The sequence below is a fragment of the Sphaerospermopsis sp. LEGE 00249 genome, assembly GCF_014299995.1.
Lineage (GTDB): Bacteria > Cyanobacteriota > Cyanobacteriia > Cyanobacteriales > Nostocaceae > Sphaerospermopsis > Sphaerospermopsis kisseleviana.
The window spans coordinates 1-57,671 of sequence record NZ_JACJUZ010000020.1 but is presented as its reverse complement, the minus strand read 5'-3'; the positions used below and the strand labels follow the sequence as shown (position 1 = coordinate 57,671).

At 38.6% G+C, this 57,671-nt stretch carries 51 protein-coding genes and 1 pseudogene; 18 read left to right on the top strand and 34 right to left on the bottom strand.

All coding sequences use genetic code 11. The annotated features are described in order from the left end of the window. The first annotated feature begins 18 nt into the window (after positions 1 to 18). From H5968_RS09410 to ftsZ, 3 genes are all read left to right on the top strand, one after another. A complete protein-coding gene (locus H5968_RS09410; RefSeq protein ID WP_187039739.1) occupies positions 19 to 384 on the top strand; it encodes a hypothetical protein in 366 nt (121 codons plus the stop codon). 70 nt (positions 385 to 454) lie between these two features. Beyond that, the gene (locus tag H5968_RS09405; protein ID WP_187039738.1) at positions 455 to 1,348 is read left to right on the top strand and encodes a cell division protein FtsQ/DivIB; all 894 of its coding nucleotides are present in this window, start codon (positions 455 to 457) and stop codon (positions 1,346 to 1,348) included. 942 nt (positions 1,349 to 2,290) lie between these two features. Then, a complete protein-coding gene (ftsZ, locus tag H5968_RS09400; RefSeq protein ID WP_187039750.1) occupies positions 2,291 to 3,586 on the top strand; it encodes a cell division protein FtsZ in 1,296 nt (431 codons plus the stop codon). 710 nt (positions 3,587 to 4,296) lie between these two features. On the opposite strand, the gene gshB is transcribed toward ftsZ, so the two are convergent. From gshB to sufB, 17 genes are all read right to left on the bottom strand, one after another. Next, positions 4,297 to 5,298 (bottom strand): glutathione synthase, encoded by a 1,002-nt coding sequence (gene gshB / locus H5968_RS09395; RefSeq protein WP_187039737.1) that lies wholly within the window; start codon positions 5,296 to 5,298, stop codon positions 4,297 to 4,299. Between the two features lie 643 nt (positions 5,299 to 5,941). Beyond that, positions 5,942 to 6,211: a glutaredoxin 3 gene (gene grxC, locus H5968_RS09390; protein WP_187039736.1), complete on the bottom strand. Its 270-nt coding sequence runs from the start codon at positions 6,209 to 6,211 to the stop codon at positions 5,942 to 5,944. Between the two features lie 123 nt (positions 6,212 to 6,334). After that, positions 6,335 to 8,071 (bottom strand): GTPase HflX, encoded by a 1,737-nt coding sequence (gene hflX, locus H5968_RS09385; RefSeq protein WP_187039749.1) that lies wholly within the window; start codon positions 8,069 to 8,071, stop codon positions 6,335 to 6,337. A gap of 234 nt (positions 8,072 to 8,305) precedes the next feature. Continuing rightward, positions 8,306 to 8,905 carry a hypothetical protein gene (locus H5968_RS09380; RefSeq protein WP_187039735.1) on the bottom strand — a complete coding sequence of 200 codons (600 nt, stop codon included), beginning with the start codon at positions 8,903 to 8,905 and terminating at the stop codon, positions 8,306 to 8,308. Further along, on the bottom strand, positions 8,902 to 10,227 hold the full coding sequence (locus H5968_RS09375; protein ID WP_187039734.1) for an AAA family ATPase: 1,326 nt from the start codon (positions 10,225 to 10,227) through the stop codon (positions 8,902 to 8,904). Before H5968_RS09375 ends, H5968_RS09380 begins: the two co-directional genes overlap by 4 nt. Before the next feature lie 240 nt (positions 10,228 to 10,467). Further along, on the bottom strand, positions 10,468 to 12,045 hold the full coding sequence (locus tag H5968_RS09370) for a tetratricopeptide repeat protein (RefSeq protein ID WP_187039733.1): 1,578 nt from the start codon (positions 12,043 to 12,045) through the stop codon (positions 10,468 to 10,470). Between the two features lie 716 nt (positions 12,046 to 12,761). Beyond that, entirely contained in the window at positions 12,762 to 15,194 is a 2,433-nt protein-coding gene (locus H5968_RS09365) for a cation-translocating P-type ATPase (RefSeq protein ID WP_187039732.1), read from the bottom strand. 468 nt (positions 15,195 to 15,662) lie between these two features. Then, complete coding sequence (locus H5968_RS09360) at positions 15,663 to 15,938, bottom strand: TM2 domain-containing protein (RefSeq protein WP_096572610.1); 276 nt, start codon at positions 15,936 to 15,938, stop codon at positions 15,663 to 15,665. Between the two features lie 533 nt (positions 15,939 to 16,471). Beyond that, positions 16,472 to 18,043 carry a type II CAAX endopeptidase family protein gene (locus tag H5968_RS09355; protein ID WP_187039731.1) on the bottom strand — a complete coding sequence of 524 codons (1,572 nt, stop codon included), beginning with the start codon at positions 18,041 to 18,043 and terminating at the stop codon, positions 16,472 to 16,474. Between the two features lie 163 nt (positions 18,044 to 18,206). Then, the gene (locus H5968_RS09350; RefSeq protein ID WP_187039730.1) at positions 18,207 to 18,458 is read right to left on the bottom strand and encodes a hypothetical protein; all 252 of its coding nucleotides are present in this window, start codon (positions 18,456 to 18,458) and stop codon (positions 18,207 to 18,209) included. Positions 18,459 to 18,653: 195 nt separating this feature from the next. Further along, on the bottom strand, positions 18,654 to 19,286 hold the full coding sequence (locus H5968_RS09345) for a Uma2 family endonuclease (RefSeq protein WP_187039729.1): 633 nt from the start codon (positions 19,284 to 19,286) through the stop codon (positions 18,654 to 18,656). 27 nt (positions 19,287 to 19,313) lie between these two features. Continuing rightward, on the bottom strand, positions 19,314 to 19,874 hold the full coding sequence (locus H5968_RS09340; protein WP_096566659.1) for a hypothetical protein: 561 nt from the start codon (positions 19,872 to 19,874) through the stop codon (positions 19,314 to 19,316). Positions 19,875 to 19,988: 114 nt separating this feature from the next. Next, a complete protein-coding gene (locus tag H5968_RS09335; protein WP_187039728.1) occupies positions 19,989 to 20,588 on the bottom strand; it encodes a hypothetical protein in 600 nt (199 codons plus the stop codon). A 100-nt stretch (positions 20,589 to 20,688) separates the two neighbouring features. Continuing rightward, positions 20,689 to 21,954, bottom strand: coding sequence for a cysteine desulfurase (locus tag H5968_RS09330; RefSeq protein WP_187039727.1), 1,266 nt, complete (start codon positions 21,952 to 21,954; stop codon positions 20,689 to 20,691). 149 nt (positions 21,955 to 22,103) lie between these two features. Further along, positions 22,104 to 23,480 (bottom strand): Fe-S cluster assembly protein SufD, encoded by a 1,377-nt coding sequence (gene sufD, locus H5968_RS09325; protein WP_187039726.1) that lies wholly within the window; start codon positions 23,478 to 23,480, stop codon positions 22,104 to 22,106. 2 nt (positions 23,481 to 23,482) lie between these two features. Continuing rightward, positions 23,483 to 24,268, bottom strand: coding sequence for a Fe-S cluster assembly ATPase SufC (gene sufC, locus H5968_RS09320; protein WP_187039725.1), 786 nt, complete (start codon positions 24,266 to 24,268; stop codon positions 23,483 to 23,485). Between the two features lie 83 nt (positions 24,269 to 24,351). Next, positions 24,352 to 25,791 carry a Fe-S cluster assembly protein SufB gene (sufB, locus tag H5968_RS09315; RefSeq protein ID WP_096566649.1) on the bottom strand — a complete coding sequence of 480 codons (1,440 nt, stop codon included), beginning with the start codon at positions 25,789 to 25,791 and terminating at the stop codon, positions 24,352 to 24,354. A gap of 229 nt (positions 25,792 to 26,020) precedes the next feature. Here sufB and sufR point away from each other — a divergent pair, with 229 nt between their 5' ends. Continuing rightward, complete coding sequence (gene sufR / locus H5968_RS09310) at positions 26,021 to 26,692, top strand: iron-sulfur cluster biosynthesis transcriptional regulator SufR (protein ID WP_187039724.1); 672 nt, start codon at positions 26,021 to 26,023, stop codon at positions 26,690 to 26,692. A 140-nt stretch (positions 26,693 to 26,832) separates the two neighbouring features. Here the strand turns inward: sufR and H5968_RS09305 are convergent, their stop codons facing one another. The 6 genes from H5968_RS09305 to H5968_RS09280 form a co-directional block, all read right to left on the bottom strand. Then, positions 26,833 to 27,744: a DUF6444 domain-containing protein gene (locus tag H5968_RS09305; RefSeq protein WP_187039723.1), complete on the bottom strand. Its 912-nt coding sequence runs from the start codon at positions 27,742 to 27,744 to the stop codon at positions 26,833 to 26,835. Positions 27,745 to 27,770: 26 nt separating this feature from the next. Beyond that, entirely contained in the window at positions 27,771 to 28,952 is a 1,182-nt protein-coding gene (gene gshA / locus H5968_RS09300; protein WP_187039722.1) for a glutamate--cysteine ligase, read from the bottom strand. 41 nt (positions 28,953 to 28,993) lie between these two features. After that, a complete protein-coding gene (locus H5968_RS09295) occupies positions 28,994 to 30,100 on the bottom strand; it encodes an aminotransferase class I/II-fold pyridoxal phosphate-dependent enzyme (protein ID WP_187039721.1) in 1,107 nt (368 codons plus the stop codon). After that, on the bottom strand, positions 30,100 to 31,224 hold the full coding sequence (locus H5968_RS09290) for an iron-containing redox enzyme family protein (protein WP_187039720.1): 1,125 nt from the start codon (positions 31,222 to 31,224) through the stop codon (positions 30,100 to 30,102). Before H5968_RS09290 ends, H5968_RS09295 begins: the two co-directional genes overlap by 1 nt. Beyond that, complete coding sequence (locus tag H5968_RS09285; protein ID WP_222620625.1) at positions 31,221 to 32,696, bottom strand: alanine racemase C-terminal domain-containing protein; 1,476 nt, start codon at positions 32,694 to 32,696, stop codon at positions 31,221 to 31,223. Before H5968_RS09285 ends, H5968_RS09290 begins: the two co-directional genes overlap by 4 nt. A 108-nt stretch (positions 32,697 to 32,804) precedes the next feature. Then, positions 32,805 to 33,800 (bottom strand): C-terminal binding protein, encoded by a 996-nt coding sequence (locus tag H5968_RS09280; protein WP_187039718.1) that lies wholly within the window; start codon positions 33,798 to 33,800, stop codon positions 32,805 to 32,807. A gap of 246 nt (positions 33,801 to 34,046) precedes the next feature. Between H5968_RS09280 and H5968_RS09275 the strand changes: the two genes are divergently transcribed. After that, entirely contained in the window at positions 34,047 to 34,466 is a 420-nt protein-coding gene (locus tag H5968_RS09275) for a hypothetical protein (protein ID WP_187039717.1), read from the top strand. An 85-nt stretch (positions 34,467 to 34,551) separates the two neighbouring features. Here H5968_RS09275 and H5968_RS09270 read toward each other — a convergent pair whose 3' ends face one another. Then, positions 34,552 to 35,070, bottom strand: coding sequence for a DUF29 family protein (locus H5968_RS09270; RefSeq protein WP_187039716.1), 519 nt, complete (start codon positions 35,068 to 35,070; stop codon positions 34,552 to 34,554). Positions 35,071 to 35,263: 193 nt separating this feature from the next. On the opposite strand from H5968_RS09270, the gene H5968_RS09265 reads away from it, so the two are divergent. Both H5968_RS09265 and H5968_RS09260 read left to right on the top strand, forming a co-directional pair. Further along, on the top strand, positions 35,264 to 35,524 hold the full coding sequence (locus H5968_RS09265; protein ID WP_187039715.1) for a hypothetical protein: 261 nt from the start codon (positions 35,264 to 35,266) through the stop codon (positions 35,522 to 35,524). A 128-nt stretch (positions 35,525 to 35,652) separates the two neighbouring features. Then, positions 35,653 to 36,111 carry a YbhB/YbcL family Raf kinase inhibitor-like protein gene (locus H5968_RS09260; protein WP_222620624.1) on the top strand — a complete coding sequence of 153 codons (459 nt, stop codon included), beginning with the start codon at positions 35,653 to 35,655 and terminating at the stop codon, positions 36,109 to 36,111. A gap of 132 nt (positions 36,112 to 36,243) precedes the next feature. Here the strand turns inward: H5968_RS09260 and H5968_RS09255 are convergent, their stop codons facing one another. Both H5968_RS09255 and H5968_RS09250 read right to left on the bottom strand, forming a co-directional pair. After that, entirely contained in the window at positions 36,244 to 36,879 is a 636-nt protein-coding gene (locus H5968_RS09255) for a hypothetical protein (protein ID WP_137667751.1), read from the bottom strand. A 222-nt stretch (positions 36,880 to 37,101) separates the two neighbouring features. After that, entirely contained in the window at positions 37,102 to 37,428 is a 327-nt protein-coding gene (locus H5968_RS09250) for a YbjQ family protein (RefSeq protein WP_187039714.1), read from the bottom strand. Positions 37,429 to 37,768: 340 nt separating this feature from the next. Between H5968_RS09250 and H5968_RS09245 the strand changes: the two genes are divergently transcribed. The 3 genes from H5968_RS09245 (at position 37,769) to H5968_RS09235 (ending at position 41,057) form a co-directional block, all read left to right on the top strand. Beyond that, on the top strand, positions 37,769 to 38,455 hold the full coding sequence (locus tag H5968_RS09245) for a tetratricopeptide repeat protein (protein ID WP_096566627.1): 687 nt from the start codon (positions 37,769 to 37,771) through the stop codon (positions 38,453 to 38,455). 102 nt (positions 38,456 to 38,557) lie between these two features. Next, positions 38,558 to 39,751 carry a DUF4336 domain-containing protein gene (locus tag H5968_RS09240; RefSeq protein WP_187039713.1) on the top strand — a complete coding sequence of 398 codons (1,194 nt, stop codon included), beginning with the start codon at positions 38,558 to 38,560 and terminating at the stop codon, positions 39,749 to 39,751. Between the two features lie 112 nt (positions 39,752 to 39,863). After that, positions 39,864 to 41,057 (top strand): DNA cytosine methyltransferase, encoded by a 1,194-nt coding sequence (locus H5968_RS09235; RefSeq protein ID WP_187039712.1) that lies wholly within the window; start codon positions 39,864 to 39,866, stop codon positions 41,055 to 41,057. On the opposite strand, the gene H5968_RS09230 is transcribed toward H5968_RS09235, so the two are convergent. The 6 genes from H5968_RS09230 to H5968_RS09205 all read right to left on the bottom strand — a co-directional run bounded on the left by H5968_RS09230 (position 41,014) and on the right by H5968_RS09205 (position 46,576). Next, the gene (locus H5968_RS09230; protein WP_096566621.1) at positions 41,014 to 41,754 is read right to left on the bottom strand and encodes a restriction endonuclease; all 741 of its coding nucleotides are present in this window, start codon (positions 41,752 to 41,754) and stop codon (positions 41,014 to 41,016) included. The genes H5968_RS09235 and H5968_RS09230 overlap by 44 nt on opposite strands. A 6-nt stretch (positions 41,755 to 41,760) precedes the next feature. After that, positions 41,761 to 42,006, bottom strand: coding sequence for a helix-turn-helix domain-containing protein (locus H5968_RS09225; protein WP_187039711.1), 246 nt, complete (start codon positions 42,004 to 42,006; stop codon positions 41,761 to 41,763). Positions 42,007 to 42,068: 62 nt separating this feature from the next. Further along, the gene (locus tag H5968_RS09220) at positions 42,069 to 43,739 is read right to left on the bottom strand and encodes an NAD+ synthase (RefSeq protein WP_187039710.1); all 1,671 of its coding nucleotides are present in this window, start codon (positions 43,737 to 43,739) and stop codon (positions 42,069 to 42,071) included. A 112-nt stretch (positions 43,740 to 43,851) separates the two neighbouring features. Then, positions 43,852 to 44,598, bottom strand: a complete 747-nt coding sequence (locus H5968_RS09215) for an NUDIX domain-containing protein (protein ID WP_187039709.1) — start codon at positions 44,596 to 44,598, stop codon at positions 43,852 to 43,854. Continuing rightward, entirely contained in the window at positions 44,599 to 45,165 is a 567-nt protein-coding gene (locus H5968_RS09210) for a nicotinate-nucleotide adenylyltransferase (protein ID WP_187039708.1), read from the bottom strand. A gap of 1 nt (position 45,166) precedes the next feature. Then, positions 45,167 to 46,576: a nicotinate phosphoribosyltransferase gene (locus H5968_RS09205; protein ID WP_187039707.1), complete on the bottom strand. Its 1,410-nt coding sequence runs from the start codon at positions 46,574 to 46,576 to the stop codon at positions 45,167 to 45,169. Positions 46,577 to 46,972: 396 nt separating this feature from the next. Here H5968_RS09205 and H5968_RS09200 point away from each other — a divergent pair, with 396 nt between their 5' ends. Next, entirely contained in the window at positions 46,973 to 47,125 is a 153-nt protein-coding gene (locus H5968_RS09200) for a nicotinate phosphoribosyltransferase (RefSeq protein WP_096566607.1), read from the top strand. Between the two features lie 79 nt (positions 47,126 to 47,204). Here H5968_RS09200 and H5968_RS09195 read toward each other — a convergent pair whose 3' ends face one another. Together H5968_RS09195 and H5968_RS09190 are read right to left on the bottom strand one after the other, a co-directional pair. Beyond that, positions 47,205 to 48,620, bottom strand: coding sequence for an LCP family protein (locus H5968_RS09195; RefSeq protein WP_187039747.1), 1,416 nt, complete (start codon positions 48,618 to 48,620; stop codon positions 47,205 to 47,207). Between the two features lie 312 nt (positions 48,621 to 48,932). Next, complete coding sequence (locus H5968_RS09190) at positions 48,933 to 49,316, bottom strand: hypothetical protein (protein ID WP_187039706.1); 384 nt, start codon at positions 49,314 to 49,316, stop codon at positions 48,933 to 48,935. A gap of 118 nt (positions 49,317 to 49,434) precedes the next feature. Here H5968_RS09190 and H5968_RS09185 point away from each other — a divergent pair, with 118 nt between their 5' ends. The 7 genes and pseudogenes from H5968_RS09185 (at position 49,435) to H5968_RS09155 (ending at position 57,665) form a co-directional block, all read left to right on the top strand. After that, a complete protein-coding gene (locus tag H5968_RS09185; protein WP_187039705.1) occupies positions 49,435 to 50,631 on the top strand; it encodes an AI-2E family transporter in 1,197 nt (398 codons plus the stop codon). A gap of 205 nt (positions 50,632 to 50,836) precedes the next feature. Beyond that, a pseudogene (locus H5968_RS09180) lies at positions 50,837 to 51,142 on the top strand (EAL domain-containing protein); the annotation flags it as partial. 140 nt (positions 51,143 to 51,282) lie between these two features. Then, positions 51,283 to 51,459 carry a hypothetical protein gene (locus H5968_RS09175; protein WP_187039704.1) on the top strand — a complete coding sequence of 59 codons (177 nt, stop codon included), beginning with the start codon at positions 51,283 to 51,285 and terminating at the stop codon, positions 51,457 to 51,459. Between the two features lie 335 nt (positions 51,460 to 51,794). After that, on the top strand, positions 51,795 to 53,657 hold the full coding sequence (locus H5968_RS09170; protein ID WP_096566599.1) for an NAD(P)H-quinone oxidoreductase subunit F: 1,863 nt from the start codon (positions 51,795 to 51,797) through the stop codon (positions 53,655 to 53,657). A 73-nt stretch (positions 53,658 to 53,730) separates the two neighbouring features. Further along, positions 53,731 to 54,441: a carbonic anhydrase gene (locus H5968_RS09165; protein ID WP_187039702.1), complete on the top strand. Its 711-nt coding sequence runs from the start codon at positions 53,731 to 53,733 to the stop codon at positions 54,439 to 54,441. An 86-nt stretch (positions 54,442 to 54,527) separates the two neighbouring features. Next, positions 54,528 to 56,030, top strand: a complete 1,503-nt coding sequence (locus tag H5968_RS09160; RefSeq protein ID WP_187039700.1) for an NADH-quinone oxidoreductase subunit M — start codon at positions 54,528 to 54,530, stop codon at positions 56,028 to 56,030. A 312-nt stretch (positions 56,031 to 56,342) separates the two neighbouring features. Continuing rightward, entirely contained in the window at positions 56,343 to 57,665 is a 1,323-nt protein-coding gene (locus tag H5968_RS09155) for a CO2 hydration protein (protein WP_187039699.1), read from the top strand. Positions 57,666 to 57,671: the final 6 nt, after the last annotated feature.

The following is a 57,671-nucleotide window of genomic DNA, read 5'->3' as shown; positions in this document are numbered from 1 at the left end:
ACAGCAGCAGAAAATTACATGAACAATGACCAAAATTTGCCATCGGGAAATTTATCTGCTAAGTTGCAAGCGATCGCATCTGCGGTGCAAGATGCAGCCCACGCTTGCCAAGGCAATGTTACAGCATTATTATCTTTGCTGAGACAATTAGAAAAGTTACATAAAGAAATTCGTGATGGAATTTTTCAAGATAGTTTGCCCGATAACCGCCAAAGACTCTACGCACTGCTCAGAGATATTGAGTCTGAGGGGGGTTGGCCTTATATTGAACGTATGCGATTACAAGAATTTCTAGTGAATTTACCAGTAGAAAGTAATGAAAAAACTCCTGTTATCCAAAACACTAACGACTCCTGTGATACTGATAACTGGTTAGAATGGTAAGCTTAAGAGTTTACCAATCACCAATTACCGTGGTTTTCAGGAATTAGACTCAAACCAGAAAGGGGTTTTCATGGCCGGTATAGTATCAGTTTCCCGCAAGAATTTAGCTCAACGCCGTAAAAAATTACGTAGGCAGCAGCAAATAAAAATCATCCACACTATTTGGCGAACACTCGCTGCCAGTAGTCTAGCAGGTGGATTGCTCTGGGTAACACTCCAACCAATGTGGGTGTTAAAAACACCTGCACAAATAGTCCTAAAATCAGGCAATCAATTATTATCCAAGGAAACCATTCAGTCGCTGTTGGCGCTGTCCTATCCCCAATCTTTATGGCGAATTGAACCTTCTGCAATTGCCGAAACTTTAGAAGCACAACCCGCTATTGCACAAGCCACTGTCAGCCGTCGTCTGTTTCCTCCTGGTTTAATTATTGAAATTCAAAAGAGATTACCAGTGGCAATGATTCACACCCTACCAAAACAAAGCACAACCAGTTGCAATACTCAGCCTCAATCTTCGGCAAACTCTGGCAAACAAGCAACATCTTCATGTTTGCAAAATACTCCTGCTGGAAGCAAACAGGATGATGTCAGTTTACTAGATGCTAGTGGCGCTTTGATTCCTCTAACAAAATACACTGCACTTAACCCCACAGGTAAATTGCCTACCCTCAAAGTTCTTGGTTCACCAGAAAAATATTGCCCCTATTGGACTGAACTTTATCAAGCTGTCAGTCAGAGTTCTGTTAAAGTGATGGAAATTGATTGCCAAGATCCCACAAATTTAATTTTGAAAACAGAATTAGGAAATGTCCATCTTGGTGTTCCTAATGCCCAATTACCGGAAAAAATCCAGTTACTTGTGCAAATGCGGCATTTACCAGCAAAATTCAAGCCCAAACAATTAGCCTATATTGATATCAAAAATCCTGAACGACCTTTAGTACAACTGAACCAAAAATAACAAATTAACTTCCCAGATACCTAACAAGCTTGAGCCTGTTTGAGTACAGAAACCAGTTTTTGAGGATAAAAATGATAAAAATATTAGTTAGTTTTACGGTTTGCACCATTGAAATAACAATTGGCATGAACTTTTGATTAAAATGGCAGGATAAATAATAGAAACTTCTTGGGAATAATCTTTATGCAGGTCGATAAAAAATCAAGGGTTTGGGTGCAGCGTTCTTACACCTTGGTGGGGAGGTAGGGTTTCCCAATCAAAACTACCGTCGTCCATTGGTAACTGCGTTTTGTATGTGAGTATTTAACCTCATAGGTTTATAACCAAAAACTAAACCAAACGCATTTTTGATATATCTTCTGGAGTAAAAAGTAATGCTTTACACAGTAAATCACTGAAAAATTTAGTAGTTATCGAAAAAATGAACAAATAAAGCTGTAAAATTGATTGCTAATAAAAGTTTCGAGCAGAAATAGTGGGGGGATATTGAGCATCAAATTCACAGAGCAATACTGGGAAAATTTAGCAACATAGTATAGAAAATCTTAATGTCTAGATCAAGTTATATAAACCGATTTTCGGACAATGTAGGTATACTTTTCTAGAATTAGTTATGCGATTGCGCGGAGCGCAGTGCTGACAGCCCAGTTTGCTCTAAGCCATAGGCGATCGCCTAAGTTGCCAAATGATCCCATAGCTAATTATGATCGGGTTTCGCAGACAGCGCCAAAACTTACAGAGATTTACAGAGACTTACAGAGGGATAACCGCTCCCATGCTCCCCTTGAGTAAGAAGGAAAAGTCTAGATTTGTCTAGGTTTTGCACAGCAGAACAATAAAAAATATTGATTGTCATAGACGGTGACAGTCTCCAACTCAACTATATTTGACTCTTAGGTGAATAACACCAAAACAAGTCGTTTATCTACCTTCATCAAGCCAATGACATTTGATAATAACCAAGAGCTTACCTATAAAAATGCCCAATCTGCGGGACAAACAGGGTTATCTTTGTCCGTTAACTCTAACAATCCCTTTGGTAGTTCCGGGCTAAACTTTGCCCAAAGTAACGACAGTAAAAAAATTACGGAAAATAGCCGCATTGGTGAAATTGTTCCGGGCCGAGTCGCCAATATTAAAGTTATTGGTGTTGGTGGTGGCGGTGGCAATGCTGTTAACCGCATGATTGAATCTGATGTTTCTGGGGTGGAATTTTGGTCAATTAACACCGATGCCCAAGCCTTGACTTTAGCTGGCGCTCCCAGTCGTTTGCAAATCGGGCAGAAACTAACCAGGGGTTTAGGTGCAGGGGGTAATCCCGCTATTGGTCAAAAGGCAGCGGAAGAATCACGTGATGAAATTGCTACCGCCTTAGAAGGTGCAGACCTAGTTTTTATCACTGCGGGTATGGGTGGTGGAACAGGTACGGGTGCTGCGCCAATTGTGGCGGAAGTGGCCAAAGAAATGGGCGCTTTGACTGTGGGTGTAGTTACCCGTCCGTTTGTATTTGAGGGACGGCGACGCACTAGCCAAGCCGAGCAGGGTATTGAAGGATTAAAAAGTCGGGTTGATACCTTGATTATTATTCCTAACAATAAGCTGTTGGAGGTAATTCCTGAACAAACACCTGTGCAAGAAGCCTTTCGCTATGCCGATGATGTGTTGCGTCAAGGGGTACAGGGTATTTCTGATATTATTACGATTCCCGGTTTGGTGAATGTGGACTTTGCCGATGTGCGAGCAGTCATGGCAGATGCAGGATCAGCATTGATGGGTATTGGTGTGAGTTCTGGCAAATCTAGAGCTAGAGAAGCTGCGATCGCCGCGATTTCCTCACCATTATTAGAATGCTCTATTGAAGGTGCTAGAGGGGTTGTCTTCAATATCACTGGTGGTAGTGATCTCACTCTGCATGAAGTGAATGCGGCTGCGGAAACAATTTATGAGGTGGTTGATCCCAATGCCAATATTATTTTCGGTGCAGTGATTGATGACAGACTGCAAGGAGAAGTCAGAATTACCGTGATTGCGACTGGGTTTACTGGAGAAATTCAAGCTGCTCCACAACAAACTGTGGCCACTCCCAGAGTAGTGACTCCATCTCCCAAGAAGCTAGGAGTACAAATGGTTAATCAACCAACTGTTAATCAATCAACTCCAACTCTTGAACCTAAAGAAAAACCGATCTTAGATATTCCTGATTTTCTCCAACGAAGACGCACACCACCTAAAAATTAAGTAGGGCTTGCTGAATAAACTCAAAACCTTGATAAATCAAGGGTTTCAGGTGGAAAATCAGGAAATCAGTGCAGGATTTTTCAGGGGTATACTCCTAAAAGCGTGCATTTTCCGGGTGAAATTTCAAAGAATTGGTTACTAACAGATCACCCAAACTCTTGCCTATTCCCTATTCCCTGCCTTAACGAAGACCCTTTTTCAGCAAACCCTAAGTAATTGTAGATTTGAGATTTTAGATTAAGTTTGCAGTCTCAGTTCTGGCGTTTGTGCTTTATACAATTTCTTAGTTTTAGGTTTATCACCAGGATAGGGGTCAGCAATTTACCTGCCTACCCCGTATTTTATTGGAGTTTTTTTTATTTAGGGGTTGCTGAGAAAGTCTTTCCGTGAGGGCATAGGAGTCAGGAGTCAGGAGTCAGGAGGAGATTTGAAAATTTCTTTGCCATCTCTTGAAATCCCAAAAAATGCACACTTTTTCCGGTATACCCTTCAAAACCCTTGCACTAATTTCTGTGTTTATCAGGCTCTAACCTTTGATATATCAAGGTTTTAGGTTTATTCAGCAAACCCTATATAAAACTTCTAGTGGGTTCAAAATTAATGCAGACTGCAATGGTGCTGCTAATATTTTGAGAAAAGTAGCGGTGATGCTAGGAGTTGATCTTAGCGGAATCAGTAGAGGCTGTTTAAGCCAGCCTCAGAAAGTTCGTTTATGGACTCTTCAGAAATCTCCGTGTCTTTAGACCGGAGAAGCTTAACTGCTCTAGCCATTGAATAACCTGATGAGCAAGGTGAGTACCATCTAGGCGATCAATTTCTCGGATGCCCGTGGGACTGGTAACGTTGACTTCTGTGAGGTAGCCACCAATCACGTCAATACCAACAAAAATCAAGCCGTCTTGACGCAGTTTTTCTGCCAATAAGGTGCAAATTTCCTGTTCTCTTGCGGTAATTTCCGTTTGAGCAACAGTACCACCTGTTGCCATATTATTGCGAAAATCACTACCACTAGAAAGGCGATTAATCGCCCCAATGGGTTCGCCATTGAGCAAGATAATTCGCTTGTCTCCGTCCTTAGCTGCGGGTAAATAGTTTTGTACCATTACTGGTAATCGACCTTGGAGGGTACTGAGTTCGACTATTGAGTTAAAATTGCGATCGCCTGATTGTAAAAATAAAATCCCCTCCCCGGCTTTGTTACCCAATGGTTTGAGAACTGTTGCACCCTTAGCTTCTACAAATTGGCGGATCACCTTTTTATCAGCACTCACAATGGTTTCAGGGATGGCTTGAGTAAATTGCAAGGCATACATTTTTTCATTTGCGGCTCTGATACCATTGGGGTTGTTAATTACCAGGGTTTTATTTTGGTCAATGTAATCCAAAATATAAGTAGCATACAGGTAGGAATCGTTGACTGGTGGGTCTGTCCGCATAAATACAGCGTCCATTGACTCCAAAGCAGTGAAGACGCTAGAACCTAACTTATACCAAGGATTTGCGGCTACCCAACGTCCCTCTATTAATTCCACTGGTACAAGTTCTACTTGCTGTAAAACAGCCCAAGCTTTGCTATCCACAACATTTAACAAATTCGCTTGGGTTATCCAAACTTCATGACCAAGAATTTGCGCTGCTTCCATGAGGGCAACACTCGTATCATGGCAAGGGTCAAGCTGATGGATGGGATCGATAATAAAAGCCAGTTTCACCCTTTCTACCTCAATTATCAAAAAAAATTAATTAGGGGTTGCTGAGAAAGTCTTTTCATGAGGGCATAGGAGTCAGGAGTCGTAGGGGCGAAGTAGGGGCGAAGCATTCGGAAAATAACCTGTGATAAAAATTGATCATTTATCGCCCGAATGCTTCGCCCTTACAGGAGTCAGGATGAGATTTCAAGATTTCTTTTCCATCTCTCGAACTCAATAAAAGTGCAAGGCTTCGCCGTGAGCGTTAGTGGTCACTGACCACCTTACCTTTGATTTATCTGGGTTTTGCATTTTGTCAGCAAGCCCTACTTATAATTCCAAAAAGCAGGTTTCTAAGAAAACTTGAATCTCCCGCTACACCGTTAGGTTGGTGGGGGAGTCTCAAGCTCACAAGGGTAGGTATTTTACATTGTCGTGAGGGCAAGACTTGGTGGACAAGGTGGACAAGGTGACAAGGGAGGAAAACAGTACAAACTCTGTATTCTTAGTCACAAAAATAGTCCGTTAAAAAACCATTGTCCGTATAAAATCTTCCTTGTCCATCCCTTCGACTACGCTCAGGACAAGCCTTCCTTGTCTTCCTGGTCTTGCCTTCACAGATCATATTAAAAACCTACCCCTGTGAGGGAGTCTCAAGACGCTTGACCTAAACCTTAGAACCTCCAAGAAGAGTATCCAGTTGACCTGCACTGTCTAAAGTGTAAAGATTATCACAACCACCAATGTGATGATCATTGATAAAAATTTGAGGCAGAGAACGCTTTCCATTTGCTCTTTGAGCCATTTCATTTCTTGCTACCTCATTTCTATCAATGTTGTATTCGATGAAATCAACGCCTTTATTTAATAGTAGGTTTTTGGCACGGTTACAAAATGGGCAGGTACTCCAAGTGTAGATTTCTACTTTGGCAGTCATAATATCCTCAATTTGAGCAAATACTTTTCAATTATAAAAGGTAGCTTCTGTCTCATCCTTGGCCAGAACGATGCAAGAGCTACCAGCAAATCATCCAAAATCCAAAATCTAAAATTTTCAAGCTCAACCGCCGTCTACTGCATATTGAATCAACTGGGACAGGCGTAGGCGTACAGTATCTAAACCTAAACGTTGACTGGCGGAAATAAACACCGCTAGAGGAAATTCTTCTTGCGCCAAAGCCAGAGTTTCACTATCGACTTGATCGATCTTGTTAAATACAACCAATGCCGGACCGGGAGTAATAGGCATTTGGGCAAGAATATCCCGAACTGACCGAATATGACTTAACCAGGCAGGATGGGATAAATCCACTAAATGTAGTAGGGCATCTGCTTCGGTGACTTCCTCCAAGGTGGCGCGGAAAGCATCCATTAAAGAAGCTGGTAATTCATGAATAAACCCTACAGTATCTGTGATTAAGGTTTCCTGGGGTTCATTTGTATCCGCATGAGAAATAATCAGACGACGGGTGGTGGGATCAAGTGTGGCAAACAGTTGGTCAGCTGTATATACTTCTGCGTTGGTGAGGGCGTTGAGCAAGGTAGACTTGCCCGCGTTGGTATAACCCACTAAGGCCACTGAAGGAACTTCCCGATGTTGTCGCCGTTGCCTTAACCGACAACGATGAGCTTGTAATTGGTTTACTTCTTGCTGTAGTCGAGAAATCCTTCTTTGAATTGCTCGCCGTTCTGTTTCTAATTTGGTTTCACCAGGTCCACGAGTCCCGATCCCACCCCCTAGTCGGGACATGGCACGGCCTCTGCCGGTGAGTCTTGGCAGCATATATTCTAGCTGCGCTAGTTCAACTTGTAATTTACCAGCACCAGATTGGGCGCGTTGGGCAAAGATATCTAATATCACTTCTGTGCGGTCAACAACTCTGACACCAATCTGCGCTTCTAGGTTGCGGACTTGAGCGGGTGAAAGGTCACGGTCAAAAACTACCAAATTTGCTCCCAAGGTTTGGGCGGTTAAAGCTACTTCTTGGACTTTACCTTCACCAATTACTGTTTGAGGATGAATGCGCGATCGCTTTTGTTGTAAGGCCTGCAAGACATCACCCCCAGCCGTATCCACTAACCTTGCTAGTTCGGCTATGGTGTCTTGAAATCGTTGGGGAGTCATATCATCGGTTAGTACCCCGACTATAACCACGCGATCATGGTCAGCGTCTACTTCTTGAGCAATATATTCTCTCTGAAATTCTTCTTCTAGACTTTCTACCAAGTCCAGAAAATCCTGTTCGGCGATCGCATCTAAACTCAGAGGTGGCGATACGCTGGAATATAAGGCTGAGTCTGGAATATTCATTCCTGATGACTGAGTTAAAACTAATTGTCTGCTATTAGCTACCAAATGCGCCAAATAAGCTTCTTTTACGTACCCAGTCGCTCCCCCACCCCGACGGGTAAATCCTGTGCCAGTAATATTCAGCATTACTAAAGCATCTAAACGTTGTAGCGCCATTGCTGTCAGTGCCGCCTCATTCGGTGGTTCTGCTTTGAGATGGGTGGCTATACAACGAATACCGCTCAACCGTTCTGCACCATAACGGGGCAGTTCTAGGGGTGGGATTTGGGTTTGACGTGGAGTGCCTACCCCCACCCGGATCACTTGTCCGCGACGGTTGAGGTAGGCACATACAGGTTGATTTATTTCCGTACTAATTGCTGCCAGCCTTTGGGCGAACTCCGGTGTTGTCATGCGATCGCCCGATATACGCTGGTGGTACAGCCGCTGTAGTTGCTTTAGCTGGCTGGACTTTAAACCTTGGAGATTTCCGAAGATAGTCTCTATAGGCGCTTATGACCAGTAAACTGGCCCCCCCGAATTATTGTATATTTTTATTTTAACCCAATATTATGGAAATACCTGTTGGTTAAGGAATCAATCTATTTTGGATTTTGGATTTTGGATTTTGGATTTTGGATTATCTTCTCCTTTAAAGAAGAGGCTTGAAACCTTGTTTTTATATTTTTAGACTTTGATTTTAATCTAAAATCCCAAATCTAAAATCTAAAATTTTTGCTGTCAAGGGGAAAGGGATATTTTTGACTTGCGCCCAGAACTACTAACTGATTCTTCTGGATTGAAATCTGGGACTGTTGTTAACTTCAATACATTTGCGGATTTCCAATCAAAAAAATCCTGGGCGCGATGAATAAAATAATCAATTAAAAAAGGTCGTCCCAAAAAAATAAAGGTAATGGGGATATTATCTCTAAAACTCTCTCGCAGTTTATTTAAGTGATCTAAAATTGGGGGAACACTGCTTAAATCATGAGCATGGGTTTCTGTGATTTCGCCAAACTTTTCTTTTTCATACTTATAGATCGAATATTCTAAACCTTTGATAAATAAGATATCAAATTGCTGATGGATGTAGAGATTTAAAACTCGCTCATATAAAGTATTAACTGGCTCAAATAGACGTAAAATTTCTAGTTTTTTCTCTGGTATATCATGGAGAATCCGAGAAAAAAGTTTCTCAGTCTCCAGGGGTTTACACTCAACAAACAATAAGCCAAACTCATTGTTGTTTTTGCGTTTCAGAGCGTTGAGCAAAGTTTGATATTCTTCGTATCCTTCGGGGGGTACGTCTTGATCCCAGTCACTAAAATCTAAATTCATGGGAGATTTTCTACAGCTTCTTTAAATTCCTGAATACCTTGAATCAGTGGGTGAATATCATACCAACGCTGCATCTCCCCTTCTTCATCCAAATAGCGGTACTCTAACAGGCAGCGATTAAACATCAAACTCCGATATTGATCATCATTGATGATACGCTTAGAAAGGGAGACTTCTGCTAATAAACTCCATTGATGGTTTTCCACAGCGCGGCGGTAAGTATCTCTAGCTTGAGTAATGGCGCGTCGAACTGCTCTTTCGGAAATTGGCAAATCTTGAGTGCGTCCAATGGCATCCTGAGTCAACAATAGCAAATTTCTGACGTGACCTCCACTCATCAAACAAAGTCGTTCTAGGGTTTGAGAACTGTCAAATATTTCCGTTTCTAGTGGTTTATCTGGTGCAAACTGCCTGATGCGCCGGGAAATGACCTCTTTAACTTTTTTTAGCCCTGGTTGATATATTTCTCCTCTAGGAGTGCGTACCATTAGCATTGGTAAAATTTGCGGATCACCATATATATCACGCAGGTCTGTAGCCCTGGCAGAATAGACCATAGCAATGGGTACAGTATAGATTAAATGGCAATCTAAGGCTTTCAGTTGTTCACAGCGGTCTAAAAAAACTTCTTCATAATTGGTGCGATCGCCATCTTGAACTAACACCATTCTATCTAAGTTATCAATAATTACTGCCAGTTGGGTGCAGTGAGCAGGTAGGCGCTTTTTCACATCGGCGATAAACTCATTTAAAACCTTAATCAAAGTCACTGTATGGGGATTAACTTTTTCTCGTATTTGCTGCCTTAGTGCCGGTACTGCTCTTAAATTTGCTGTTAATTTGGCAAACTGACTAATTTGCATTTCTACATTCATATCCTCGATGTGAATTTCAGTTAGCGCCAAATCTTTCAAATCTTGCCAACGATCTTTGAGCCAATTAAGCACAGGTTGAGGATTACCAATTGCGCGTAAATCTTTTAGTAATCTCCGAGTACAAGCCAAGAGAATATCTGTATATTGAGCATCTTCTGAATCTATATCTTCTTCATCCGCAGCAAAATACACTACATAACATTGTCTTGCTTCCAAATATTCCTTGAGTCTGAGTAATTCCGTAGATTTACCTGCTCCTCTATGTCCAGAATATAATTGACAAGTATTTTGATTTGCTAACTGAATACGATTTCCCAATTCTTCTAAAATATCTGCTTCTCCTCGCACATCTTGACAGTCTACATAGTTAGGATCACCTGCGGGTAAGGGTTGGAATGGGTTGAAAGCATTATAGAGGTTTTTGAGTAATTCAGTATTGTTGGACATAGGTAAACAACTTAGTTGATGCAGTTCTGATGATGCTAAAAAGTTAGATGAAGTCAGCAATAAAAAGCAAGCGATATAATTTTAATGTCTGAAGCTAAAAATGTCAGATATTTAAAATCTCCACAGTGAAAATTTTAGCAAAAATATATACACATATATAGACGACAAATGCAAGTACCTGATCAAAAAATATTTTCATAATAAATTCACCAAAAGATTTTAATTTTAAATTAATCAAATTTAATTCATCATACCCCTACGTATTAAATCTTGAAAACGTGCATCTTCTCGAATACAATGAAAATCAGGATCAGCGTTGGCCATTGTTGCAAACTCTTCAGGTCTGAGATTAATTGCTTGCTCCAAGTTTTCTAGTGCTTGCTCAATACTACCTTGAATAGCATAACAACAAGCTTTATTGTACCAAGCATATTTATCATCAGGTTTTATTCTTAATGCTTGATCATAAGAGAACAGAGCTTCGTCCATACGTCCCAAATCATCCAGTGCATTACCTCGATTGTTCCAAGCATAGTGATCATCAGGTTTAATTTTCAGAGCTTGATCATAAGAGAAAACAGCTTCTTCATTACATCCTATCTTGCGGAGTGCGATACCCAAATTGTACCAAGCATAGTGGTCATCAGGTTTAATTTTTAAAGCTTGTTTATAAGAAAAAATTGCTTCTTCATATCTGCTTAAATTCCGAAATGCGATACCACGATTATTCCAAGTAAAACAATCATTGGGTCTTAAATTGAGAGATTGGTCATAAGATGAAATTGCTTCTTCATTGCGTCCTAAATTTCGTAGTGCATTACCTTTGTTATACCAAAAATATGGGTAGTCTACCTTAAATTTTAAAGCTTCTTCATAAGAAGAAAGTGCTTCTTCATTACGTCCTAAGTTCAGCAGAGCATTACCTCGGTTGTACCAAAAATATGGATCATCAGGCTTAAATTCTAAAGCTTTTTCATAAGATGAGACTGCTTTTTCGTTGCATCCTAAATTCAAGAGTGCATGACCACGGTTGTACCAAGCAAAATGATCATCAGGTTTAAATTTTAATTCTTGTTCATAGAATGTAATTGCAGTTTCATATTCACCAGCAGAATAAAGTAGATTTCCCAATTCAAAAAGCAAACTTGCTCTATTACTATCTGTTTGATGTTTTTCTGCCAGAAGTTCTTGAATTTCTAGAACTTTTTCAATTTTTTCTTCTGAAGTAAGTTGTAGATATTTTTCATAGTCTCCTTCTAGTAAAAGACGACGTGATTCTTCTTCAACTAATTCTGGTGTAGTTGGTAATTCATATACTCCAGAACGCCAATCAAAAAAATCAGGAGCGCGATGGATTAAATAGCTGAGTGAAAATGAACGCAATAAAAATACAAAGCAAAAGGGAAAATCATCCCTAAATCTTTCTCTTTGTTGGTTAAGATGATTTAGTATTGGTGGTACTTTAGTTAAATTGTTAAACTGACCTTCAGTTATTTCGCCAAAGTTTCTTTTTTCATATTTATACAAGGAATATTCCAAACCTTTAATTAATAAGATGTCAACTGTTTGACCTTGAATATAATTCGCTACTTGCTGATATAGCTTATCCACTGGTTCTAGCAAGCGTAATACAGCAATATTTTTATGCGGAAGATCCTGGGGAATTTTATGTATAAAACAATCTGATTCCACAGGAGTACATTGTACAAAATATAACCCAAATCCTAATTTTCTATCCAGAGCGCAGAGTAAATCTTGATATATTTCTTCGGGATCTGGCGGTAAATCATCATCCCAGCTACTGGTATTGAGTATCATATAGATTTGATGGTAGATGCTTGCGTAAAAAATCCAAAGTCAGATATAAATTTTACACTATGGTTATTTTTTAGTATTTGAGCTTCATCTCCAATCATCATAATCCTGTTCTTTAAGTTAAGGTAAAATTTGAGGAATATTTTAAACATCAATGTTTACATAATAATACTGTTTTTTCTTTGATTTTGTATCCGTATATTCACTTAAATATATTCAATGTAAGGCTATTTGTCTTTATTTAGTTTTTATAAAAGCATATTATCACACTTTAATGAGTAAAAAAGAATTTTATTGTTTTGAGTTTTAACAACAGTAAATTGATAAAAATCCGAACTTAGTGATTTTATTGATTATAATAATAACCCAAGTTCCTAGTTATTATCTAGGACTTTTGCGGACTATCTCTGCTTGTTATTCTCATTTGAGAGTCTTTCTTGCATAACTAGGAGGCTAACGCCACGCTTACTTCGACTGCGCCCTTCGACTGCGCCCTTCGACACCGCCCTTCGACACCGCCCTTCGACACGGCTCAGGACAGGCTCAGGACAGGCTCAGGACAGGCTCAGGACAGGCTCAGGACAAGTCGCTATCAAGGAGTCAGAAGTTTAAGGATATCAAGGAGTTTTTTGTATTTGGAAACGAGGTAAAAACCAACAAAGTGCGAGGTTTTCCTACTCATAGTTTCCAAAACCTTGCACCTATTTTCTTTGTTATAGTCAATGGGTAAAGCGTCGTAATAAAATGGAGTTGGTGACAACACTAACTGAACTAAAAGCCATGAGGGCAGCGGCGCTGGAGGGGCTAAGAACAAAACCAAAATGGGGTAGTAAAACACCGGCTGCTAAGGGAATACCAACTGTATTATATGCAAAAGCCCAAAACAAGTTTTGACGTATTTTGTTGAAAGTGGCACGGCTGAGTTGTATTGATTCCACAACATCAGAAAGACTATCACGCATTAATATAATTTCGGCTGTTTCCACAGCTACATCTGTTCCAGAATGTAAAGCAATGCCGACATCTGCCTGAGATAAGGCGGGAGCGTCATTAATGCCATCTCCTACCATAGCAACGCTAGTGGTTTTACTTATCTCCCCAGTTTGAAGAGCTTGGATGGTGCTGGCTTTTTTCGCTGGGGGAATACCTGCCATGACATCGGTGCTGTTGAGTCCGAGTTGTTGAGCGATCGCATTCGCTGCTTCTAATCTATCACCACTCAGTATAATTACTCGCAAACCCAGCTGACGCAATTTGTCTACTGTTGCTTTGGCATCTGGTCTGAGGGTATCACTGACGGCAATTAATCCAACTAAATTATCACCAACTGCAACACTAATAACTGTTTTCCCCTGTTCTGCTAATCTTTGTGCGTGTTCTTGGGCAGTGTCAGTAATTCCGTGCCAGTTTAACCATTCCCAGTTACCTAACAACACAGTTTTACCATCCACGACAGCAGATACACCCATTCCTGGTTCAGTATGAAAGTCTACTGCGTGGGGAATGGATAAATTTAGCTGCTGTGCTTCTTGTTGAATTGCTTTAGCTAGGGGGTGATAGGTGCCGCTTTCTACTGCTGCTGCTAGTTGCAGAAGTGAGGATGGTTCTAAGTCTGTAAATGGTAAACAGTCTGTAACTGTGGGGTTGCCTGTGGTGAGAGTGCCGGTTTTATCAAAGACTACGGTATTTAGTTGGTGGACTTTTTCTAACACATCACCACCTTTGATTAATAAACCGCGTTCTGCACCCATTCCAGTACCGACAAGAATAGCTGTGGGGGTAGCGAGTCCTAAAGCACAGGGACAAGCAACCACCATCACAGCGATCGCTAATTTTAAACTAATTAAAAGTGAAGAATATTCAATGTTGGCGGTTTGATGATGTGCTGCATGACTCATCATTTCCATACCATTGGAAATAATATTCACCTCTGGCCAAATATGAGTACCAAAAAAGTACCAAAACAGAAAAGTTAGCAAAGAAGCTGTTAAAACGCCATAAGTAAAATAACCAGCAACCGTATCTGCTAATTTCTGAACAGGTGCTTTGCGAGTTTGGGCGGTTTCTACCAAAGCGACAATGTGCGCCAAAGTGGTATCGTCGCCGGTTCTGGTAGCTTGAATAGCGATCGCACCAGACTGGTTAATAGTTCCCGCTGCAACTGCATCTCCTGGTTGCTTCATCACTGGTACTGCTTCACCAGTTAACATTGACTCATCTACCGTTGTTTGTCCAAAGCGCACTTCACCATCAACGGGGATTTTATCACCTGGTAACACCTGCAACCATTCACCAACCCGCACTTGTTCGGCTGGTATTTCAATAATATTTGCCCCTGCTACTAATTTATCTGAGTCTGTGGTTCGGCTTCGCTCACCACAAGGGTTAACAATTAACCTAGCTATCTGAGGTTGAAGTGCTAATAATTGTCGAAATGCAGATGCTGCGCGTCCTCTAGCTTGTTTTTCTAAAGTTCTGCCTAAGAGGATAAAACCCAGCATCATCACTGGTTCATCAAAAAAGCATTCCCAACCCATTTGGGGAAACAACAGCGCCACCAAACTAGCAATATAAGCTGTGAGACTTCCCAAACCGATCAAGGTATTCATATTTGGCGTTCCCCGTCGCCAACCTTGCCAGCCATCTATAATAATGGGACGACCAGGAATGAGTAATGCTACTGTTGCTAGTCCACTGTGAAACCAGATGTTATTCAATATTGGGAAAATAAAACCACCAAAATGTCCTATTCCTGAAAATAACAATAATACAAAAGCAACTACTAATTGTTTGAAAGCCGCTTGCATTTCCTGACGCTGTTTTGCGTCTGGATCATATTTTTCTTTCCCTGCTTGAGTTTTCGGTGTGCGGGGTTGAGAAGGAAAACCTGTAGCTGTTAATGTTTGTGTTAATGCTTGTGCCAGTGCATCGGCATCCATAGCACCAACTTCTGCTTCTATAACTGCCACTTCTGTAGCTAGGTTGACGCAGACATTTTTAACGTCTGGATGTTGGGTTAGCTGTCTTTCTACTGCTTTCACACAGCCAGCGCACTTCATACCCCCTACATCTAAAATAATTTTCTCTGTGTTTGTATCTTTATTGGCGGGTGGGGTTTCTGGGGTAAGTTTATTTTCGGGAACAAGTTGCATGACAAGTTATGACATTCGCTACAAAAATGCAATGCCTACCTAAAAAAAGGCAGTTCTACTTTGAGAGTAGGCGAAATCTGGAACTATGACCAACTGTGATAGTATTTAATTAAGAAATTAAAATATTTAGTAATATTTGTAAAATACTGTCAAGGAATCCAGTGCCTATAGGTAAAATATATCACAGATACAAGTTGTATAGGCAACATAAAAATTAGACTTTTGTAGAAATAGTTCATTTCCCAATGGGATGTAGTGGTAAAATACACCATAGATATTAGTAATAATATTAGCAATGTGAGATATTTAGATTTGGATATTGGCATATTTTAAGAAAATAGGGAATAGGGAAAAAATTTGAGATTTGAGATTTGAGATTTGAGATTTTAGATTGGAGATTTTAGATTGGAGATCACAAAAACAATCCAAAATCAAAAATCCAAAATTAATAACTCCTGCCTTCTTTTTTTAGAACCAACCCTGCTTTTTGACGAAGTAGGTATTAACAAAGTCTTCATGATTTTTATTCAAGTAAATCATGCCTTCAATTAACCCTACAAGCTGCATAATTATTAGTGTAAATCCGTAAGTGAGAGAACCACCGACTACAGAAATAACTAGCATGATAAAGCCTTCTGGGGCATAACCCAGAATAAATTTATGTATCCCAAATCCCCCCAAAATAATTCCACAGTACCCAGATAAAAGTTGTTTGGTAGCATGAGATGGGTTAAGATTAGTCATATTTAGTGAAGCTCCTGTATATGTATGTAATTATCAGAGTATTTCTAGTTTAAGTAAATGAGAAATTTAACCACAGAAGAGAATTCTGAAGGTTAGATAAACAAATTTGATTTTGAATCTTCAATGTCAAATCAAAAATCCAAAATTGCAAATCTAAAATTTGGTAAGTTAGTTGATAAATTTTGGTGCAGATGGTTTACAGATTTATATGTTCAACTTCAGCAAAGTTGAATATCATTAACCTGAATAATGGGCAGCATCTGTGATACTACTCTAGTGTTTACGGGTTGATTGTTATTATGTCCGGGAATTTTTTTCATTTATACCCATCTGCAAAATTAATTTTACAGATGTAGGTGGGGTTGAGGTAAGAAACCCAAAACCTCAAGGACTGGTATAAGTTGGGTTTCCTATCAACTGTCACCTATTACCTGCTATAGCGGTGATGTTGCGCTGCTGGAAATTTGAGAATTTCAGATTTATATGTCGATATAATCAAATATTTTTGATTTTTTCAACTGTAATTGTCGGTTTTAATTATTGCTGCCCAAAAGAAATAAACTGAGCAAAGTACCACTATTCCAAAGTCCGTGGAGGAGCATGGGAGCGAGAAGATTGCGCGATCGGGTGTAAACTATTCCTAAAACCATGCCTAATGCTGTGAGTGGCAAAATTTCCGATAAGCTGAGGTGAGCAGCAGCAAATAACAAACTACTCAAAAAAATTGCACTCCAAACAGGTAAATAACGAGTGAGGGAGGGTAATAAAAACCCACGAAATAGAAATTCCTCAAAAAATGGCGCTGCTATGGCCGCAGTAAAGAAAAATATTCCCAATGCTACATCATCTCTGCTTTCTAGCGCCAATTGTAACAGGGGGTTACTTCCGCCTTGTCCGTTCCATAGTTGTTGATTGATTAATGATACTATGACGACTATGGGTAAAGCTGTGCAGTAGCCACCCAGTCCCCAGAAAAACCAATTACTGAAAAACCGGAAGCGAAACCAATCTTCTGGTAAGGGAAAATAACGTTTAATAGAAAAATACAGCACTGAGAACGCACCCAGGGCAACCAGTACATAACTCACCAAGACAGAAAAAGCCTGAACTCGCACATTATCCGAGGAACGGGGGATAGGGAGGAGGTTTAACAATTCAGGTATAAATAATTGTCCCATCAAGAAAAATCCCAGGACAAAAACCTGTAAAATTGTTTCCACATTCCAAGGAGTTGACCAAGGCTTTTGGGCATTTGTTGCTAAGATAGACTCTCCGCCCTTGAGTAAAAGCTGAATAATTAAAGCTATTAGTAAGATTAGACCTATAAAGGCTGTTAAGCTGGGAATAGTGGCAATTAAGGCTAATTTAAATACTGCGTCGGTAGCGGCCGCTTGTTGTGCAGCCTGAACATCTGCTAAAGCAGCTTGACGTTGTTGCAGTTGGTAAAGCTGAGTTAAAGCCGTGGAGCGAAACCAACCTTCTAAATTTTTTTGTATCAGTGGTTGAGCATTTGGGAGTAGACGCGGCGGGTTGCTCCATAGTCCACTGAGGACGTTAGCGGTGGCGGTAAATTCGGTTTCAGAGGGTTCTTGTACTTGACTCCAAGTTGTTTGGGCTTTATCTGTTTCCCCTTGCTGTGCTTGTAATATTCCTAAGCGTAAGTCTAATTCATCCCGTAATTTTCGCAGTTTGCTGATAGACTTCTCTAGCTCTTTTTGTTGTTGTTGAGGAGAGGTTTTGGTTTGCAGGGGTTCATTTGGTAGGGGTTTGGCAGGTGTGACAGCGGTGATATCTTGAGCGCGAAACTTGTCCAGTTGGTTTTTGGTTTTATCCAAGTTTGTTTTTACAGACTCACGCGCCTCTAGATATTGCTTGGCTGCACTTTCTAGGGGTTTATCACCTACTATTGCTGCCCGAAGAGCTTGAAAACTCTCGTCGTTGCTATCTTCTGGTTGCCATGCTTGGGCTTGCAAGACAATATTAGTTTGGTACAGTTCCAAACGACTTTGAAACTGAGGTTTTTGCCAACTAGCAAATAAAGACAAGCCGGACAACATAATCGCTAACAATGTTAGCGCAGTTAACAGCAACCGTTTAAGTGACATCTATCCCCCTTGAACTTACCTGTAGAGAGCGATCGCCCCTTGACAATTATAAGATAATCTGGCAGGTTGGGGGGATAAGGGAATTGACACATAATTACCCCCGCATCTTGCGGGGGATTTGTGATCAAAAATGTCGTTTACCTTAGTTTAGTATGGAGTAGATTTACTGACCGGACATTTGTGGTGCTTTGTCTAGTCTCCAGGTGAAGTAGCTCTCTGGGTTGTTGTCAGGAACTATAAACCCAGTTGCTCCTTCTGATGTCTGAGGGGGTCTAGGAGAACTACTTTGTCCTTGTCCTTGTTGTCCTGGTATTTGTGGTATTTGTGGTATTTGTGGCATTTGTTGTTCTTGTCCTTGTCCTCCAACTAACAACTCTTGTGCATTTGTGGATAGTTCTTCCAGTAAATTAAACATTGAAACTTACCTCACTTACGTTATTGATTTAGTTAAGGGTTCTGTCCCATTTATTAATTGACAATAAGTGGTTTTTTGAAGGTAATTCATGTGTCAGATGGCAGAATTTCTATTATGCCTTTTGGTTACTATAAGAGGTAGAGTATTATTGATACAGATAAAATCAATCTTTTGCTCGGTTTTTTGGATTAAGAGCTAACCGATCTTCCCCCTCACCCAAGCACGGAAAGATTTTAACAAAGCAATTTCACCCATATTTTTACTCTGCTGAATGAATCTAGTCATATCACTAACAGAAATCACAGGAAAAGCAACACTAAAATTAATTTCAATATACTCGCCTTCTAACAATTGATAAAACCTCAAAACATCACCGTCATATCTCCAAAGTTCAGCCACACCTAACGCAGCGTAAATATTAAACTTATTTACAGAACTGCTAGTAATATCAATTTCAATTGCTAAATCTGGAGGAGGATCTATTTCTAAATTTAAAGTTTCTTTACCTCTGATAGCTGGTTCATTTTGGATATAATAACAAGTATCTGGTTCAATGCCTTTTTTAATTATTTTGCGTTTTAATGTGGTAGATCCAGCACTTCTTAGTTCTATATCTAATTCTTCAGCTAAAGCAACGATAAAATTACTAAAATTGCCTTTTGGGTTTTCGTGTTCAAATAGTGGAGTCATAATTTCTAAAGTACCGCACTCATAAGCAAAACGAGAACCTCTATTTTCACCTGTATCTTTTAGCAAGGATTCAAAGGTATCCCAGCTAACGTCATATAAAACTGTTCTTTGTTCTGCGGGTGTTGATTGGAGAAGCATAGTCATTAATAAAAAATGATTTACTTTTTATACATTAACCAAAGATTCATCTTTTTCCCAAGTAAATAAAGATTCGAGTTCACCAGATTCAGCAAAAGTGATTGCAGCTATTAAACATTGGGGTAAATTAACACACATCTGAGAAGGATAATTACCAAGTTGACCGCCAACAACTAATTTTTTTATTGGCTTAGAGATTGATAATTCAGGTGTAACTACAATAATTTTATCTTTCTGAGAATCTTTATTTTTTTGTTTTTTTAGCTGATCAGAAAGTTTAATTAAAGTTATGACTCTTTTATAAGAATGAGAAAGCTTGGATATATCGTAGCGTGGCTGATCTAAAAGAGAATAAAAATTATAGTTGTCTAAAGTTGCTGTAACAACGTATTTACCAGAAAACCCGGATTTACCTCCTCCAATCATCATATAACTATCATCATCAGCTTCTAAACTGACTAAAGTTTTAATCTTACCATCTAAGTCAAAAATAGCTGCTTCTATTTGTCGCAAAGTAGGATTTTTAATGACATTTTCTTCATTTTTGTTACCTGTCCAATTGTCTGTATATAATTGGGTGACAAACATAATTACCTCCTTGTCTTTGGTGCTTGTACTATAATTGTTTTGCTGCCACTGGGAGTAATAATTTCTAATTCCTTGAGTTAAAATGTTACACTAAAACTTTATTATTTACAATACCTATTCCATCACGATACTAGATAAAATACCTAAAATTTTACCGATATTATTAATATAATATTCACTCAAATCAATTTCTACCACTTGATCAATAAGTTTTAAAAATTTCCAGTTAGTTCCAGTAGTAACAGTTCCATAAATTGTTTGAATGTTATTACCTTCACGTTCATTAAACATTCTAGCAGCGATCATTTCTGCTACACATTGTCCCAAACCTGCATTAATATTTTCTTTTTTTGCTTCTACAATTGTCACCACAGGAGCATTAACAATTAATAATTCTGGGGAACGACTAATAATAAAATCACAATTACCATTTAATCCCTTTTCACTATCTACAGTAAAATCAATACCAGAAAATAGACTAATTTGATTTTTTAAATACTTTCTCACACTAATTAAAATCGGTGCAATAATCATTTCCGAGCGTGATTTTTCCGTATTACTTGCAAGTGCTAAAGGGACATTTTCTTGTAATAACTCTGCTAATAAAGCTGGACATTCAATTTCTGGAATAGAAGCAAAAATATTAACTTTATCTATAATAGTTAAAGCAAAGGATTTTCTAACTTTGTCTAGAGTAAATTCACTGTATGACATAACTATCTTCTCCAGAAGCAATTAATATTATCTCTGCTCCTCTGCGTCTCTGCGTGAGAAATAAAAAAGGTGGGCATTGCCCACCCAAAATATTATTTATCTATTCACCAAACACACTAGCAAAGAAATCTAAAGTTTCCTTCAAAGCTTTGATAAAAACATCAATTTCTTCACGGGTATTGTAAAAAGATAAACTGACTCGTGCAGTTCCCGCTAAACCTAAATGACGGTGTAAAGGTTGGGTACAATGATGTCCAGAACGAATAGCAACACCTTCTTGATCTAACAAAGTTGCTAAATCATTGGCGTGAACTTCAGAAGCTGTAAAAGCTGCTAAAGCGGCTCTACCTTCACCGTGAGCATCGGGTTTTGGTCCGTAGATTCTGATTTGAGGTATTTGGGCTAATTGATCGAATAAATAGGCTGTTAATTCCGCTTCATAAGCATGAATTTTATCCATACCAATGTTAGTTAAATAATCTATAGCTGCACCCAGGGCGATCGCCTCCCCAATAGCAGGTGTACCGGCTTCAAATTTGTGGGGTAATTCTGCATAGGTGGAATGGTCTAAATACACCTCTGCAATCATTTCTCCACCACCAAAAAATGGCGGCATTGCTTCTAATAATTCTAATTTCCCATATAAGAAACCAATACCAGTGGGAGCTAACATTTTATGTCCAGAAGCTACCAACCAATCACAGTCAATTTCTTGGACATTAATAGGAGTATGGGGGACACTTTGGCAAGCATCCATTAAGAATTTCGCACCGTATTGGTGAGCAATTTCAGCTATTTCTTTCACTGGGTTAATACAACCCAAGGTATTAGAAATATGAACTATAGAAACGAGTTTTGTTTTTTCGGAAATCAGTTTTTTAAACTGTTCAAAATCAAAGGTTTCTTCTGGAGTGAGTTCGACAAATTTTAAAACTGCACCTGTTTTTTGAGCGACAAATTGCCAAGGAACTATATTACTATGGTGTTCCATAACTGAGAGAATTATTTCGTCTCCCGGTTGTAAGTTGTTCATTCCCCAACTGTAAGCAACTAGGTTAATAGCTTCACTAGCGTTGCGTGTAAAAACAATTTCTTGGCGAGATTTGGCGTTAATAAAATTAGCTACTTTGTCTCTTGCTGCTTCGTAAGCGTCGGTAGCTTTGGCACTTAAATAATGTGCGCCGCGATGCACGTTGGCGTTATATTGTTCGTAATAATCACGCCATGCGTTTAATACAGCTACAGGTTTTTGGGAAGTTGCAGCGTTATCGAGGTAAACGAGGGGTTTACCGTGGACTTCTTGATGTAATATTGGGAAGTCTTGGCGAACTTTATCAGCGAGGGTTTTGGTAGAAGTGAATGTCATTTTTAATAAGTATTTCAGGAGTACAGAATAATTTCTAAATTTTAGAAATTCGACAATTCAACAGAAAATATAAAGTTCGTAGTAAGGACTTTAGTCCTTAAAATCTTTATGTTTGAGCGATGAATCGCTCACTACGAACTTACAATGCTTTACTTACTTGTGAGAGCGACGACTGTTTTTAACAGTTTTTCTCTCAATGATGAAACAGGAATTAAGTTAATAATTTCTGCTGCGAAGGCGTTAACTAATAGTTTGCGTGCGTCGGTTTCATCTATTCCGCGACTTTGCAAGTAGAAGATTTCATCGTCTTCTAATTGACTGACGGTTGCACCGTGAGCGCATTTAACGTTATCTGCGGTTATTTCTAGTTGGGGTTTGGTGTCAACTCTGGCTTTTGATGATAACAATAAGTTGCGGTTTAATTGTGCAGCGTCGGTTAATTGTGCGGGTTTGGGAACGAAAATTTTACCGTTAAATACTCCATGAGCGCGATCGCCTACAATGCACTTGTGTAGTTGTTTACTAACACCATGCGGATGATTTAAGGATATAGCACTGTGAGTATCAGCTAATTGTTTATCACCAATAACTGTTAAACCATTGAGTGTTGTTTCTGTTTGTTCTCCTGTTTGTAAAATCTCCAAATTATGACGGGAAATTTTACCACCAATTGTTACAGTATTACAAGTATAACGACTATACCGCGCTTGTGTTACCGCAGTTTTACCAATGTGAAAAGCAGCATCACTTTCTAACACAATTCTATGGTGATTAACCTGAGCATTTTCATTTACCCAGATTTCTGTCACACTATTATTAAAGTAAACTTGCTCCTCTTGTGGAACAGGCATCTTGCCTGTTAAATATTCTCCAATACCTGTAACATACTCTTCAATCAAACTCACCTGAGAATTACTTTCAGCTATTACCAAACAACGAGGTTGAGAAATAATAGCTGACTCACCAGCAACAGAAATAAATAACAGATGAATGGGATTTTCTACAACCACATTTTTACCCACCCAAACCACTGCGACATCATTTAAACCGACAGTATTCAGAGCAGTAAAAACATCCCTTGTTACCTCAGACTTGTCCTGAGCGAAGTCGAAGGGCTGTGCTAAATATTCCTTGGCAACATCATCATCTAAAACATCTAAATTACCAACCTTTAAACCAGCAGGTAAATTTTCAGTATCAGATAAATTCGCTGCAAAAACACCATTTACAAAAACCAAACGGTGAGCAACTTCAGGTAAAGCAAAATCATCTGGTAGGGACAATTCATGAATTGTCCCTACATTAAAACTTACCTCTTTCAGTGGAGATAAATCAGTAAAACGCCATTCTTCATCGCGGGTGTTGGGAATAACAGAATGACGTACCCACTTAACAGCATCATTCTTAATTTGTTGTACCCAACCGCTTTTTTCAGATGCAGAAACCTGATTTAATAAACCAGTTAAAAAAGCATCTCGATTTAACAAAGAATTAGAAATAGAACTAGGAGAAACATCAATAGTCATGATTACACACCTACTCCTAAAGCTGCTTCCAACACCCAATCATAACCACGAGATTCTAACTCTAAAGCTAACTCTTTACCACCACTTCTAATAATGCGTCCTTGAGCCATTACATGAACAAAATCAGGGACAATATAATCAAGAAGACGCTGATAGTGAGTAATCATAATTGTGGCATTTTCAGCATTAGTTAACTGATTCACCCCATTAGCAACAATTTTCAGAGCATCAATATCTAAACCAGAATCAGTTTCATCCAAAATTGCTAACTTAGGTTCTAAAATAGCCATTTGCAGAATTTCATTCCGCTTTTTCTCACCACCCGAAAAACCCTCATTCACACTACGATTGAGAAAAGAAGGATTCATTTTCACAACTTCCAACTTTTCCTCAACCAAATCATCAAAATCGAAAGCGTCAACCTCTTCCAAACCTTGAGCTTTACGACGAGAATTATAAGCAACCCGTAAAAAATCCAAATTGCTCACACCGGGAATTTCCAAAGGATATTGAAAAGCCAAAAACACACCACTTCTAGCTCTTTCCTCCGCCTCCATTTCCAGTAAATTTTCACCTTGGAAAATCACCTCACCACCAGTCACAGAATAAGCAGGATGTCCCGCTAACACTTTAGAAAACGTACTCTTACCAGAACCATTTGGACCCATAATCGCGTGAACTTCACCAGCGCGAACCTCCAAATTTAACCCCTTTAAAATTTGAGTTCCATCAACATCAGCCTTCAAATCCTTAACAGACAAAATCAAATCACTATTTTCAATAATCATGTTCTCTCTCTCTTCTCTCTTCTTTCTTTGTGAACTTTGCGTACTTTGCGGTTCGTTTCAAAAAAAACCTCAAAGAAAACAGATTAACCAACACTACCTTCCAACTTCAAACTCAACAACTTATCAGCCTCAACAGCAAACTCCATAGGAAGCTGATTAAAAACATCCTTACAGAAACCGCTAATCATCATAGAAATAGCATCTTCTGCGGAAATACCACGTTGAGCAAAAAAGAATAATTGATCTTCACCAATCTTAGAAGTAGATGCTTCATGCTCAACCTTACCCGTATTATTCTGAACTTGAATATAAGGAAAAGTATTAGCCTGTGCATTATCCCCAATTAACATCGAATCACATTGAGAATAATTTCTAGCACCCTTCGCAGTAGGATTAATCTTCACCAAACCACGATAACTATTACTTGATTTTCCAGCAGAAATACCTTTAGAAATAATTGTACTGCGAGTGTTTTTACCAATATGAATCATCTTAGTGCCAGTATCAGCTTGCTGCTTATGATTTGTTAATGCAACAGAGTAGAACTCACCCACAGAATTATCACCAACTAACACACAGCTAGGATATTTCCAAGTAATAGCAGAACCGGTTTCTACTTGAGTCCAAGAAATCTTAGAATTGACACCTTGACACAAACCGCGCTTGGTTACAAAGTTGTAAATTCCACCTTTACCATTTTCATCCCCAGCGTACCAGTTTTGCACGGTAGAATATTTAATTTCCGCATTATTTAAAGCTACCAATTCCACAACCGCAGCGTGTAATTGATTGCTGTCGTACATCGGTGCTGTACAACCTTCTAAATAGGAAACATAACTATCATCTTCGGCAATAATTAAGGTTCTTTCAAACTGTCCTGTATCACCGGAATTAATGCGGAAATAAGTTGACAATTCCATTGGTGATTTTACACCTTTGGGGATATAAACAAAAGAGCCATCGCTGAATACTGCGGAATTTAAAGCCGCAAAATAATTATCAGCAATAGGTACAACACTACCCAGATATTTTTTTACTAATTCTGGATGTTCCCGTAATGCTTCGGAAATAGAACAGAAAATAATGCCATCTTTAGCGAGTTTTTCTTTATAAGTAGTCGCTACAGAAACACTGTCAAAAATTGCATCAACAGCAACGTTAGTTAATCTTTTTTGTTCATTTAAAGGAATACCTAATTTCTCGAAGGTTTCCAATAAAGTGGGATCAACTTCATCCAAACTGTTGAGTTTTTCTTTCTTTTGTTTCGGTGCGGAATAATAAATGATATCCTGATAATTAATAGGTGGATAGGTGACATGAGGCCAAGTAGGTTCTGTCATCTTCAACCATTGACGGTAGGCACGAAGACGAAATTCTAGCATAAATTCCGGTTCTTCTTTTTTAGCGGAAATTAAGCGAATAATGTCTTCATTTAGTCCACGAGGGATGGTGTCGGTTTCGATGTCGGTGACAAAACCGTACTTGTAAGGTTGGTTAACTAAGGTTTTGACGGATGCGCTCATCGGTTCTCTTGTGTTCTCTTTAAAGGATAGGCGACGGGTTCTATAAAGCTGATTCCCGTTTTTTGTTAGCGATCGCTAACAGGGCTGTTAGAATAGGTTTACACACTAAAACAACTCGGCTGTTGTTTAATATAAATCTATTGTACGATAGATTAACAACAACAATGTTGTTTAAGTCAAATTTTTTTAGAGATTTTTTGAATTTTTGGAAATTTTTATTGGGACTAACATGGCCACTACCCAGCAGTCCTCTACTAAGCAGGATATCCTAGAGTATCTTTTAAAACACTCACAAGCTACGGCTCTTGAACTTGCGGAAATATTAGAAGTTAGCCCCCAAGCGATTCGTCGCCATTTAAAGGATTTGGAGGCTGAAGAATTAGTGATATATTCTATACCGGAAAATTCTGGTATGGGTAGACCTCAACATATATATAGTTTAAGTCAACGGGGCAGGGAACATTTACAAAAGAGTGTTAGCAGTGTCGGTGGTGGTTATGGAGAGTTTGCGGTTTCGCTGTTAGATACTTTAGCGGAAACTGTAGGGCGTGAGCAGGTAAAAACGATTTTACAAAAACAGTGGGAAAGAAAGGCGCTGGAATATCGGGAAAGGGTGGGTAATGGTTCTTTAAAGGAACGGGTTGCCGCTTTGGTGGAATTGCGAAAAGCTGAAGGTTTTATGGCTGAGTTTCACCCTGTAGAATCAGATGCTAACGGTGGTGATAGGTTTTTATTTATGGAACACACCTGCGCTATTTCTAATGTGGCTGAGTCGTTTCCTAGTGTGTGTGGTCATGAGTTGGAAATGTTTGGAGTGATTTTACCGGATTGTAGTGTGGAAAGGACGCATTGGTTAATTAATGGTGAGCATCGTTGCGGGTATTTGATACAGAAAAGATAGGATGTTGAACGCAGATGAACGCGGATAAGGAAAATAAAATATGGAAGTCGAAAAAAAATTATCTGATCGTCAACAAAGATTAGAAAGTTTTTTAGAAGCTGTAAAAGCTGCACGTCAATTACAAGATGATATGTAACTGCCTAGCTAGTAGTAAGAGAGGCGAGAAAAACAGAGGTATTACCAAGCAGTGCTTGAGTGATAACTTCCAAAAGATTCAGACCATGCTTAGAAGCAGTGGAAAGGAAAGAACGGATATTAGCGAATGAAACCGCAAAATCAAAGGAGCGAAAACCACCGGAAATTTTCTGCTTACATTTCATCATCCGCAAGTCACGTTCTGCCTGATTATTGGTAAAGGGAACATCAGGTTCACTCAGAAACCGTAAAACATCACCCTGAAAATTTTGAAATCGCAGCAGCAAGTTATGACCAACACGTCGTTTCACCCGACCACGATTACCTTTGCAGGTCAGGGGTGATAGAGCGGAGTGAAAACTCAGTCCTCGTTGTAGAATTTGCTCATACAGTTGAATCAGACGAGCAGCAATATTTTTGGGAATACCCTTGGGATAACGGTGTTTGTAATTGCATACTGGGGAAGTTACCGATTCTGGAAAATTCCCTTGTATCTGAGTTCTACATTCTGGGCATTTTTTGACTGTGACTCTGTGTTCTGTGACGATGATTCTTGGGGTTGGTATATCAAAGACCTGTCGCTTGATGATTTTAGAAGCTTCCACCACTGACATATCACATCCACATTCATGACATGAGCATGGTGTTGGATGTTCTACTATTTTGTCTGGTTGCAATACTTGTTCCAATGTCTGCCCTGGATGACCTATTTGTCCTCCTGATGCCCGTTTCCCTTTTTCTCTTAAACTTTTTGTCCGTTTTTGATTTGATTTTTTGAGTCCGTCGCTGGCTGGTGGTTTTGAACTTGTTGTGCTATCTAATCCCAATTGCTTCTCTAGCTCTGCTATCCTTTCCCGCAGTGCCTGATTTTCTTGCTCTAACCTTTCTATTTTTTGATCTTTTTCTTCTGGACTCATGTTTGAACACTACCATATTTCTCCCCTTATGGGAATATCCCTTGAGTTCCTACCTGGGCAGTTACCTCGAATCTGAATTTTCGTTCATTATCTTCCATTTCTTTAATAGCCTGTTGGATAATTTCACGAATACTCCAACCTTTTTCATGCAAATTCAACCAATTTTGAGCCGTATTGCCACCTTCTAAAATTGTTTTTATTGGTTTTAGAAAAAACTCAAATCCTTTTGCTTTCGCAGTTACTAAAGCCTCTTCATACATTTCTGAAATCCAGTCTCGGACTTTTATAATTCTTCCATCTTGCCAATGCTTTAGTTCTGCATCAAGGCTATAAAAACTTACAGCAACTTCATTGCCTGCTGTAAGTTTCAGCAAATCTTCGCCCAGATTGTTTGATGGTAATTGACTCATTTTTAAGGGATCGAGATTTGGATTTTCTATAATTTGCCAAAGCCGAGCTTCTAAAAATGCAGTTAAGGCCAAAATCCTACTTGGATCGTACATAAAATCACAAATTCTTAACTCAATTCGATTAATATCATAAGGTCTATTGTTTCCATTAGGTCGAACAGAGTTCCACATATGACGAACATTTTTCATTGTTTCGAGTGCCAACTGTTCTTCAATCCATTGAATATAGTGGGCATGACTTTCAAAGAGAGGAATATCAGACGGAGTTTGAGGAAAAATTGACCAGCGGATAGAATGATAACCAGTTACTTTATTATCAAGAAATGGAGATGATGCGCTAAGTGCAAGATATAAAGGTGCTTCGACTCTAATGAGACGACAGGCTCGCAAAATCAACTCGGGATCGTCTAAGCCAATATTAATATGAATACTTGAAGTGAGAAGGCTTGAGCCGTAGACTTTGGAAACATAGTCATGAAAAGCGTGATTGGGATTCGCTCGATAGAAGCGATCACTCCCTCCTAAATGCAAAGCACTGCCCGGAATTAGCGTATAATTTCCCAAAGTTTTCAAATACTTTCTTAACTTACGGTAAGAAGCAAGGACAGCAGAGCCAACTTGTTTGTACTCCGACAGGGGTTCGGTAATACATTCGATAATGCGACTATCCGGTTCTTGGTTATAACCCTCGAGATAAGGAACAACGCGATCAGACAGTCCGATAATATCGCCCTCTGGAGTTCCAGCATAGGTTTCAATTTCAAAACCTTTAAGTAGCAATGAAGAGTTCTTTGTCATGTAAACCTCTAGAGAAAAAAATATCTTGGGGTTCCGTTTTATTATTCTTGGAGATAGACTTTGCGAAAAATACGAGAAAACTCCCAACGCTCTTGAGGGGTTCCCACAGTGACGCGAATATAGCGATTTAAAGGGTCTGCGCTTGGCATTCTGATAAATACACCCAATTCCAATAACTTGTCTACCATAGCATGAGCGCGCTCTTGACTTCCCATATCGATCGCCACAAAATTAGTTGCCGATGGTAAGGTAGAAAGTCCCAATTCTTTGGCCAAATTCGCATATTCATTTCGTCCGGCCTCAACTTCGGCGATCACCGCTAGAAGAAAATCGGTATCTTGTAGGGAAGCGAGAGCGCCAGCTTGAGCTACCGCGTTGACTCCATAATGGAGGCGAATCTTCTCAAAAGCAGCAATGATAGCCTGATCGGCAATGGCATACCCAATCCTCGCACCAGCTAAACCGTGACCTTTAGAAAAGGTTCGCAGGCGGATCACTTGAGGATGAAGGGGTTTCACGGGCAATAGGGCAGTCGCAGGGGCAAAGTCAATGTAGGCTTCATCCAGCAACAACATACATTGAGGCGGTAATTGCTCGATCGCCCTCCGAATCTTTTTAGCCGGAAGATAGGTTCCCGTAGGATTATCGGGATTAACGAGATAAATAATGCGTGCGTCCGCAATCTTTGCCATTTTGACCAACGCTTCGGGATCGTTGTGAAAATCCTGATAAGGGACGTGAAGCATTTGTCCGTCGTATCCGACAACATGGTAGTTAAAGGTGGGATAAGAACCTTTTGACATGACCGTTTTTTGTCCCGGTTCGATGAAAGTTCTAGCAACAAGACCGAGCAAATCATCAATACCGCTTCCCACAACAATATTGTCGCGATCAATTTTGTAGAGATTGGCGATCGCGGTTCGCAGATCGTAGCTTTCGGGATCGCCATAGAGGGAGATATCTTCAATCGCTTCTCGCATGGCTTCTCGAGCAAGGGGTGAAATCCCGAAACGACTTTCATTTGCACCTAAACGAAGTTTGATGGAATAACCCTTCGAGCGTTCCATTGTTTTTATACTCACAAAAGGCACGAGAGCGGGAAGGTCTTTGATAATTCGAGTAAAAGGGAAAGTTGTCTTCATTGCCATTAACAAACAACCTTTACTTGCTCGGAAGTTTGTTCTGAAAGTTGGAATTTCGTGGCGAGATACTCATTGTAACGTCGCATTGCTTCCATGCGGAGTGCGCCGCCAATGGCTAATTCCATTCCTGCTTCGGGTTGGGCTTTGACGATAGGAGTAATAACGTATTCTAACCACCGCTCTCCATGTTCTTCGTCCCCTTCAATATGATTGCGGAAATATTCGCATTCTGGTTTTACCTCGCGATAGGCTCGTTCAAATCCAGCAACGACGGCACGATTGCGATCAGGATCGAAGAGTTCTGGCATAGCTAAGCTCCCCAAAGACCTAAAATAGTATTTGCGGTTCAACCCAAAACAAAAATAAAGGTTATGACCAGCATAGGGTCGCCAATCTTCCCAAATTGGGATCAATGGTTGAGGAAGATTTAACTCCATCAGGGCTTTGGTAAATTGCACCGTATGAGCTTTGCCACTAACGCCGCAACCACATTCATCCCACATATGATGAATGATCTCAGTTTTAACCAACTCAGAAAAATAATGTTGTGCTAGTGCCAAGGCATCATAAAACCGATAGTTAAGATGGGCATCTGACAAAATAAAGATATTAAATTGCTCGACAGAGGCGTGATGTTCTAAGAAATTGACAATTTCTTTGTCGTTTTGAGATTCTTGTTTGGCCTGATTGACAAACCAGTGACACAGGGCATCCCCATCTTTGGCTTCTGCCTGTGTGGGGAGTTGTTCGCGGATGATCTCAATTTCATTTTTCATCCATTGGTTCTCAATGGTGTTGCGAATTTCGATCAACCAAGGGCTATGCTCATGAAAACATATATGTGAAAGGGGGTTGCTAAAGCTAATTTCATAGATAGCATAGAGAGTTTTTTGAATTTCTAGCAAAGCCTCTACCTTTCGATGCTCGAATGCTTGAATAAGTTCTTGCGAAAGGGTCTGCGGTAGTTCTAATAAAAGTTCTTTTGCACCGATAAGGGTTTCATGTTCTCCCGATAACAAGTAAGCAACTTTCTGGGATAGTGACCGAGCCTCTTGGGGGTTTTGTGGGATGTGAAAGGGAGGATTGAGTTCAACAACGCGGTCGAGCCGATGGTCAAATGAAATTTTCATGAAGTATGGTTTCCAAAATTGTAATAGGAATGATAGCAATTAATACCACTCAAAAGTTGATAGGGACTCGTATTTGCTAAATTTGCCAAGGTCTGAACTTCAATGCAATGCTGTCCCTCTTGTCCGATAAGAGTCACCCAGTCATTAACTGCAACATTAGGACAGTGAGTGATATCAATTTGCAGGGCATCCATGCCGACATCGCCAAATAAAGGAACACCATGCCCGTGAATAATCGTCTCAAGCTGACTTGAACGAAAGGGATAGCCGCTTCCAAAACCAATGGCAACGGTAGCTAGTCTTTGACCAGGTTCGGTGGTATATTTTTGCCCGTAGCCAATAGCCTCAGAGTGTGTAAACTCCAAAATCCCAGTGATTCTTGCTTTTAAGCTAATGGCAGGTTGGAATTTTTGGGCGATTTCTAGGACTTTTTGCTCTACTAAGTCTTTAATATAAAAATGAACGCCGTAAAGGATAATCCCCGGCCTCACCCAGTTAGTGGGATAGTGTTCGCCCCATCGGAGAATGCTGTGGCTGGCAAAAAGGCTGGTTTCTAATTGCTCCCCCAGAATTTGTTTAGCGATTTTTACTAATCGATCAAACTCTTCAATCTGGGCAAGATTGATATCAGCTTCGGCATTGGAGTTGGTTAGATGGGCATAAACCGCCTTAACTTCAAGATTTTCGCATTCCTGCGCCCGACGGACAAATCTAGTAAAGTCTTCGATATTTCTATATCCTGAGCGATTGAAGCCGACATTGATCACTAACCAGACGGGATATTTCGCGGATTCCCCTGCCGCTGCGCGATCATAGGCCAATAACAGTTCCTCATGAGGAATGCCTGGTATGAGATCATGAATAATCGCGAGGGGGGCGTTTTCGGAGACATCACCATCAATTAAGATATCATCGCCGTGCATCAAGGGTTCTCCGCCACTAAGAACGACTTCTTCAATGGCTGGATTATTACGGACGTAGGTGATGGTATCTTGCCAATGTTTCTGTTGGAGGGGTAATTTCGAGGATTTTTTTTCGAGGGTGCGTAGGGACTCGTAGCAGAACTGACAATAGCTATGACAAACGTTAGATAGGCGGACAATTATACGGTTATCGTATTTGTGCTGACCAATGGGGGTCACCATTTCATGGGGCATTTCCCAATTTTCAGTGTGACCGTCGTAGCTATAATTAGTTTCTCCCTCTGTATTCCAAAAAGGAATTAATTGTCGCCAGATGGGATCATCTAGCAAGGGAGCTGAATTATCCTCAGTCCGCCGAATTTGCTTGAGTATGTGGGGGGTAATACGGAGACGACGAGATTTTAAATGCTCTGTGATGGCGTTATAAGTCTGATCCGACAATCCCGGGAAAACCTCGATCAGTTTCTCTATTGAGGTAATGGTATTCTGTTGCTGCCATTGCCATTGGCAAGCTAAGTCTGCTGATTTAGTTGGTTGACTTGTCATCATAGCATTCATTCCTTCTTTTTGGTAATTTTCAATTTGCCAATGAATTTAGCTAAACTTGATTTAATATTTGATGGTAATATTTGTTTTCACCTCATCAAACAGTCTTCTTTATTTGAAGTTAAGAAAACACTCGTTTACGAGTGAGCGCTCTTTTTGATCCAGTAAGAATTTGCGGGCAGATTGCGCGGCTTTACGACGGAGTTCCTTTAACGATTCATCAGCATAAAACGCAGAATGGGCGCTCAAGATTGTGCGATCAGAATTTTTCAATTCTTCGGGGATTTTTGGTTCGTCTGCTAAAACATCAAGTCCGACATATCCGATTTTACCTCTAGTCAAGCTTTCTATCAGTACTTCTTGGTCGAGGGTTTCCCCTCGGGAGGTGTTAATCAAAATGGTTTCTGGCGTCATGAGATCGAATTCTGGACGACCTATGAGGTGATAGGTTTCCTCAGATAACAGGGTATGAATTGTGATAACTTTAGAAGACTCTATCAGCTCGTGCAGAGTTTCATATCGAGTTATTCCGTGAGCTTTCTCAACACCGCTCGGAACGTAAGGATCGAAAAAGGCTACATTAAATCCAAAGGCTTGCGCTCTCTTAGCAACAGCACTCCCAATTCGTCCAAAGCCAACAATTCCGAATTTCATGCCTCGAATTCGAGGGACACTTCCAATGGCGCTCCAGTCCCACTTCTCATGGCGAACGTATTGATCAATATAGGGAAGTTTGCGAATTAAAGCGAGAGTTAATGCAAGAGTATGATCGGCGACTTCTTCAGTTCCATAATCAGGAACGTTACAAACTGGAATTCCTTTCTGTCCAGCAAACTTAATATCTATGTTATCAAAGCCAACAGCAGCACGGACAATACCTCGACATTGCTTCAACCTCGATAGAATTTCCTTCTGTAGTGGAATTGTATGCCAAGAGATAATGACATCAGCCTCATCGATTTTTCCTGCTAGATCTTCTGCACAACTTACTTTATATAAGGTTACTTCAGCAATATCTTCAAGGATGGTTTGTTCAATATCTGGAAAATTCAGGTATTTCCCTTGATAAGAATCAATAATAGGGACAAACAGAGTCCTTTTACTCATTGTTGTTTTTTGGAGTTTTAGGAATACATAACAAAAAAATCATTCGTTTTTAGAATACTAATGGTATGAGGTAAACGTCAAGCTATCTAATGTTAATTAAATTTAAGTAATTAGATGCTGTCTGTAAAGAAATATAAAAAAAGCTTTACTAGAGACAACTGCTGGAAAGACTTCAAATTGATGGTTCACCACGAGTTCTTAAACCAATGTGGTTGGCTTTTGTCGGTGAAGAAATGCCACCTCTAAATGAAGTTTGGAAACTGTATTGCTAGTCTTAGTGCTATTCCTATTGCTATTGCTTTTTCTAGTCTTAGCACTAGTGCTTATGCTACTGTCAGTATTTATGCTATTGCTATTGCTATTGCTATTGCTATTACTATTGCTGGTGCTTTTGCTAGTGTTTATGCTAGCGCTTACAGTTTATTCATAACAATAATATTAGGTTTAAAATATGGTCTGTCTGGTGTTGTATTTGGTATTATAAAATGGATTTTATGTATTCTCTTCATCCTTGCTTACTTTGATGCAAAGAAAAAGCTAGAAAAAGAATCAATAGGTAAATGGAAACAATTTTTTATTTATGCAGGTACATCTTTATTAGGAATATTTTTAGGTTGGTTAGGTTATCAATTCTTCCCCCAATTACATCCCGATATTTGGTTATAGTTAAACCTGCAATTCAGATCCCCGACTTCTTTGATAAACTTACATTATTCACCAAAAATTAAACTCACAAGTCGGGGATATTTAACTACTTACGATTAAACCAATTTTCCCCACCTGGTAACTGTATTAAAACTTCCGCGATCGCTTTCGGTAAAGTTTTCGCCGAATGTTCATAAGTCAAAGTTAAAAATTGACAACCTTTTGCTACCAAATCCGGTTTATCCATCATTTCCTCTAATTGAAATTGATTATATGCACCATTTAAAACCTCATCACTAGCATCAGCAATAGCTTTCTCTATAACCTCCTCTAAAATTAAATCTTCCCATTCATCAACATTAATATAATAGGATTTTTTATTTTCCTTTAAGTTGATATCTTGAATACCTACCACTGAATTTCTAATAGAAGCTGCCCAGGAATTGGTTAGCCGTTGCTCAATTTGATTTTTAATTAAATGTATTAGTAAAATCTTTAAAAAAGACTTTATTTGTTGTATAATTGCTTTCTTACTCATCCCCTCTAACTCATCAACAATAGCTAAAGCATCGCTATAACGCTGTTCTAAGATACTATTTCTGAGGTCTATTAATTCCTGTGTCATCTTTGTATTAACCTCAAATTAACTCAACTACATTTAATATACCATCAAATATGGTTAATGAAACTCAAACCCCATGATTAACCCCTCTCTGCGTTCTCTGCGTCTGGAGCGTGAGAAAAAACAATTATTCAAAAATTACCACAATATGATTTAATATAAAAAAACTTCCCACTTAAACACAACTTTAAACCCTATGGATATCTCCCCCAATCAATCATCAACCCAATTTTTAACCCCTGACGAATCTGCACAAGTTGACGCAGCTTTATTATCTTCCCCTGAAAAGTTTTTAACCAGATTGACAATTTCCTCCTTACGGATTTTACAACATATTGCTACAGAATATGATGTACCCATTGAAGATTTGACAGCCAAACAAATTATTAACTGGTTTGAAATTGATGCAAAAATTAGAAGAGAAAAAGGAGTAGAAGAAGCATTTTTGAAGTGGTAGGGAATAAATCAGGAGACATTATCTTGATATATATAACTAAAAGGCGAGTTTTTATAACTCAGTCCTTTGCTATTTTTGGATTATTAGGACTATCTCTAATTAGTTGTAATTCCAAGGTAGCAAAAACCATGAAATTAACCAGCAGTGCTTTTGTAGATAATGGTTTAATTCCTGCAAAATATACCTGTGATGGTGCAGATATTTCGCCGCCTTTAAATTGGGATGAAATTCCCCCCAATACCCAAAGTTTAGCATTAATTGTTGATGACCCCGATGCACCAAAAATGACTTTTGTACATTGGGTTATTTATGATATTCCTTCTTCAGTTAACCAACTACCAGAAAAGATAGTTGGGGGTAAAACTATTCCTATGGGTGGAATACAGGGTAAAAATGATTTTGGCAAATTGGGTTATGGTGGTCCTTGTCCTCCTAGTGGAACTCACCGTTATTTTTTCCATCTTTATGCTTTAGATAAAAAGCTGAATTTAGAACCTGGTGTTAGTAAAAATCAAATTTTAACAGCAATGGCAGGTCATGTTTTAGCAAAAGCCGAATTAATGGGAAAATATCAACGCCAAAGTTAAATGATTTAACAATGAAAAGAATCATTAGATCCCCGATTCATTTAATAAATAATAAATCAGGGATCTAATCACCAATTACCAATTACCCACTACCAGAAAAACAGATATGATAAATATTCAACACAGACAAAATCAATGATTGTAATTATTAGTCCGAGGACTACGCGCACCTGCAACTGCACCCATCAATGCTGCTGCTAAACTCAATAGAGAACCAAGAACAAACCACCATAAAGTTCTAGAAGTTGCGGCTGCAATTTCACGAGTTTGTTCAGCAGTTAAAGCAGGTAAATTTTGTGGTATCGTAGTACCTTGTCCTTGAATTTGATTAATTACTGATGCTGCATTGTAAGCAGCAACCCCAAAAGCACCCCAGACTCCATTTGCTAATAGAAAAGAGCTAATTGCTAAAGTAGTCGCCCAAAGAATTGCACCGTTAAGTAAAGCTGTATCTCGGTGCATTGGTCCACAACCACGGGTTGCTATCCAACCACCCAGAAACAGGGAAAGTAATAAAGCTAAAGTTGACCAAATTCCTACATTACTAATAATACCTGTTGCTATGCTTCTTGGTGCTAAAGAGTCAGCAATTCTACCTGCACCTAACGCCCCAAAAAATGAACTTAATATTAATTGCGTAGCTAGAGCAACTAAAACACCGGAAATTATTGGACCCCACCGCACGCGATCACGGTATTCTGTTACTCTTGTTGCTACCGCAGACTCAGAAGGCAGAATTTCATCCCCTATTCTATTTACGTATGACATAGTGTATTTTCTCCCCTGCTATTTTAGCAAAGTTTTCAGGTATATTTATGCTTTATGCTTTTATTTACAATTAAATTGCTATTTTGTGTTTTTATTATCTATCAGTGGAAAGAGTTAATTACTATGTCTTTAGTGAGAAGATAAGGTTGTGAAATGCAGTTTTGAAATATAGCAGAAATGTTGAATTTTTCAGAATTTTATATATTTAAAAAAGACAAAATTCTAACGCATCTTGACAGCCGTACCTGTGGCAGTTATTAATAATAAAACTCCAGATTGATCAACATTTATTGTTCCTGTATCAATTTCTATACCGATGACAGCATCCGCCCCTAAACGTTGCGCTCTTTGTTCTAGTTGTTCTAGTGCTTTCCGTTGTCCTTCTTCAAATAAACGCTCGTAACTGCCACTACGTCCACCAACAATATCCCTGATGCTGGCTAAAAAGTCCCGCAAAAAATTGCTGCCATAGACAACTTCCGCTGTGACAATGCCCAAATATGAATCAATGATAGCGCATTGAATGACATCGGTTGTACTTAAAAGCATAATATTTCCTTATTGACAGCCAATAGTTTAAAGTTTGGGTTTTTATGTGCCTCTGATACAGATTGCCATAACTTCTGGAACTTTTTGGATCTTATTTTCATCCTATATTTTCATCCTGCCACACTCGTAAATGCCAATTGAATTGCATCTAGTTCATAGTCTTGCCACTTATCAGATGAGTATAGATGTTCGCCTGAATTCCTATATACAGCAACAGGACAGGGTTCTAAAAATTACCAATTTTAGAAGATTTTGTTAATGTGAATAAATACAGTTTTCAAAACTAAATATTTTTGTTTTAATGTACAAACAAAAACTTCACTAAAATTTAAGGATCTTTATGGTATACAAACAAACATCATTTTTGGTGGCTGTTCTATTATTAGGAAGTTTTGTAACTGCAATTCCTGTAGTGGCTGAAAGTACAGAGGTATTAGTTGCCCAAGCAAGTAACCCACGGTTAAGGGAATTATTAGAGGAAGGGCGGAGATTAGTCGATGCGGGGGATTATAATGGGGCGATCGCTGTCTATCAGGAAGCAGCAAAATTAGCTCCCAGCAATGCGAGAATTCATTCTGGAATTGGGTTCTTATATGCTCAACAAGGTAATTTTCAGTTAGCTTTAACTGCTTATCGTCGTGCGATCGCCCTAGATGGGAATAATAGTGACTTTTATTACGCTGTAGGTTATATCAAAGGTAATTTAGGAGACACCAACGGAGCAAAAGAAGCTTATCGTCGATCCATCCAGCTAAACCGTAGCAATTTTAATGCTTATTTAGGGTTAGGTGTCACACAAACTGCTTTAGGTGATTATACCTCAGCAATGTGGGCTTTTGAAGAAGCAATTAAATTAAACCGTAACAATCCACGTACTTATGAATTGATGGGTTCAATGTTCAAACAACGTAGACAAACTCAACAGGCCAGCAATGCTTTAAGACAAGCTCTTAGTTTATATCGCAGCAGTAATGATGCAGAAGGTGCAAACAGAGTAGAAAATATGCTCAGAGAGATCGGAGGTTAATGTTAGTAGGTAGCAGAAAAAAATTCCTTGACAAATTAAATGATTGCTGAACTCTAACCAATGCTAAAAATAAGAAATAGACTCTGGTGAATTACCAAAATTATGAATACTCAGGGAATAGAAAGTCAGCAAAATTTGTCATGGTCTTTTTGGCCTATTTTACCTCTGTATCCCTACGGAAAAAGAAAGACTCTATGCCGAGAAATTATCAAAGATAGCTTATGGATATTTGATCAATTACAGGGCATTCTGTATACAGTTGTACCAGTTAAAATGACCATAATTAAGCTACAGGAAGGCGGACTTTTAGTTTATGCACCTGTAGCACCTACCCCAGAATGTATCAATTTAGTAAAAGAATTGGAACAAAAACATGGGGAAGTAAAATATATAATTTTACCTACCAGTTCCGGTTTAGAACATAAAATATTTGTCGGTCCTTTTGCCAGAAAATTTCCCCAGGCTTTAGTTTATGTTGCTCCCCATCAATGGAGTATTCCTTTTAATCTTCCCCTCAGTTGGTTAGGTTTTCCTCAAAAACGGACATTATTTTTATCAAAAAATCATCAAAACAACCCCTTTGGTAATGAATTTGAATATAAAATTTTAGATATCAATTTAGGTAAAGGTTCTTTCCAAGAAGTTGCATTATTACACAAACCATCTCGCACTTTATTATTAACAGATACCATACTTTCTATTTCTGAAGAACCACCGGAAATTTTACAAATAGATCCCTATCCCTTACTATTTCATGCTAGAGACAACGCCCAGCAAAAAATGATAGATAATGCTCATAACCGTCGTCGTGGTTGGCAAAGAATAGCTTTATTTGCAATTTATTTTCGTCCCAGTGCAGTCAAAATTTCTCAACTTGGGGAAATGTGGAAAGATGCCAAAAAAGCCCCAGATCGTTCACATCAAGCATACTTTGGTTTTTTCCCCTTTAAATGGGATGAAAATTGGCAAGATACCTTTACTGCATTATCTGGTAATGGTCGTCCTTTTGTCGCCCCAATTTTACAAATTCTCATCCTTCCTCAAGGAGGAAGAGAAGTAATAGAATGGGCTGATCAAATTGCAAATTGGGATTTTCAACAAATTATTTCTTGTCATTTTGATGCACCTATTAAAGCTACTCCTCAAGAATTTAGACAAGCATTTAGTTTTTTAGAAAAGCAGCCAAAAGCAAGTTATCAGCAACCTTTATTAAAAGAAGATTTGCGTTTTATTCAAGAATTAGAAGCTAGTTTAGTTAAACGTGGTATTGCTACACCTCAAAAGGAAAAGGTGTAATAAATCTCATACATTAGCAATTAAATAATTTTTATTTTGTATGAAGCTTGATTTATTGTAGACTATATGTCACAATAGAAACAAACTTTATATAAATGGTTCAATTTGTTCAATGCAAGGAACACAACTTTCTTTTTTACCTAACGAAGATGAGCATCATCTTAACAAAAAACAAAAAAAAACGAAGTTAGGACGTTATGAGCGTATTCAGCGTCAACTAGATCAAGATAATTCTGATCCATACAAAATATTTATTGATGTTAATACCCCACAACTTCCATTATCTCAATATAATTTTGTGGATCTTTTTTGTGGTGCTGGAGGAATTACCCAAGGGTTATTCCAAGCAGGATTTACACCATTAGCTAGTGTAGAAATTAATCCCATTGCGTCTGCAACTCATCAAATAAATTTCCCCAATTGTCATCATTTCTGTGGAGATATTGAAAAATTTTCTCCCCAAGAATGGCTGCAAAAAATAGATTCATCTGAAATTAATATTGTGGTTGGTGGTCCACCATGTCAAGGATTTTCAGTAGCAGGAAAACGTGATCCTAAAGATCCTAGAAATAGATTATTTTATGAATTTGTGCGTGTTGTTTCCGAAATACGCCCTTGGTACGTAGTTATGGAAAATGTGCCGGGTATTTTAACAATTCAAAAAGGGGATGTAAAAACAGCAATTTTTGAAGCTTTTGAGTCTATTGGCTATCCTAATATTTCTGTAGCAATTCTCGAATCTGCTGCTTATGGAGTAGCACAAATTAGACCAAGAGCAATTTTTATTGCTAATAGATTTGGAATGCCAAATCCCTATCCTCAAGCACAATTAAAACCAGAAGAATATAAACCTATAGAATCAGCAATTTCTGATTTACCAGAATATACTCCCATACCAGAAATTAATCACGAGTGGACTCAACATTCACAGGAATACATGGAACGTTTAGCAAAAGTTCCTCCTGGTGGTTCTTTATATGAAAAATATGCTGATGCTTTCAAAAGACAATATCCTGGTAAACCGAGTATGACTGTAAAAGAAAATCATGGTGGTACACATATTCACCCTTATTTAAACCGTGTGATTTCCGCTAGAGAAATGGCCAGATTACAAACATTTCCTGATTCATTTATTTTTGAAGGTACTATGAAAAAAGCTATGTGGCAAATTGGTAATGCTGTTCCACCACGTTTAGCAGAATGTATTGGTTATGCTATGATTCCTTACTTGAATGATATTGCAAGTAACACAAAAAAACCTGTTAAATTCCTTCATTGTGAGCAATCTGAGATAGTTTTTGGTTAAGTGCATTACGCCAAGTTTCAAAATCATACCACCCACAACCAATACAACCTTCCTCAGCTTTATCACCTCGTTGATGTTGGGAAGGCCAATCTTCACTTGCTTGATACCAGAATTTAATCCCAAAAGGTGTACCGCGTTTACCAGTTTTAATACAGCGTTCACAACTTCTCGATTTTAAAAGATTGTGATTTCCAGAAGCATCTTTTTTGAGTAATTGAAACTTTTTTCTAATTTCTTCTTCACTCATAGATGTTAAATGTGGAGCTTCACTTTCTCCCCAACGTTCCATAGGAAAACGATGGTCAATTACTAACTCATGTTTTTCTCTTTGTCTTTGTTCTATGACATCTGTATATGAATAAACTTCGAGAATTTTCTTAACTAACGAAGCAGGAATATTAGCAGCTGAATTAGCTGATTTTATTTCTCCTGTCCAGCGATCTCCTAAGCGTATTTGTTGACAAGTTAAGCAGTAATTCTTTTCTGTTTCAATTACTAAACCAGGACGACTTCTTGTACCCCTTTGTAACCCTTGAATACCTCCACCACCTGCATATTGAGTTGATCCTATATTTTTACCTTCACATTCTCGACAATGCCATTTTTGGTCTGATAGAAGATTAAAAACTTTTAACTGAGTTGAGTTTTGTCTGAATTGAGCTTGAATAGTTTCTACTAAATTTCTTTGGTTTGTCACTTTATTTTATCTTTTATCAGCTTCAATTTCCAGATTTTGCAGAAGAACAGAAACACTAATACCTAAGCCATCTGCAAGACTGACAAGCGCAGTTAGAGAAGGGTTTCTCACTCCACGTTCTACACCAGAGATGTATGTGCGGTCTAAGTTAGCACGTAGTCCTAACTCTTCTTGAGAAATTCCTAACTCTGTTCTGTGTTGTCTGACTAGATAACCTAAAGCATTAAGAATCTTTTGTTTTGATTTATCCATCAGACAATTTTCAATGTCTATGGACTATCAGTCTACGGACTATGTGTCACATCAATGAGTATTTACCCATTTTTATTAGCAGCAATAGGCATTCTCCAACCAGTACCAAAAGCACGATCAGTAATTTTCAATCCTGGGGGTGCTTGACGGCGTTTAAATTCCGCAATAGAAACCAGTTTTAACACCCTATTTACTATTACTTGATCATGACCTGCGTTAACTATTTCTGCTGCTGATTGATGTTTATTAATTAACCGTTCTAAAATATCATCCAATATGTCATAAGCTGGTAAAGAATCTTGATCAACTTGACCAGGTTTTAACTCTGCACTTGGTGCTTTCTTGATGATATGTTGAGGGATAATTTCTTTTTGATGATGGGTATTTAACCAATTACAAATAGAATAAACACGGGTTTTTGGCACATCTGCAATGACAGCTAAACCGCCATTCATATCACCATAAAGTGTACAATAACCTACAGCCATTTCTGATTTATTTCCAGTAGATAAAAGCAGATGTCCAAATTTATTAGATATCCCCATTAACAAAGTACCACGAATGCGAGATTGAATATTTTCCTCCGCAATACCAAATTCTGTACCTGTGAATAATTCAGCTAAAGTATGATCAAAACTTTGCATTAATTCCCCAATGGGTAAAATTTGAGTTTTAATTCCTAAATTTTCCCCTAATTTTAAAGCATCACTCACAGAATGTTCAGAACTATAAGGAGAAGGCATTAATACACCCAAAACATTTTCTTTACCTAATGCAGTTGTCGCAATAGCAGCAACTAAAGCGGAATCAATACCACCACTTAAACCTAAAACAATTTGAGAAAAACGGCATTTTTTCACATAATCTCGCACACCTAAAACCAAAGCTTGCCAAATTTCCTGATCTTCAGATTCATAAACTGGGGAAATAGAATCTAACTGTAAATCGCGCATTTGTTCATCAAATTCAATAGTTAAAAAATCTGTTTCAAAACCTTTAGCACGACAAATAACTTCACCCTGATTATTTACAGCAAAACTACGTCCATCAAATATTAAATCATCATTTCCACCAACTTGATTAGTGTAAATAATTGACTGTTGAAAATTGACTGCACTATGTTTTAACATTGCTTCTCGTAACTTCTGCTTACCAACTGTATAAGGAGAAGCAGATAAATTGACAATTAAATCTACACCTAAAAGGGATAAATCAGCAATGGGATTAACTGCATAATGACGTTTTCCCCAAAATTCCTCATCATTCCATAAATCTTCGCAAATAGTCACACCAATATTGATATCATCTAAAGCGAAATAATTAGCTTGCAATCCTGGTTCAAAATAGCGATTTTCATCAAATACATCGTAAGTTGGTAATAGTCGCTTGTGGAAATATTGTTTAATTTTTCCTGCTTCTAATAAAGCAATACTATTAAATAAAGTTTTACCCCCTGTAATATGAGCATCTTTATTTTTAACTACAGTTCCCACTAAAACAGCTAAATTAGCTGGTAAATCTTGAGCTAATTTTTTTAATGTGATATCCATTGATTTCACAAAACTAGGATTTAATAATAAATCCCTGGGTGGATAACCACATAAAGACAGTTCAGGTGTTAATAATAAACGGACATTATTTGCTGCTGCTTGTTGTGCAACTTCCAGGATTTTTTGAGTGTTTCCTGTTAAGTCACCGATGATAGGGTTAAGTTGGGCAATTGCAATTTTCATAAGACAAGGGAATAGGTAATTGGTAATTGGGAATTGGTGATTGGTAATTGGTGATTTGTAACTAATTTTTATCTATTCTCTATTAACTGTCACCTGTCACCTGTCACCTAATTTAAATAAAAACTAAAGGTTTATCCTTAAACGGCGCAAAAGCTTCTGCATCAAATTTATATAAACTCGCGGGACGACCTGCACCTCTTGATACTTTAATTCCTGTATCTAATAAAAAACCAAGTTTCAATAAACGCGCTCGAAAATTTGAATAATCAGAAAAGTTTTCTCCTAAAACTGTGGTGTATAACTGATATAAGTCATTTAAAGTAAAGGTTTCTGGTAAAACATCAAATGCTACGGGACTATATTCTAATTTATTTTTCAGTCTTCTGTGTCCATAGGTGATAATTTCATTATGATCAAATGCTAACTGAGGTATTTGTTTAACGGGATACCATGCAATACCCGCAACTTTATCAGCAATTAATTCTGCTTCTTCAAACCGAACTAAAGCAAAATAACTAACTGATAAATAACGCACTCCATAACTATTAATTTCTTCTCTGGGGTCACGGTTTGGACCACCAAAAGTATAAAGTTGTTCTAAATAAAGATTATTAACCTTTATTTTTTCTGCCATAATGCGATAAGCAGCATCTTCTAAAGATTCTCCTTGTCTAACTAAAGTACCAGGGAGACTCCAAGAATTTAAAAATGGTTCTTGGTGTCGCATTACTAATAAAACTAACAGCCGATTTTTGGTAGTATCTACAGAAAATATGACATTATCCACACCGACTTTAAAATCAGCCAAAGTTTGTTGAAGTGTGGAATTTGAGATTTTCTTATGGTTACGTAGTGGCATTTAAACGTACAATTTCTCCCGATAAATATAATCTATAACAGGGGGTGTGAGAGTTTGATGGTCTTTTTGTTCACGAAAAGCGGTAGAGGAAACATCTAAACCGGTTAAACTAGCGATCGCAATTTTTCCTCCTAATTCCCTAATTTTTTCCAAACTAATATTATCTATTACATATCCAGGACGCGGAATCACCAACAATTTCACTTGTTTTAATAAATCTTCAATATGATACCATCTTGGTAATTGAATAACTAAATCTGATCCAATTACTAAGGTATATTCGACATCATTACCCCATCTTAATTTCGCTTTTTCTAATGTTTCCAAAGTTCGCCAACTACTTAATTCTTGTTCCAAACTAATATTACCTAATGGTGCTTGAATATCTGTAATTAACAAATTCAACATCGCTGCACGATGAGGTAAAGGAGTTTGTTGCTCTTTAAAAGGATTATCAGCAGCCCAAACCGCTACCCAATCATAATGTTGAGATAACCATTTAATAATTTTTTGATGTCCCGCAGTTGGTGGATCAGCACTTGTTCCGAATAAAGCGATCTTTTTCATCTTACTTTGCGTCCTTTGCGTTCTTTGCGGTTAGTTTCTTAGTCTTTTCCTTCAACTCATGCAGCATTTCCGAAATTTCTACTTTTACAGAAATTGGATTTTCTAAACTTCTTGTTTCCTGGGGTAAACTCGCTACAGATAATGCGCTTCTTTCTCGAATAGTTTGTAAATTTTCTGTTGGTTTTATCTGCTTACCTGATTTCATCACTAACTCTAATAAAGGTTTTTCTTTTCCAGAATTTTCATCTAATAAACCTAATCTATCAGATTGTAATTTACCATCAACCAAAAACCTAAAAATTTGTTTTTTACCAGGATAAGTAAACTTACCGCTAGACATTTTCATCACCGGAATACCATCAATGTCTACTAATTTATAAACTCCATTTACAGGAGAACCTGTTACTAACTTTGTGCCTAAACCATAACCATCAATTTCTGCACCTTGATTTTTTAATCTTTGTATTTCCCATTCATCTAAGTCACCACTGGCAAAAATTGTAATTTGTGGTAGGAGCGATCGCACTTGTTTTGATAAACTAACTAAATCACCAGAATCTAACCTCACCCCAGTTAATGTCATTTCCCCACTATTTACCTTTTTAGCTAACTTTTCAGCAGCAGCAACAGTATCAAAAGTATCAATCAATAAAGGCGCACCCGGAAAATATTGATGAAAAGCTGTAAACGCTTGTTGTTCACTTCCTTCTAAAGCTGATAACGCCATTACTAAAGCGTGAGCCATTGTACCACTTGGGTTTTCACCTAGTTGTAATGCTGCTAACACATTGGAAGTGGCATCTAAACCACCTGCTAAAGCTGCCCTTGCAGCCCATAAAGAAGCTTGAGGACTAAAAGCTCTGCGTGTGCCAAATTCTAAAAGTGTTGCTTTTTTCCCAGCAATATCACGTAATCTAGCAGCCTTGGTAGCGATTAATGTTTGATAATTAAGTGTATTTAAAAGATAAGTTTCTACTATTTGTGCTTGCCATAAAGGCGCTTCAACTCTTAATAATGGCTCATTGGCAAATACAGCAGTTCCTTCTGGGACTGCCCACACATCCCCAATAAAACCACCCTCTGTTAATAATGACCAAAAACGCTCAGGTGCATGATAAAATATACCCGTTCTTTGTAAAGCGGCAATTTGGGCGGAATTAAAACGAAAATTAGCTAAATATTCCAAAGCTTGCGCCAAACCCATCGCTATTAAATAGCCAAACCCTTCAGGTAAGCGTCTCACAAATAATTCAAAGCTGGCTCGTTTTTGTTCTATTCCTTCACCTGTGTAACAAGCTGCCATTGTTAGCTGGTAAAGGTCTGTCAGCAAACTATAATTTTCAGGACAAAGATTCAATTCTGGGTTTTGGTATCTGTACTTGTCATCATCAACATTTGCAAAAGCTGTCATCTGAAAGCGTCCTACTAAGAGTGCTTCTCTTATTATGGTAAATCATACCATAATTAATGTCAAGTATAGAAAAGATGATGCCTGAAAACCTTGCCAATCAAGGCAAATTAATCTTTATATATCTTTATATATCTTTATATATCTATTATTTCACAGTTTTTAATGGTAAGACTAATAATTATGTCAGAAAAATACCCGATTACTCGCCAAGAATTTACAATTAGAATTAAAAGAAAAAGTGTGATTCTTCAACTCAATGAAGTATTGCAAAGCAATCTAAAAAAACATTGCGTAAAATATAAATATATTGCGAATATGAGCAACCAACAAATATCAGCATTAAAGTAAAAGTAATAGATATCTCAGATAAAGGGCATAAAAAAGGAGTCTTAGATTATGTTTATCTCCAGAATGCTTGCTAGTATGACCCAATTTATTTCTGAAGCCTTCATGCGAATTTTTAGCCCTACAGATGACGCTTATCCTGTCACTGGTTTTCAACCGTTTACTGGCGTTCCCTACAAGAGACGTAAAGCTGCATCTTGGTAGATTTTTCTTAGGAGTTCAGGAGTTCAGGAGACAGAATAAATCTCCCCAACTCCCCAACTCCCCATCTTCCTGTCACCTGTCACCTAACCATATTTTCAAACACTGGTTTATGTAGTAACCAATCTTGACCTACTTGAATACTAATATCAGAGGCGATATTACCAGTGCTTTCAACCCGCACTTCTCCAAAACCTAAAGTATTACGAATAGATTCAGCACTATCACTATCACCTTGTTGAGCAACAATGTGAGTAGTATCCAAAGGTTCACCCCAAGGTCGAGAAATAAAGATATTACGATATCCAGCTTGTTCTAAAGCTGCAATTAAGGGACGAATTTGAGAGCGATCGCCACCTGTACTATCTTGAATTGCGATCCGTAGCCGAGAGGGATCAGTGATTTCAGAATCAACTGATGTTGATTCTAAACCAAAGTTTTGCACCATTAATTTATTAATTATTTGTGGATCGGGTATCCAATAACTAGCCTCATACTCATGTTTTTCACTAAAACGACCGGGAAGCATTAACATCTGCATATTAGAGCGATTGGTTCGCGCCCCAAAACCAACCAAAGCCACAAGTTCCTCAACAGATAAGTTAGTATCAATATGTTCTCTCACTGTTTCTAGAATTTCTGGTAATCGTGTTAATGTTGCTGGATTAAGACTTTGTTCAATCAAGGCACGTAATACCATTTGTTGCCGTTGAATCCTGCCAATATCTCCGAGTTCATCATGGCGAAACCGGAGTAATTGTAGTGCTTGATCACCTGCCAAATGCTGTTTACCAGCCTTTAAATTAATATATAAATGTTGAGAATCATCCTTATATTTCATATCTTTGGGGACATAGACAGTTACACCACCCAAGGCATCAATTAACTTGCCAACACCCAAGACATTAATGCGGACATAACGATCAATTCCCACGCCTCCCAAGAGATTGCTGACAGTTTTAGCAGTTAAAGCCGGTCCACCATCGACATTGGCGGCGTTAATTTTTTTCAACCCAAACCCTTCAACCTCTGTCCGGGTATCTCTGGGAATGGAAAGCATAACTATTTTTTTGGTATCTGGATCAAACTTGATCAAGAGCATGACATCAGCAAGACCGTCAAAAGAATTAACTTGGGGTAGATATCTAAGTCCTTGGGTTTCAATAGGTGGATTTTGGATATCTGGAGGCAGTACACTCATCCCCATCACCAAGATATTCACAGGGCGAGTTAATTGAGAAAATTGGAAGCCATTGCCAGAAATGCGATCGCTATCAAAAACTGCTGCCTCCTTAGCACTTAACTGAGCTTGCTGCAAAGGTGTACTATCCCAAGAAACAGCCAACAAAGCCCCTGCCATACCTGAGACCATTGCTATCCCGCCCATACCCACCGCAAACCATAGCCAGCGACCTGATTTTGATTTGCGAGAGTTTTTGCCTTTAGCTTTAGCTTTCGCTGATTTTTTGCCTGCTGCTGATGTTCTTTGACTAGTCACAGATTTCCTCACACTGACTGCTAAAATACCGTAAATTTGCTTACTCAATACCAACTCAATATATGTAAATAAATTAGACCATGATGGATAATTCTTGGTATTGTCTACTTACTTACCTATCGTAGATACTACAAGACCTTTACCTGCATTTCTGTTGATTTTTTGATCATCCGGGAAGTTGATGGAAGTAGTTTATGGAAGTATGGCAATAATAAACCAAATTTGATTATTTGATGATATTGGTGGGTAGATTACCTATAAATGCTGGTATCAATCCTCAGATTGTTAAAAACATGAACAAATGTAAATTTACTATTTACGCAGTATTCGCTCGGCAAAACTACTGAATCCAGGCAAACGATAAGACCTGCCTTGAATGACACGAAAAATTAACCAAACACTCACTAAAAAGTAACCAGATGTGAGAAAACTGTTAAGAATTAACAACCGGAGTGTAAAAAAATCTGAAGTAGCTGCCCCAGTTGCTAACAGCAAGTACCCTAACATCCATGTAAAGCCCAAGGTAATGGACAGACGACTCACGGCCAGTTGTTCCCGACTACCCTCATGGCGATAGAGAGTCCAAAGGGAAGGAAAAAAGCCGATGACAGGAATCAAGTATAAAAGCAGCAATTTTTTAGAAGTGGCAGTTTCTGGAGCAGGTGGGTAATTATCAATAGGTGGTAGATTTTCCATTGTGGAGGGTCTCATCATAAACCAGAGGAAGACATAAGATTCATATAGTTAGAGATAATAGTCTGTAAACAAGAATTTAGCTTAAGTTGTATTTAGTTCTATCCCCAATCAGCTAAAAATGCAGACACAAAAGCTACTTGACTGGTGGCAAACATTTACACCAGTAGCGCGAATCGGGGCGATCGCGCTATTCGCTCCTCTATTAGTTCTCAATGGTTGGGCGATATCGGCAATTTTTCATTATTTCCACTCTTTGATAGTCATTTTAGTCGGAGCCTCAGTGCTGGCATTTCTGCTTAACTACCCAGTAAGTTGGATGGAAAAGCACGGTGCAAGACGAGAACAAGTCGCCATTTTGGTATTTTTATCAGCTTTATCAATTTTATTGGCGCTGGGTGTCACCCTCTTTCCTCTAGCCCTAACTCAAGCCCAGCAGTTAGTAGCCCGTTTACCAGAGTTGATAGACTCTGGGCGATCGCAGTTAATGATTTTAAATGAGAAAGCCGAGATGATGGGCTTACCGATTAATCTTGATGCTATCGTCGTGCAAATTAATGATCGCGTCAAGAGTCAACTGCAAGCTATAGCCGGACAAGTATTAAATCTCGCTGTCGTCACCTTTACCAGCTTGTTAGACTTTCTGTTAACGATGGTTTTGACTTTCTATCTATTGCAACATGGCGGTGAACTTTGGCAAAGCTTAGTAGAATGGCTCCCTACTAAATTTCGTGAACCTTTTTCCCGAACAGTACGCCTAAGTTTTCAAAACTTCTTTATCACCCAGTTGATTTTATCTACTTGTATGGCCTCGGCTCTGATTCCCACCTTTTTGTGGTTGAAAGTGCCATTTGGGTTGTTGTTTGGCTTAACTATCGGCATTATGGCGCTAATCCCCTTTGGTGGTTCTGTGGGTATCGCCATGACAACTTTGTTAGTCTCCCTACAAGACTTTTGGATGGGTGCTAGAGTCTTAGCCGCCGCAGTCATCGTGCAGCAAATTCTGGAAAATATCATTGCACCCCGGATTTTAGGAAGTTTTACAGGTTTAAATCCAGTTTGGATACTCATTTCCGTTTTGACTGGGGCAAGAATCGGCGGACTTTTGGGCGTGATTGTGGCGGTTCCTTGTGCTGTTGTCATCAAGACAGTTATTAGCGCCATTCGTCCACCGATTATGAGTGATGAAACAGAAAACGCTGCTTCTGGAGAGTTAGCCGCACCCATGACACCAGAAGCATCTCCTTCACCTCCAGGCAATAATTCTCTCAGTGTTTCTGATGCTGTTCCTTGCCGTCAGCCGATACAAAACGGCTAACTCTATCTAGGTTTTACATTTATTCGACAAGCCCTAACTAATGCGAACAAAAGTCGACTTTTTCTTCCTGCTTTATTCTAGAAGTGTCGGCACTGTCTATTTTACAGGCTTTAAGTCGGGTGTATCTCATAGTTATTTTGCTGTATTGAATCATCAGGAATAAGTAGCTCAAGTAGCTCCCAGAATTTTACAAACCTTGGAAAAACCCTTTCATCTGCATGGAATTGATCGGTCTTTTATCAAAGAATTGGCCAGAGATGCTAAAGTAGCTCATATCATCAAGGCTATAGTTGACTTGGGACGCAGCTTGGGGTTAACACTAATTGCTGTAGGAGTAGAAAAGCCTGAATAACTAGATTTCTTAAAGTCTATTAATTGTGATGATGTGCAAGGATATCTGTTCTATAAACCTCTTTCTGCCCAACAAGCTACAGAACTCATTAAAGAAGGAGTCAGGAGTCGTAGGGGCGAAGCATTCGGAAAACAACCTGTGATAAAAATTGATAATTGATTGCCTTCGGCACGCTACGCGAACGCCCGAATGCTTCGCCCGTACAGGAGTCAGGAGTCAGGAGTCAGGAATAGGCTATCAACTATCAACTATCAACTATCAACTATCAACTATCAAATTTTAACTTTTAGGAAATTCTGATGAACCGTTCAAAAATAGTCGCCATTATTACAGGTGCAATTTCTATACTTTTAGCTATAGCTTACTTAATTGTCGTTCAAATCCTCGACTACCGAGATATGAAACCCGCCCCTATTAGCTACATAAACTCATCAGCACCAATTATAGCAGAATTGCAAATTTCTAGAAGTCAGTAGAAACTTTCTGGCGCAGTTTATGTACAGGAGTCAGGAGCAAGAATTAATTTTTTTGACCTTGCTCCCGCTATTTCCTGTTGCTTGGTATATTCATAGATTCTATACGATAGATACTATCAGATAAATCAATCCATAGAACTATAAGAAAAAATTAGATAAAATATCGTGGATTTATCTAGTTAAGTAATTCCCTTTTGGCAGAGATAACGGTAAGCTATATCTAACAATATTAAGCAAAAATAAAATTGCCTTATTATTTCTAGTTAACATCATCAGGTATCAACGCTTGTTGACAAACAAGCAACAATATTCAGTGCAAATATAGAGGTGAGTTCATGTCTCAGTACCTGCTAGAGACCGTTTGGCTGGTCCCTTGCTATGCTTTATTAGGTGGTGTTTTAGCTTTACCTTGGTCGCCGGGAATAATCAGGAAAACTGGACCTAGACCGGCAGGTTATGTCAACTTAGTCATGACATTTTTGGCGTTTTTACATTCTGCCATAGCCTTTCTGGGTACTTGGAATCATCCTGCTAAAGAGGTATTTATTCCTTGGTTATCCACAGCAGGTTTAAAACTAACTATTAATTTAGAACTCTCTGCAATTAATGTAGGGGCATTAATGGTTATTACGGGTTTAAATTTCCTTGCCCAAGTTTATGCTGTGGGTTATATGGAAATGGACTGGGGTTGGGGAAGATTTTATTCTTTATTAGGTTTATTTGAAGCTGGTTTATGTGCCTTAGCTTTATGTAATAACCTATTTTTCAGTTATGTAGTTTTAGAAATTCTCACTTTAGGAACTTACTTGTTGGTAGGTTTATGGTTTAGTCAACCCTTGGTTGTGACCGGTGCGCGAGATGCGTTTTTAACCAAGCGGGTTGGTGACTTATTCCTGTTAATGGGAGTTCTCGGACTGTGGACTTTAGCAGGAACTTGGGATTATAAAGATTTAGCAATTTGGGCGCAAACTGCCCAAGTAGACCCGACAATTATTACTTTGGTTTGTTTGGCTTTAATTGCCGGTCCAATGGGTAAATGCGCTCAGTTTCCCTTGCATTTGTGGTTGGATGAAGCAATGGAAGGACCTGTTCCCAGTACCATTTTACGGAACTCAGTGGTAGTTGCCAGTGGTGCATGGGTGCTGATTAAATTACAACCTGTATTTAGCTTATCCCCCATAGCTTCCTCTGCAATGGTAGCTATTGGTGCAGTTACAGCTATTGGTGGTTCATTAATTGCGATCGCCCAAATTGACATCAAACGCTGTTTATCTTATTCTGTCAGTGCTTACATGGGCTTAGTGTTTATCGCCGTAGGCACACAACAGGATGAAGCCGCATTATTATTAGTCCTCACTCATGCTTTATCTGCTGCACTTTTAGTCATGAGTACCGGAGGAATAGTTTGGAATAGTGTCACCCAAGACGTTACCCAACTCGGTGGTTTATGGTCACGTCGTCCCATTTCCGGTTTAGCATTTATTGTGGGAACATTGGGTTTAATTGGTTTCCCACCTTTAGGAAGTTTTTGGGCATTAGTAAAATTAGCTGATGGTTTATGGGGAACACACCCTTGGTTAGTAGGAATAATAATTGCCGTCAATGTGTTTACAGCCTTTAGTTTAACCAGAGAATTTGGTTTAATCTTTGGTGGTAAACCCAAACAAATGAGTGAACGTTCACCGGAAGCTATTTGGTTGATGGTTTTACCAATGATGGTTTTATTTGGTTTTGTTTTACATCTGCCTTTAGTGTTGGAAAGTTTATCTTTATTACCTAGTTGGGCAACATTAAATAAAGATGTGGCATTGTTATTTATTTGGTCAAGTATTTTCGGTTGCAGTATTAGTGCTGTAATTTATTTAGGAAACATTATTCCTAAACCAGTTCGCTTACCCTTCCAAGGTTTACAAAATTTACTTGCTTACGATTTTTACACCCCCAACCTTTACAAAATGACCATCATTTTTGGCGTTGCCCAACTTTCTAAATTAGCTGACATGGTGGATAGATTTGTCGTTGATGGCATTGTTAATTTTGTCGGTTTATTCTCCTTATTAGGTGGGGAAGGGTTGAAATATAGCAACAATGGACAAACTCAATTTTACGCTTTCACTGTTTTATTAGGAGTTAGCGTTTTAGGTGCTTGGGTTACATGGCCTTTCTGGGGTGTGCAGTTCATGAATTTGGTTTTTTAAATCTTTATGATTTAAATAGACAATATCAATCTAAAATAAGAACTTAACTTTTGAGGAATTGAAGAATAATAAAGTGAACAACAAACATCAAAAAAACAATATTTCTCGCAGAAATTTACTCCAATTAGGAACAGGTGTCATTGGTGCAGGAGTCGCTGTCAGTGTGGCTTCCAACTTAGTTACATCTGAAGCAGTAGAAGCAAAAACTGTTAGTAAACCCGATGAAGCAGTAAAAGCATTACTGGATGGTAATGATAGATTTGCCAAACAAAAACGTCGTTCTGGCAACCAAAGTTATTTACGCTTACAAGAAGTTGCTAAAGGTCAAAAACCCTTTGCTTCTATTCTTGGTTGTGCCGATTCTAGAGTACCATCAGAAATAATTTTTGACCAAGGTTTAGGAGATTTATTTGTTTGTCGGGTTGCGGGTAATATTGCCACACCTGAAGAAATTGGTAGTCTGGAATTTGGTAGCTTAGTATTAGGTTCAAAATTGATTATGGTACTAGGCCATGAAAGATGTGGTGCTGTAGATGCCACTATTAAAGGCGCTCAAGTACCAGGACAAATTGGTAGCTTATTAGAAGCAATTAAACCAGGTGTAGAAAAATCTGAAGGAAAACCAGGAGATAGATTAGAGAATGCCTGTAAAGCCAACATTTTGGTACAAGTTGAAAAATTGAAATCTTCACCAGTTCTATCAGAATTAATCAAGGCTAATAAACTCAAAATAGTCGGTGGTTATTACGACTTAGACACCGGTAAAGTCAGCTTAGTTAGTTAATTTAACTCAATTGGTAACTGGTAATTTTCATACATAAAATAATTACCTTTTACCAATCCCCAATCCCCAATCCCCAATCCCCAATTATGTTAAGTGTTTTAATTTTGTTGCCAATTATTGGCGCTGCAATTATCGGATTTTTACCAGATACAGTCATTCCTAAAACGAGAACTAGACTAGTAGCTTTAACTCTTTCCTTTGTAGTTCTATTGTGGAATGCTTTCATCCTGCTGAAATTTGATATCAATAGTCCAGGAATGCAGTTTCAAGAGAATTTACCTTGGAATGAAACCTTGGGTTTAAATTATCAATTAGGTGTTGATGGGCTATCAATTCTAATGTTGATATTGAACAGCTTATTAACTTGGATAGCCATTTACAGCAGTAACCAAAATACCGAACGTCCTAAACTTTTCTATTCGCTGATTTTATTAGTTAGCGGTGGTGTTGCTGGTGCTTTCTTAGCCCAAAACTTACTACTTTTCTTCCTTTTCTATGAATTGGAATTAATACCTTTCTATTTATTAATTTCCATTTGGGGAGGAGAAAAACGCGCCTATGCTGGGATGAAATTTTTGATTTATACAGCAGTTTCCGGGGCATTTATTTTAGCAACATTCCTGGGCATAGTTTGGTTAAGTGGTTCTCATAGTTTTGCCTTAGATGCGGTTAATACTCAAAACCTGTCTGCGGGAATGCAACTGTTATTATTAGTAGGAATAATTTTAGGTTTTGGCATCAAAATTCCTTTAATTCCTTTCCATACTTGGCTACCTGATGCTTACGTTGAAGCTTCCGCACCTATTGCTATTTTATTAGGTGGAATTTTAGCTAAATTAGGAACTTATGGACTCTTAAGATTTGGGTTTGGTTTATTTCCCCAAGCTTGGAATGTAGTAGCACCAACCTTAGCAATATGGGGTGCTGTTAGTGCAATTTATGGGGCAGTTGTAGCGATCGCCCAAAAAGACATCAAGCGCATGGTAGCATATAGTTCAATCGGACACATGGGCTATATTTTACTTGCAGCCGCAGCTAGTACCAAACTGGCCTTAGTTGGTGCAGTAGCGCAGATGTTCAGTCATGGTTTAATACTGGCTATTCTCTTCCATTTAGTTGGACTTGTAGAAACCAAAGTTGGAACAAGAGAACTAGACAAACTCAATGGTTTAATGAGTCCTATTCGCGGTTTACCTATCGTCAGTGCTTTACTGGTGTTAGGTGGTATGGCCAGCGCCGGTATCCCTGGTTTAACTGGTTTTATTGCAGAATTTATCGTTTTCCAAGGCAGTTTTTCCACCTTCCCCATCCCCACATTATTGTGTGTAGCTTCCTCTGGTTTAACTGCGGTTTACTTCGTTATTCTTCTCAACCGCACCTGTTTCGGTAGACTAAATAACGACTTAGCTTATTATCCCAGAGTGGTTTGGGCAGAAAAAATTCCCGCATTAATATTAGCTTCCCTGATCATTTTCTTGGGAGTACAACCTACCTGGTTAGTGCGTTGGAGTGAAACCACAACTACAGCAATGGTAGCAGCTATTCCCACTCCTGAAAAAACCGTAATTTCTCAAGTGGCTTTGAAGTAATTTTTTAAGCTGTCAGCTTGTCAGAAAAATTGATCTCGTTCCCAGTCTGAGACTGGGAATACTATCTCAGAGGATCTGCCTCTACTGTAAAAAAACTAAAAGGCAGAACCTTTTAAAATTCATTCCCATACAGAGTATGGGAACGAGAAAAAACGAGAAAAACCACGAAGGCACGAAGAACACAAAGGAAGAGAAGAATGAGAAGAAGAAAAAAAGGAATAAGATAGATAATCTAGTACATTTATTAACCTCTTAAATCTCTCTGCGCCTCTGCGTCTCTGCGTGATAAATTCATAAATATAGGAAATCAAAATGGTACAAACTCCCGATAAACCAATCACCAAACTACCACCATCAAATCACGAATTTGCCGATGTCATTCATCGTCTAGAAGCTGGTGGTTCAATGCTGCCAGATACACCAGAAAACTTAATGCAAATCATCGGTATTTATAAAGCTTACGCAGTACCGATGGATTTTTACTGGCGCGACTTGCTTTATATTGGGGAAAGAGTCTTTTTAAATCCTCTGCCTGCTTTTAAATATTTCTTACCTCAAGAATATTTAGACTTACATAATCATTATGCAGGGGATGATGCTGATTTAAGAATTTGGCGCGGTGAAGCAACAGCACATCCTGAACTTTTGGCATTTATGGAAAAGGGTGAAACTCGCAAAATGCCAAAGTTATTACATCATTTATTCCATGACAGAATTAACATGGAATTTGCAGAAGCTTGTATGCAAGCGATGTTATGGCATCGGAAAATGTACGCCCCTGTAAATCAATTTGATGCCTATTTAGATTCTGATGAATATAAAGCTAATGCTGATAAAGCAATTAAAGCTTACTTTAAGAAAAATCCTTTAATGTTGGGACTTTATAAACTGTTCCCTGATATGTTTTTGGAACAGTGCCGGATGATGTCTTATTATGCCAATTTAGGACTTTTCTGGGAAGTAATGGCACCGGTATTTTTTGAAATGTCGGATATTTATGATGAAGGCGGTTTTAAAGGTGTTCCTGATGCCATGAATTTTTTAGTGAATGGTATTTTTGCGATCGCCGGTCGTCCTATTTATCATCATGTTTATGTTGATGGTGAATGTTATGAAGTCATTCCCAAATCTAAAGGTTTTACTTGGTTATATGAAGCAGCTTTACCCTATGTAGAAGCTGTATTTTACCGGACTGCACCATTTAGAGGTACAAAGTCTTATAATGCCCAAGCAGGACAAGTACCAGAAGACCAAAAAGACTTCCATTATGGCATTCTTTACGCTGACGTATTCCCTGTAGGTACTGCGGGTATTCCACCCACATTATTAATGCAGGATATGTTGCATTTTCTTCCCCAATATTTAGTTGATTATTACAAAAAACATTGTCGGGGTGAAGATGATATGTTGATTCAGTTGGGTGTAACTTTCCAACGTTCAATGTATAATGTAACATCTGCGGTAATTCAAGCTTTAAGAACTGCGTTGTTATATCCTTTAGATGATCCCAATCCTAAACATTTACAGGCAAATCGGGAGTTTTTTGAAATGCAATTGAATCGCTTCACCCGTGCTGATTATGGTATGAGAGATGCTGCGAAATTGCGGAGTATTCAAAGTCAGGATTATAGATGATCCCCC

Excerpts from the sequence above, each read along its gene's own strand:
- H5968_RS09265 (WP_187039715.1), top strand. The coding sequence starts at position 35,264 with ATGGATATCTCCCCCAATCAATCATCAACCCAATTTTTAACCCCTGAC.
- H5968_RS09160 (WP_187039700.1), top strand. The coding sequence starts at position 54,528 with ATGTTAAGTGTTTTAATTTTGTTGCCAATTATTGGCGCTGCAATTATC.
- H5968_RS09170 (WP_096566599.1), top strand. The coding sequence starts at position 51,795 with ATGTCTCAGTACCTGCTAGAGACCGTTTGGCTGGTCCCTTGCTATGCT.
- sufC (WP_187039725.1), bottom strand. The coding sequence starts at position 24,268 with ATGATTATTGAAAATAGTGATTTGATTTTGTCTGTTAAGGATTTGAAG.
- H5968_RS09340 (WP_096566659.1), bottom strand. The coding sequence starts at position 19,874 with ATGTTTGTCACCCAATTATATACAGACAATTGGACAGGTAACAAAAAT.
- H5968_RS09335 (WP_187039728.1), bottom strand. The coding sequence starts at position 20,588 with ATGTCATACAGTGAATTTACTCTAGACAAAGTTAGAAAATCCTTTGCT.
- H5968_RS09225 (WP_187039711.1), bottom strand. The coding sequence starts at position 42,006 with ATGGATAAATCAAAACAAAAGATTCTTAATGCTTTAGGTTATCTAGTC.
- ftsZ (WP_187039750.1), top strand. The coding sequence starts at position 2,291 with ATGACATTTGATAATAACCAAGAGCTTACCTATAAAAATGCCCAATCT.
- H5968_RS09240 (WP_187039713.1), top strand. The coding sequence starts at position 38,558 with ATGAATACTCAGGGAATAGAAAGTCAGCAAAATTTGTCATGGTCTTTT.
- H5968_RS09280 (WP_187039718.1), bottom strand. The coding sequence starts at position 33,800 with ATGAGTAAAAGGACTCTGTTTGTCCCTATTATTGATTCTTATCAAGGG.
- H5968_RS09295 (WP_187039721.1), bottom strand. The coding sequence starts at position 30,100 with ATGGCAATGAAGACAACTTTCCCTTTTACTCGAATTATCAAAGACCTT.
- H5968_RS09355 (WP_187039731.1), bottom strand. The coding sequence starts at position 18,043 with ATGTCACTTAAACGGTTGCTGTTAACTGCGCTAACATTGTTAGCGATT.
- H5968_RS09275 (WP_187039717.1), top strand. The coding sequence starts at position 34,047 with ATGAAGTTTGGAAACTGTATTGCTAGTCTTAGTGCTATTCCTATTGCT.
- H5968_RS09380 (WP_187039735.1), bottom strand. The coding sequence starts at position 8,905 with ATGAATTTAGATTTTAGTGACTGGGATCAAGACGTACCCCCCGAAGGA.
- H5968_RS09235 (WP_187039712.1), top strand. The coding sequence starts at position 39,864 with ATGCAAGGAACACAACTTTCTTTTTTACCTAACGAAGATGAGCATCAT.
- H5968_RS09215 (WP_187039709.1), bottom strand. The coding sequence starts at position 44,598 with ATGCCACTACGTAACCATAAGAAAATCTCAAATTCCACACTTCAACAA.
- H5968_RS09255 (WP_137667751.1), bottom strand. The coding sequence starts at position 36,879 with ATGTCATACGTAAATAGAATAGGGGATGAAATTCTGCCTTCTGAGTCT.
- H5968_RS09200 (WP_096566607.1), top strand. The coding sequence starts at position 46,973 with ATGTTTATCTCCAGAATGCTTGCTAGTATGACCCAATTTATTTCTGAA.
- H5968_RS09365 (WP_187039732.1), bottom strand. The coding sequence starts at position 15,194 with ATGCAACTTGTTCCCGAAAATAAACTTACCCCAGAAACCCCACCCGCC.
- H5968_RS09370 (WP_187039733.1), bottom strand. The coding sequence starts at position 12,045 with ATGATACTCAATACCAGTAGCTGGGATGATGATTTACCGCCAGATCCC.
- H5968_RS09285 (WP_222620625.1), bottom strand. The coding sequence starts at position 32,696 with ATGATGACAAGTCAACCAACTAAATCAGCAGACTTAGCTTGCCAATGG.
- H5968_RS09175 (WP_187039704.1), top strand. The coding sequence starts at position 51,283 with ATGAACCGTTCAAAAATAGTCGCCATTATTACAGGTGCAATTTCTATA.
- H5968_RS09375 (WP_187039734.1), bottom strand. The coding sequence starts at position 10,227 with ATGTCCAACAATACTGAATTACTCAAAAACCTCTATAATGCTTTCAAC.
- sufB (WP_096566649.1), bottom strand. The coding sequence starts at position 25,791 with ATGAGCGCATCCGTCAAAACCTTAGTTAACCAACCTTACAAGTACGGT.
- H5968_RS09190 (WP_187039706.1), bottom strand. The coding sequence starts at position 49,316 with ATGGAAAATCTACCACCTATTGATAATTACCCACCTGCTCCAGAAACT.
- H5968_RS09250 (WP_187039714.1), bottom strand. The coding sequence starts at position 37,428 with ATGCTTTTAAGTACAACCGATGTCATTCAATGCGCTATCATTGATTCA.
- grxC (WP_187039736.1), bottom strand. The coding sequence starts at position 6,211 with ATGACTGCCAAAGTAGAAATCTACACTTGGAGTACCTGCCCATTTTGT.
- H5968_RS09405 (WP_187039738.1), top strand. The coding sequence starts at position 455 with ATGGCCGGTATAGTATCAGTTTCCCGCAAGAATTTAGCTCAACGCCGT.
- gshA (WP_187039722.1), bottom strand. The coding sequence starts at position 28,952 with ATGACAAAGAACTCTTCATTGCTACTTAAAGGTTTTGAAATTGAAACC.
- H5968_RS09360 (WP_096572610.1), bottom strand. The coding sequence starts at position 15,938 with ATGACTAATCTTAACCCATCTCATGCTACCAAACAACTTTTATCTGGG.
- H5968_RS09260 (WP_222620624.1), top strand. The coding sequence starts at position 35,653 with ATGAAATTAACCAGCAGTGCTTTTGTAGATAATGGTTTAATTCCTGCA.
- H5968_RS09220 (WP_187039710.1), bottom strand. The coding sequence starts at position 43,739 with ATGAAAATTGCAATTGCCCAACTTAACCCTATCATCGGTGACTTAACA.
- sufR (WP_187039724.1), top strand. The coding sequence starts at position 26,021 with ATGGCCACTACCCAGCAGTCCTCTACTAAGCAGGATATCCTAGAGTAT.
- H5968_RS09185 (WP_187039705.1), top strand. The coding sequence starts at position 49,435 with ATGCAGACACAAAAGCTACTTGACTGGTGGCAAACATTTACACCAGTA.
- H5968_RS09290 (WP_187039720.1), bottom strand. The coding sequence starts at position 31,224 with ATGAAAATTTCATTTGACCATCGGCTCGACCGCGTTGTTGAACTCAAT.
- H5968_RS09345 (WP_187039729.1), bottom strand. The coding sequence starts at position 19,286 with ATGCTTCTCCAATCAACACCCGCAGAACAAAGAACAGTTTTATATGAC.
- H5968_RS09330 (WP_187039727.1), bottom strand. The coding sequence starts at position 21,954 with ATGACATTCACTTCTACCAAAACCCTCGCTGATAAAGTTCGCCAAGAC.
- H5968_RS09155 (WP_187039699.1), top strand. The coding sequence starts at position 56,343 with ATGGTACAAACTCCCGATAAACCAATCACCAAACTACCACCATCAAAT.
- H5968_RS09350 (WP_187039730.1), bottom strand. The coding sequence starts at position 18,458 with ATGTTTAATTTACTGGAAGAACTATCCACAAATGCACAAGAGTTGTTA.
- H5968_RS09305 (WP_187039723.1), bottom strand. The coding sequence starts at position 27,744 with ATGAGTCCAGAAGAAAAAGATCAAAAAATAGAAAGGTTAGAGCAAGAA.
- H5968_RS09410 (WP_187039739.1), top strand. The coding sequence starts at position 19 with ATGAACAATGACCAAAATTTGCCATCGGGAAATTTATCTGCTAAGTTG.
- H5968_RS09210 (WP_187039708.1), bottom strand. The coding sequence starts at position 45,165 with ATGAAAAAGATCGCTTTATTCGGAACAAGTGCTGATCCACCAACTGCG.
- H5968_RS09205 (WP_187039707.1), bottom strand. The coding sequence starts at position 46,576 with ATGACAGCTTTTGCAAATGTTGATGATGACAAGTACAGATACCAAAAC.
- H5968_RS09270 (WP_187039716.1), bottom strand. The coding sequence starts at position 35,070 with ATGACACAGGAATTAATAGACCTCAGAAATAGTATCTTAGAACAGCGT.
- H5968_RS09245 (WP_096566627.1), top strand. The coding sequence starts at position 37,769 with ATGGTATACAAACAAACATCATTTTTGGTGGCTGTTCTATTATTAGGA.
- sufD (WP_187039726.1), bottom strand. The coding sequence starts at position 23,480 with ATGACTATTGATGTTTCTCCTAGTTCTATTTCTAATTCTTTGTTAAAT.